Origin of the sequence: Virgisporangium ochraceum (assembly GCF_016863655.1) — a bacterium.
In the GTDB taxonomy this organism is placed as follows: Bacteria; Actinomycetota; Actinomycetes; order Mycobacteriales; family Micromonosporaceae; genus Virgisporangium; species Virgisporangium ochraceum.
In genome coordinates, this window is sequence record NZ_BOPH01000015.1 from 1 (window position 1) to 55,945 (window position 55,945).

The 55,945-nt window shown below is 70.2% G+C and carries 59 protein-coding genes and 4 tRNA genes (1 of these 63 cut by a window edge); 31 read left to right on the forward strand and 32 right to left on the reverse strand.

The features are described from left to right. Positions 1-256: hypothetical protein (locus Voc01_RS04730; RefSeq protein WP_203926019.1), on the forward strand; the 256-nt coding region annotated here is incomplete at its 5' end. On the opposite strand, the gene Voc01_RS04735 is transcribed toward Voc01_RS04730, so the two are convergent. Further along, complete coding sequence (locus tag Voc01_RS04735; protein ID WP_203926101.1) at positions 209-1,570, reverse strand: AMP-binding protein; 1,362 nt, start codon at positions 1,568-1,570, stop codon at positions 209-211. The genes Voc01_RS04730 and Voc01_RS04735 overlap by 48 nt on opposite strands. Positions 1,571-1,943: 373 nt before the next feature. Here Voc01_RS04735 and Voc01_RS04740 point away from each other — a divergent pair, with 373 nt between their 5' ends. The 4 genes from Voc01_RS04740 to Voc01_RS04755 all read left to right on the forward strand — a co-directional run bounded on the left by Voc01_RS04740 (position 1,944) and on the right by Voc01_RS04755 (position 6,792). Continuing rightward, positions 1,944-3,374, forward strand: coding sequence for a sigma 54-interacting transcriptional regulator (locus tag Voc01_RS04740; RefSeq protein WP_203926020.1), 1,431 nt, complete (start codon positions 1,944-1,946; stop codon positions 3,372-3,374). Further along, positions 3,371-5,317 (forward strand): vWA domain-containing protein, encoded by a 1,947-nt coding sequence (locus Voc01_RS04745; RefSeq protein ID WP_203926021.1) that lies wholly within the window; start codon positions 3,371-3,373, stop codon positions 5,315-5,317. The genes Voc01_RS04740 and Voc01_RS04745 overlap by 4 nt, the downstream gene beginning before the upstream one ends. Positions 5,318-5,397: 80 nt before the next feature. Next, the gene (locus Voc01_RS04750) at positions 5,398-6,399 is read left to right on the forward strand and encodes a hypothetical protein (protein ID WP_203926022.1); all 1,002 of its coding nucleotides are present in this window, start codon (positions 5,398-5,400) and stop codon (positions 6,397-6,399) included. 147 nt (positions 6,400-6,546) lie between these two features. Further along, on the forward strand, positions 6,547-6,792 hold the full coding sequence (locus Voc01_RS04755) for a hypothetical protein (protein ID WP_203926023.1): 246 nt from the start codon (positions 6,547-6,549) through the stop codon (positions 6,790-6,792). A gap of 27 nt (positions 6,793-6,819) precedes the next feature. Here Voc01_RS04755 and Voc01_RS04760 read toward each other — a convergent pair whose 3' ends face one another. Next, positions 6,820-7,848: an AI-2E family transporter gene (locus Voc01_RS04760; protein ID WP_203926024.1), complete on the reverse strand. Its 1,029-nt coding sequence runs from the start codon at positions 7,846-7,848 to the stop codon at positions 6,820-6,822. 89 nt (positions 7,849-7,937) lie between these two features. Here Voc01_RS04760 and Voc01_RS04765 point away from each other — a divergent pair, with 89 nt between their 5' ends. Both Voc01_RS04765 and Voc01_RS04770 read left to right on the forward strand, forming a co-directional pair. Then, complete coding sequence (locus Voc01_RS04765) at positions 7,938-10,541, forward strand: glycoside hydrolase family 9 protein (protein ID WP_203926025.1); 2,604 nt, start codon at positions 7,938-7,940, stop codon at positions 10,539-10,541. A 71-nt stretch (positions 10,542-10,612) separates the two neighbouring features. Continuing rightward, a complete protein-coding gene (locus Voc01_RS04770; RefSeq protein WP_203926026.1) occupies positions 10,613-11,632 on the forward strand; it encodes a mechanosensitive ion channel family protein in 1,020 nt (339 codons plus the stop codon). 444 nt (positions 11,633-12,076) lie between these two features. Here the strand turns inward: Voc01_RS04770 and Voc01_RS04775 are convergent, their stop codons facing one another. The 5 genes from Voc01_RS04775 to Voc01_RS04795 form a co-directional block, all read right to left on the reverse strand. Continuing rightward, the gene (locus tag Voc01_RS04775; RefSeq protein WP_203926027.1) at positions 12,077-13,396 is read right to left on the reverse strand and encodes a serine/threonine-protein kinase; all 1,320 of its coding nucleotides are present in this window, start codon (positions 13,394-13,396) and stop codon (positions 12,077-12,079) included. A 77-nt stretch (positions 13,397-13,473) separates the two neighbouring features. After that, positions 13,474-14,166, reverse strand: a complete 693-nt coding sequence (locus Voc01_RS04780; protein WP_203926028.1) for a dTMP kinase — start codon at positions 14,164-14,166, stop codon at positions 13,474-13,476. Between the two features lie 91 nt (positions 14,167-14,257). Further along, positions 14,258-15,013: a hypothetical protein gene (locus Voc01_RS04785; RefSeq protein ID WP_203926029.1), complete on the reverse strand. Its 756-nt coding sequence runs from the start codon at positions 15,011-15,013 to the stop codon at positions 14,258-14,260. A gap of 51 nt (positions 15,014-15,064) precedes the next feature. Continuing rightward, positions 15,065-15,754, reverse strand: a complete 690-nt coding sequence (locus Voc01_RS04790; RefSeq protein WP_203926030.1) for a hypothetical protein — start codon at positions 15,752-15,754, stop codon at positions 15,065-15,067. A gap of 111 nt (positions 15,755-15,865) precedes the next feature. Continuing rightward, positions 15,866-16,513, reverse strand: a complete 648-nt coding sequence (locus Voc01_RS04795) for a hypothetical protein (protein ID WP_373873784.1) — start codon at positions 16,511-16,513, stop codon at positions 15,866-15,868. A gap of 136 nt (positions 16,514-16,649) precedes the next feature. On the opposite strand from Voc01_RS04795, the gene Voc01_RS04800 reads away from it, so the two are divergent. Both Voc01_RS04800 and Voc01_RS04805 read left to right on the forward strand, forming a co-directional pair. Further along, positions 16,650-17,666, forward strand: a complete 1,017-nt coding sequence (locus Voc01_RS04800) for a YihY/virulence factor BrkB family protein (RefSeq protein ID WP_203926032.1) — start codon at positions 16,650-16,652, stop codon at positions 17,664-17,666. A 135-nt stretch (positions 17,667-17,801) separates the two neighbouring features. Next, positions 17,802-18,158, forward strand: coding sequence for an STAS domain-containing protein (locus Voc01_RS04805; RefSeq protein WP_239159954.1), 357 nt, complete (start codon positions 17,802-17,804; stop codon positions 18,156-18,158). Between the two features lie 97 nt (positions 18,159-18,255). Here Voc01_RS04805 and Voc01_RS04810 read toward each other — a convergent pair whose 3' ends face one another. Then, a complete protein-coding gene (locus Voc01_RS04810) occupies positions 18,256-18,645 on the reverse strand; it encodes an SSI family serine proteinase inhibitor (RefSeq protein ID WP_203926034.1) in 390 nt (129 codons plus the stop codon). 126 nt (positions 18,646-18,771) lie between these two features. Next, the gene (locus Voc01_RS04815; RefSeq protein WP_203926035.1) at positions 18,772-18,975 is read right to left on the reverse strand and encodes a hypothetical protein; all 204 of its coding nucleotides are present in this window, start codon (positions 18,973-18,975) and stop codon (positions 18,772-18,774) included. Between the two features lie 44 nt (positions 18,976-19,019). Between Voc01_RS04815 and Voc01_RS04820 the strand changes: the two genes are divergently transcribed. Continuing rightward, complete coding sequence (locus Voc01_RS04820) at positions 19,020-19,709, forward strand: HAD family hydrolase (protein ID WP_203926036.1); 690 nt, start codon at positions 19,020-19,022, stop codon at positions 19,707-19,709. On the opposite strand, the gene Voc01_RS04825 is transcribed toward Voc01_RS04820, so the two are convergent. Further along, positions 19,696-20,979, reverse strand: a complete 1,284-nt coding sequence (locus Voc01_RS04825; protein WP_203926037.1) for a cryptochrome/photolyase family protein — start codon at positions 20,977-20,979, stop codon at positions 19,696-19,698. The two genes, Voc01_RS04820 and Voc01_RS04825, sit on opposite strands and share 14 nt — an antisense overlap. A gap of 12 nt (positions 20,980-20,991) precedes the next feature. Beyond that, complete coding sequence (locus Voc01_RS04830; protein WP_203926038.1) at positions 20,992-21,942, reverse strand: phytoene/squalene synthase family protein; 951 nt, start codon at positions 21,940-21,942, stop codon at positions 20,992-20,994. Positions 21,943-22,069: 127 nt separating this feature from the next. Here Voc01_RS04830 and crtI point away from each other — a divergent pair, with 127 nt between their 5' ends. From crtI to Voc01_RS04870, 8 genes are all read left to right on the forward strand, one after another. Then, positions 22,070-23,551: a phytoene desaturase family protein gene (gene crtI / locus Voc01_RS04835; RefSeq protein ID WP_203926039.1), complete on the forward strand. Its 1,482-nt coding sequence runs from the start codon at positions 22,070-22,072 to the stop codon at positions 23,549-23,551. Continuing rightward, entirely contained in the window at positions 23,544-24,107 is a 564-nt protein-coding gene (idi, locus tag Voc01_RS04840) for an isopentenyl-diphosphate Delta-isomerase (protein WP_203926040.1), read from the forward strand. The genes crtI and idi overlap by 8 nt, the downstream gene beginning before the upstream one ends. Further along, the gene (locus Voc01_RS04845) at positions 24,097-25,065 is read left to right on the forward strand and encodes a MerR family transcriptional regulator (RefSeq protein WP_203926041.1); all 969 of its coding nucleotides are present in this window, start codon (positions 24,097-24,099) and stop codon (positions 25,063-25,065) included. The genes idi and Voc01_RS04845 overlap by 11 nt, the downstream gene beginning before the upstream one ends. A gap of 120 nt (positions 25,066-25,185) precedes the next feature. Continuing rightward, positions 25,186-25,995, forward strand: coding sequence for a polysaccharide deacetylase family protein (locus Voc01_RS04850; RefSeq protein WP_203926042.1), 810 nt, complete (start codon positions 25,186-25,188; stop codon positions 25,993-25,995). Between the two features lie 118 nt (positions 25,996-26,113). Then, a tRNA-Glu gene (locus Voc01_RS04855) sits at positions 26,114-26,186 on the forward strand. A gap of 23 nt (positions 26,187-26,209) precedes the next feature. Continuing rightward, positions 26,210-26,283: transfer RNA gene (locus tag Voc01_RS04860), tRNA-Asp, on the forward strand. A gap of 27 nt (positions 26,284-26,310) precedes the next feature. Next, a tRNA-Phe gene (locus tag Voc01_RS04865) sits at positions 26,311-26,384 on the forward strand. A 179-nt stretch (positions 26,385-26,563) separates the two neighbouring features. Then, positions 26,564-27,121: a Uma2 family endonuclease gene (locus Voc01_RS04870; protein WP_203926043.1), complete on the forward strand. Its 558-nt coding sequence runs from the start codon at positions 26,564-26,566 to the stop codon at positions 27,119-27,121. Between the two features lie 224 nt (positions 27,122-27,345). Here the strand turns inward: Voc01_RS04870 and Voc01_RS04875 are convergent, their stop codons facing one another. The 4 genes from Voc01_RS04875 to Voc01_RS04890 all read right to left on the reverse strand — a co-directional run bounded on the left by Voc01_RS04875 (position 27,346) and on the right by Voc01_RS04890 (position 30,381). Beyond that, the gene (locus tag Voc01_RS04875; protein ID WP_239159955.1) at positions 27,346-28,158 is read right to left on the reverse strand and encodes an ABC transporter permease; all 813 of its coding nucleotides are present in this window, start codon (positions 28,156-28,158) and stop codon (positions 27,346-27,348) included. Continuing rightward, complete coding sequence (locus tag Voc01_RS04880; RefSeq protein WP_203926044.1) at positions 28,155-28,970, reverse strand: class I SAM-dependent methyltransferase; 816 nt, start codon at positions 28,968-28,970, stop codon at positions 28,155-28,157. Before Voc01_RS04880 ends, Voc01_RS04875 begins: the two co-directional genes overlap by 4 nt. Further along, a complete protein-coding gene (locus tag Voc01_RS04885) occupies positions 28,967-29,971 on the reverse strand; it encodes an ABC transporter substrate-binding protein (RefSeq protein ID WP_203926045.1) in 1,005 nt (334 codons plus the stop codon). The genes Voc01_RS04880 and Voc01_RS04885 overlap by 4 nt, the downstream gene beginning before the upstream one ends. Positions 29,972-30,129: 158 nt before the next feature. Further along, positions 30,130-30,381: a hypothetical protein gene (locus tag Voc01_RS04890; protein ID WP_203926046.1), complete on the reverse strand. Its 252-nt coding sequence runs from the start codon at positions 30,379-30,381 to the stop codon at positions 30,130-30,132. A gap of 198 nt (positions 30,382-30,579) precedes the next feature. Here Voc01_RS04890 and Voc01_RS04895 point away from each other — a divergent pair, with 198 nt between their 5' ends. Then, the gene (locus Voc01_RS04895) at positions 30,580-30,954 is read left to right on the forward strand and encodes a response regulator (protein ID WP_203926047.1); all 375 of its coding nucleotides are present in this window, start codon (positions 30,580-30,582) and stop codon (positions 30,952-30,954) included. Between the two features lie 6 nt (positions 30,955-30,960). Here Voc01_RS04895 and Voc01_RS04900 read toward each other — a convergent pair whose 3' ends face one another. Together Voc01_RS04900 and Voc01_RS04905 are read right to left on the reverse strand one after the other, a co-directional pair. After that, positions 30,961-31,350: a hypothetical protein gene (locus tag Voc01_RS04900; protein ID WP_203926048.1), complete on the reverse strand. Its 390-nt coding sequence runs from the start codon at positions 31,348-31,350 to the stop codon at positions 30,961-30,963. Between the two features lie 23 nt (positions 31,351-31,373). Next, entirely contained in the window at positions 31,374-31,799 is a 426-nt protein-coding gene (locus Voc01_RS04905) for a hotdog fold thioesterase (protein ID WP_239159956.1), read from the reverse strand. A gap of 143 nt (positions 31,800-31,942) precedes the next feature. Between Voc01_RS04905 and Voc01_RS04910 the strand changes: the two genes are divergently transcribed. The 5 genes from Voc01_RS04910 to Voc01_RS04930 all read left to right on the forward strand — a co-directional run bounded on the left by Voc01_RS04910 (position 31,943) and on the right by Voc01_RS04930 (position 36,151). After that, positions 31,943-33,313, forward strand: a complete 1,371-nt coding sequence (locus Voc01_RS04910) for an ABC transporter substrate-binding protein (protein ID WP_203926049.1) — start codon at positions 31,943-31,945, stop codon at positions 33,311-33,313. 108 nt (positions 33,314-33,421) lie between these two features. Continuing rightward, complete coding sequence (locus Voc01_RS53975; RefSeq protein WP_275423691.1) at positions 33,422-33,973, forward strand: hypothetical protein; 552 nt, start codon at positions 33,422-33,424, stop codon at positions 33,971-33,973. A 70-nt stretch (positions 33,974-34,043) separates the two neighbouring features. After that, positions 34,044-34,292: a hypothetical protein gene (locus tag Voc01_RS04920; protein ID WP_203926050.1), complete on the forward strand. Its 249-nt coding sequence runs from the start codon at positions 34,044-34,046 to the stop codon at positions 34,290-34,292. 15 nt (positions 34,293-34,307) lie between these two features. Continuing rightward, positions 34,308-35,888 (forward strand): Na+/H+ antiporter, encoded by a 1,581-nt coding sequence (locus Voc01_RS04925; protein ID WP_203926051.1) that lies wholly within the window; start codon positions 34,308-34,310, stop codon positions 35,886-35,888. Continuing rightward, positions 35,885-36,151: a UBP-type zinc finger domain-containing protein gene (locus tag Voc01_RS04930; RefSeq protein ID WP_203926052.1), complete on the forward strand. Its 267-nt coding sequence runs from the start codon at positions 35,885-35,887 to the stop codon at positions 36,149-36,151. The genes Voc01_RS04925 and Voc01_RS04930 overlap by 4 nt, the downstream gene beginning before the upstream one ends. A 37-nt stretch (positions 36,152-36,188) precedes the next feature. Here Voc01_RS04930 and Voc01_RS04935 read toward each other — a convergent pair whose 3' ends face one another. The 3 genes from Voc01_RS04935 to Voc01_RS04945 form a co-directional block, all read right to left on the reverse strand. Further along, a complete protein-coding gene (locus Voc01_RS04935) occupies positions 36,189-37,712 on the reverse strand; it encodes a hypothetical protein (RefSeq protein WP_203926053.1) in 1,524 nt (507 codons plus the stop codon). Between the two features lie 182 nt (positions 37,713-37,894). Further along, the gene (locus Voc01_RS04940; protein ID WP_203926054.1) at positions 37,895-39,094 is read right to left on the reverse strand and encodes an ABC transporter substrate-binding protein; all 1,200 of its coding nucleotides are present in this window, start codon (positions 39,092-39,094) and stop codon (positions 37,895-37,897) included. Between the two features lie 84 nt (positions 39,095-39,178). Then, positions 39,179-39,925: an alpha/beta hydrolase family protein gene (locus Voc01_RS04945; protein WP_203926055.1), complete on the reverse strand. Its 747-nt coding sequence runs from the start codon at positions 39,923-39,925 to the stop codon at positions 39,179-39,181. A 35-nt stretch (positions 39,926-39,960) separates the two neighbouring features. Here Voc01_RS04945 and Voc01_RS04950 point away from each other — a divergent pair, with 35 nt between their 5' ends. Then, positions 39,961-40,530 (forward strand): bacterial proteasome activator family protein, encoded by a 570-nt coding sequence (locus Voc01_RS04950; protein ID WP_203926056.1) that lies wholly within the window; start codon positions 39,961-39,963, stop codon positions 40,528-40,530. A 15-nt stretch (positions 40,531-40,545) separates the two neighbouring features. On the opposite strand, the gene Voc01_RS04955 is transcribed toward Voc01_RS04950, so the two are convergent. The 3 genes from Voc01_RS04955 to serS form a co-directional block, all read right to left on the reverse strand. Then, on the reverse strand, positions 40,546-41,346 hold the full coding sequence (locus Voc01_RS04955) for an HAD family hydrolase (protein ID WP_203926057.1): 801 nt from the start codon (positions 41,344-41,346) through the stop codon (positions 40,546-40,548). Further along, a complete protein-coding gene (locus Voc01_RS04960) occupies positions 41,343-42,167 on the reverse strand; it encodes an HAD family hydrolase (protein WP_203926058.1) in 825 nt (274 codons plus the stop codon). Before Voc01_RS04960 ends, Voc01_RS04955 begins: the two co-directional genes overlap by 4 nt. Positions 42,168-42,278: 111 nt before the next feature. Next, positions 42,279-43,532 carry a serine--tRNA ligase gene (gene serS / locus Voc01_RS04965; protein ID WP_203926059.1) on the reverse strand — a complete coding sequence of 418 codons (1,254 nt, stop codon included), beginning with the start codon at positions 43,530-43,532 and terminating at the stop codon, positions 42,279-42,281. A gap of 96 nt (positions 43,533-43,628) precedes the next feature. Between serS and Voc01_RS04970 the strand changes: the two genes are divergently transcribed. Both Voc01_RS04970 and Voc01_RS04975 read left to right on the forward strand, forming a co-directional pair. Beyond that, a complete protein-coding gene (locus Voc01_RS04970; RefSeq protein WP_203926060.1) occupies positions 43,629-44,366 on the forward strand; it encodes a DUF7873 family protein in 738 nt (245 codons plus the stop codon). A 333-nt stretch (positions 44,367-44,699) separates the two neighbouring features. After that, a tRNA-Tyr gene (locus Voc01_RS04975) sits at positions 44,700-44,777 on the forward strand. Positions 44,778-44,880: 103 nt separating this feature from the next. Here Voc01_RS04975 and Voc01_RS04980 read toward each other — a convergent pair. Together Voc01_RS04980 and Voc01_RS52820 are read right to left on the reverse strand one after the other, a co-directional pair. Beyond that, complete coding sequence (locus Voc01_RS04980; RefSeq protein ID WP_203926061.1) at positions 44,881-45,516, reverse strand: hypothetical protein; 636 nt, start codon at positions 45,514-45,516, stop codon at positions 44,881-44,883. 9 nt (positions 45,517-45,525) lie between these two features. After that, positions 45,526-47,112 (reverse strand): phytoene desaturase family protein, encoded by a 1,587-nt coding sequence (locus Voc01_RS52820; protein ID WP_239159957.1) that lies wholly within the window; start codon positions 47,110-47,112, stop codon positions 45,526-45,528. Between the two features lie 34 nt (positions 47,113-47,146). Here Voc01_RS52820 and Voc01_RS04990 point away from each other — a divergent pair, with 34 nt between their 5' ends. The 3 genes from Voc01_RS04990 to Voc01_RS05000 all read left to right on the forward strand — a co-directional run bounded on the left by Voc01_RS04990 (position 47,147) and on the right by Voc01_RS05000 (position 48,864). Continuing rightward, entirely contained in the window at positions 47,147-47,575 is a 429-nt protein-coding gene (locus Voc01_RS04990; RefSeq protein WP_203926062.1) for an OsmC family protein, read from the forward strand. A 158-nt stretch (positions 47,576-47,733) separates the two neighbouring features. Then, a complete protein-coding gene (locus tag Voc01_RS04995; protein WP_239159958.1) occupies positions 47,734-48,096 on the forward strand; it encodes a metallopeptidase family protein in 363 nt (120 codons plus the stop codon). A gap of 138 nt (positions 48,097-48,234) precedes the next feature. Then, positions 48,235-48,864: an AIM24 family protein gene (locus tag Voc01_RS05000; RefSeq protein ID WP_307781556.1), complete on the forward strand. Its 630-nt coding sequence runs from the start codon at positions 48,235-48,237 to the stop codon at positions 48,862-48,864. A gap of 61 nt (positions 48,865-48,925) precedes the next feature. Here Voc01_RS05000 and pheA read toward each other — a convergent pair whose 3' ends face one another. From pheA to Voc01_RS05020, 4 genes are all read right to left on the reverse strand, one after another. Continuing rightward, on the reverse strand, positions 48,926-49,867 hold the full coding sequence (gene pheA / locus Voc01_RS05005) for a prephenate dehydratase (RefSeq protein WP_203926064.1): 942 nt from the start codon (positions 49,865-49,867) through the stop codon (positions 48,926-48,928). Positions 49,868-49,877: 10 nt separating this feature from the next. Beyond that, positions 49,878-50,426 (reverse strand): hypothetical protein, encoded by a 549-nt coding sequence (locus tag Voc01_RS05010; RefSeq protein WP_203926065.1) that lies wholly within the window; start codon positions 50,424-50,426, stop codon positions 49,878-49,880. A 61-nt stretch (positions 50,427-50,487) separates the two neighbouring features. Next, positions 50,488-50,880, reverse strand: a complete 393-nt coding sequence (locus Voc01_RS05015; protein WP_203926066.1) for a hypothetical protein — start codon at positions 50,878-50,880, stop codon at positions 50,488-50,490. Positions 50,881-51,092: 212 nt separating this feature from the next. Continuing rightward, positions 51,093-51,761 carry a hypothetical protein gene (locus tag Voc01_RS05020; protein ID WP_203926067.1) on the reverse strand — a complete coding sequence of 223 codons (669 nt, stop codon included), beginning with the start codon at positions 51,759-51,761 and terminating at the stop codon, positions 51,093-51,095. Positions 51,762-52,211: 450 nt separating this feature from the next. Between Voc01_RS05020 and Voc01_RS05025 the strand changes: the two genes are divergently transcribed. Beyond that, entirely contained in the window at positions 52,212-53,417 is a 1,206-nt protein-coding gene (locus Voc01_RS05025; RefSeq protein ID WP_203926106.1) for an arginine deiminase, read from the forward strand. Here Voc01_RS05025 and Voc01_RS05030 read toward each other — a convergent pair. The 3 genes in view from Voc01_RS05030 to Voc01_RS05040 are tightly spaced (at most 31 nt apart) and all read right to left on the reverse strand, a layout consistent with a single transcriptional unit that may run on beyond the window. Beyond that, on the reverse strand, positions 53,404-54,294 hold the full coding sequence (locus Voc01_RS05030; RefSeq protein ID WP_203926068.1) for a DUF5926 family protein: 891 nt from the start codon (positions 54,292-54,294) through the stop codon (positions 53,404-53,406). The two genes, Voc01_RS05025 and Voc01_RS05030, sit on opposite strands and share 14 nt — an antisense overlap. Before the next feature lie 31 nt (positions 54,295-54,325). Further along, positions 54,326-54,736 (reverse strand): ATP-binding protein, encoded by a 411-nt coding sequence (locus Voc01_RS05035; RefSeq protein WP_203926069.1) that lies wholly within the window; start codon positions 54,734-54,736, stop codon positions 54,326-54,328. A gap of 3 nt (positions 54,737-54,739) precedes the next feature. Continuing rightward, positions 54,740-55,945, reverse strand: the 3' portion of a protein-coding gene (locus Voc01_RS05040; protein WP_239159959.1) for a PAS domain-containing sensor histidine kinase. Its footprint extends 285 nt past the window's final position; the window shows 1,206 of its 1,491 coding nt (coding positions 286-1,491); its start codon lies beyond the right edge, outside the window — the gene reads right to left on this strand; it ends in the stop codon at positions 54,740-54,742.

Here is a 55,945-nt window from a genome sequence, read left to right on the forward strand (position 1 = left end):
GGGCGCGGCGGAGCAGGGCGCGGCGGAGCAGGGCGCGGCGGAGCAGGGCGCGGCGGAGCAGGGCGCGGCGGAGCAGGGCGCGGCGGAGCAGGGCAGGGCGGGGGCCTTCGATTTGACGACGCTCGATCCAGTGTGCGTTTCCGCCCCAGAAGCGCACTGGATCGAGCGTCGTTTATGTAGGGCCGTGCGTGGCGGGCGGGTGGTGCCGCTATCCGAGGCGGTGTTTCTGGACCTTGCCCATCTGGTTGCGGGGTAGGGCGTCCAGGAACACGACCTGCCTCGGGCGTTTGTGGTTCGACAGCGTGGTGGCCACGTGGGAGATCAGGGCGTCGGCCGTCACCCGGTCGGCCACGACGAAGGCCACGATCTCCTCCCCCAGGTCGGAGTGGGGGCGGCCCAGTACCGCCACCTCGTGCACGGCCGGGTGGGTCAGGAGGGCGTCCTCCACCTCGCCGGCGCCTATCCGGAAGCCGCCACTCTTGATCAGGTCGCTCTTCATCCGGCCCAGGATCCGGTGCACGCCATCGGCGTCGATGGTTGCCGCGTCGCCGGTTCGGAACCAACCATCACGCGAGAAGGACTCTTGAGTGGCTGCACCACGATGTGCGTATCCATTGAAGAGCGTGTTTCCGCGGACCTGGAGTTCGCCGACGGCATGGCCGGGTTCGGGCACGACGCGGGTTTCGACGCCGGCGAGTGCGGTGCCGACGCAGCCCGGGAGGCGCGGACCGTCGGCACGCGCGCTCACGGTGATCAGTGTCTCGGTCATCCCGTAGCGCTCGACGGGGCGGTGGCCGGTGAGCGCGCGCAGCCCGGCGAACACCGGGCCCGGCAGCGCCGCCGAGCCCGACACCAGAAGGCGCGCCGGGCGCAGGGCCCGCGCGCACGCCGGGCTCGCGACCATCCGGGACCAGACCGTCGGGACCCCGAAGTACAGCGTCGCCCCGGCCGCGGCGTAGCGGGCGGGCAGGGGACGGCCGGTGTGCACGAGGCGGCAGCCGGTGCGCAGCGCGCCCAGGACGCCCAGCACCAACCCGTGCACGTGGTACAGCGGGAGACCGTGGGCGAGCGTGTCTTCGGGGGTCCACTGCCAGGCCTCGGCCAGGGCGTCGAGGTCGGCGGCGATGGCCCTCGACGACAGTTCCGCGCCCTTGGGCGCGCCGGTGGTGCCGCTGGTGTACAGGATCAGCGCGGTGTCGCCGGGCGCCGCAGGGGTGGCCGGCGCGGGTGGGCCGTCGGTGCGGATCGGCATGGTCTCGAAGCCGGGCACCGGCGGGTCGCTCGTACTGCCGAGGAGGAGGGTCGCCCGGCTGTCGGTGAGGATGTGCGTCAGCTCGGCCGGACCGGAGTCGGGCGGGACCGGCACCACCGGCACACCGGCATGCTGGGCCGCGACGACCGCGACCACCGTGTCGAGCGTCGGGTGGGCGATCACCGCCACCGGGCCGCTGCCCGTCAACCGGGCGGCGAGGGCGGCGGCCGCCGAGTAGAGGCCGGCGTGGGTCAGCGTCTGACCGTCGACCGTGAGGGTGTTGTCGGCCGGAACCTCTGGCAGAAGGGAACGCACCAGCACATTTGAACAGGCGACCGGCGACCTGAATACCACTAAAGCTGCGGGGAGCGACGTTCCGGCTTGGCGTCGACGAGGTGTCCGGATCGCGAGGTGCAGGCCACGATGTCCGGCTGGCGGTGGGTGGCATCGGCCGCGGACGACCGGTCCTTCAGTAGCGGTTCACGGTCTTTCCCCACTGTGCCCCCTTGGTGGAACGACGTGTCGGGGGAACTGTATGCGTGCTCACTTGTATGCGCTCCGTGATTGTCTCGGAATTGTCACGGCGGTGGCGGAAGTCTGGACGGGGGGAGGGGGTACCCTCGTCCGTTTCGCTTCAAGCGAACGGACTTTGGTTCGCACGTTCGGCACATCAGCGGGCTAGGTTCGATTGGTGACACACGCCTCCGCTCAGCCTGTTCTGCCCCAGCCGCCCGCGGACCTTCCCCGGACCGTCGGCGAGCTGCGTGCGACCGGTCACCGGTACCGCACGGTCAAGGCGGAGCTGCGCGAGAACCTGCTGGCCCGCATCCGCGCCGGGCAGCCCAGGTTCGAGGGCATCGTCGGCTACGACGCCACGGTGCTGCCCGAACTCGAGCGTGCCCTCCTCGCCGGCCACGACCTGGTGCTGCTCGGCGAGCGCGGCCAGGGCAAGACCCGCGTCATCCGGTCCCTGATCTCCCTGCTCGACGAGTGGACCCCGGTGATCGCCGGCTCCGAGCTCAACGAGCACCCGTTCCACCCGGTGAGCCCGGCCTCGGTCCGGGCCGCCCGCGAAGACGGCGACAGCCTGAAGATCGCCTGGCTGCACCGCTCGATGCGGTACGGCGAGAAGCTCGCCACGCCCGACACCAGCGTCGGCGACCTCATCGGCGACATCGACCCGATCAAGGTGGCCGAGGGCCGCACGCTCGGCGACCCCGAGACGATCCACTTCGGGCTGGTGCCGCGCACCAACCGGGGCATCTTCGCGGTCAACGAGCTGCCCGACCTGGCCGAGCGCATCCAGGTGGCGCTGCTCAACGTCCTGGAGGAGCGCGACATCCAGGTCCGCGGCTACCAGTTGCGGCTGCCGCTCGACGTGCTGCTCGTCGCCAGCGCCAACCCGGAGGACTACACCAACCGCGGCCGCATCATCACGCCGCTGAAGGACCGGTTCGGCGCCGAGATCCGCACCCACTACCCGCTCGACCTCGACTTCGAGATCGACCTGATGCGTCAGGAGGCGGCGCTCGTCGCCGAGGTGCCCGACCACCTGCTCGAGGTCGTCGCCCGGTACACCCGCGCGGTCCGCGAGGCGCCGGCCGTCGACGCCCGCTCGGGCGTGTCGGCCCGGTTCGCGATCGCCGCGGCCGAGACCATCGCCGCGTCGGCCCTGCGCCGGCACGCGCTGCTCGACGAGACCGAGGCCGTGGCGCGCATCGGCGACGCCGTCACCGTCACCAGCACGCTGCGCGGCAAGGTCGAGTTCGAGAGCGGTGAAGAGGGACGGGAAACCGAGATCCTCGCGCACCTGCTGCGCACCGCCACCGCGGAGACGTTCCGGGCCCGGCTGGCCGGCATCGACCTCAGCGGGTTCACCGGGCTCGTGGCCGAAGACCAGGTGATCGAGACCGGTGAGCTGGTCGCCGCCCGCGACGTGCTCCAGCAGGTGGGCACCGTGCCGGGGCTGGCCAAGGTGCTCGACCGGCTCGGTTTCGGCGACGCGCCCACCGCCGGTCAGGCGGCGTCGGGCATCGAGTTCGTGCTGGAGGGCCTGCACCTGTCGAGGAGGCTGTCGAAGGACCTCACCGACGACGGCCGCACCGTGTACGGGTCACGATGACGATCAACCGCTACGGCGCGTGGAAGGGCGGGCCCGACCCGCTCGCCCCGCCGTACGACGTGCGGGCCGCCGTCGACCAGGTCGGTGCGGAAGTGCTCGCCGGCGGCAGCCTGCGTGACGCGCTCCGCAACCTGCTCCGGCGCGGTCCCGAGGGCGGGCGGGGCCTCGACGACCTCCTGGCCCGGGCGAGGAGGCTGCGCCGCGAGGCGATGCGACGCGGCAACCTCGACGGCGCGGTCACCCGGGCACAGGCCCAGCTCGACCAGGCGCTGGCCGCCGAGCGCGAGGAGCTGGCCCAGCGCGACGACGACAACGCCCGGTTCGCCGAGGCGCAGCTCGACAACCTGCCCCGCTCCACGGCGCGGGCGGTCGAGGAACTGCAGAACTACGACTGGGCCAGCGCCGAGGCCCGCCAGATCTACCAGCAGATCCTCGACGGGCTGCGCAACGACGTGCTGGAGCAGCGCTTCGCCGGCATGAAGGAGGCGCTACAGAACGCCGGTCCCGAGGCAGGCGCCGCGATCAAGCAGATGCTCGGCGACCTCAACGACCTGCTCGGCAAGCACGCCCGCGGCGAAGACACCGGCGACGCGTTCAACGAGTTCATGCGGAAGCACGGCGACTTCTTCCCGGAGCAGCCGCAGAACATCGACGAGCTGATCGACACCCTGGCGCGCCGGGCGGCGGCCGCGGAGCGGCTCATGCGGTCGCTGACCCCGGAGCAGCGGCAGGAGCTGGCCGGTCTGATGGCACAGGCCCTCGGCGACGCCGACCTCGACGGCGAGCTGGCGGCCCTGTCGGCCAACCTGCGCACGCTGCGCCCCGACCTGAACTGGGACCGGCGTGAACGCGTCCGCGGCGAGGGCGAGCTCGGCTACGGCGAGGCGACCGGCGCCCTCGGCGACATCGCCGACCTCGACGACCTGCTCGACCAGCTGGGCCAGCAGCACCCCGGCGCCACCCTCGACGACATCGACGTCGAGGGGGTGACCCGCCAGCTCGGCCGCGACGCCGCCGACGAGGTCCGCCGGCTGCAGGAGCTCGAACGCGAGCTGCGCCGCCAGGGCTGGCTCGAGCGCGGCGCGGAGGGCCTCGGGCTCAGCCCCAAGGCGCTGCGCCGGCTCGGTGGCACGGCGCTGCGGCACGTCTTCGCGCACCTGGAGTCGGGCCGTCGCGGACAGCACGACCTGCGCAGCGCCGGTGCGGCCGGCGAGCTGACGGGCGCGTCACGGCGCTGGGAGTTCGGCGACGAACAGCCGCTCGACGTGGTCCGCACGGTCACGAACGCGGTGCAGCGGCCGGGTCCGATCCGGCTCAAGGTCGACGACTTCGAGGTCGCCGAGACCGAGCGGCGCGCCTCGGCCGCGGTGGCGTTGTGCGTCGACCTGTCGTTCTCGATGGTGGCCGAGGGCCGCTGGGGTCCGATGAAGCAGACCGCGTTGGCGCTGTCGCACCTGGTGGCGACGAAGTTCCCGCAGGACGCGCTGCAGATCATCGGCTTCGGCCGGTACGCGATGCGGCTGTCGCAGGGCGAGCTCGCGGCGGTCGACCCCGACATGGTGCAGGGCACCAACCTGCATCACGCGCTCAAGCTGGCCGGCCACCACCTGCGCAAGCACTCCGACGCCGAGCCGGTGGTGCTCGTGGTCACCGACGGCGAGCCGACCGCCCATCTCGAAGAGGACGGCGAGCCGGTGTTCCACTGGCCGCCCCTGCACGAGACGGTCGCGCTGACCGTGCGCGAGGTCGACCATCTCACCCGGTACGGCGCAACGCTGAACGTGTTCATGCTCGGCGAGGACCCGGGGCTGCGCCGGTTCGTCGACGCGGTGGCCCGGCGCAGCGGCGGCCGCGTCTTCACCCCGGACGTCGACGACCTGGGGCAGTACGTGGTCAGCGACTACATGCGGGCCAGGAGGGGGCGTCGCAGCCGGGCTGCATAGCCGTGGGTGGGAGCCCCGGTCAGGGCTCCCACCCACGGCTAAGATGCACGGCTGTGAATACGGGGGGATCGGGCCGCCGCGTGGCGGTCATCTTGGGGACGATCGCGGTCTGTGTGACGCTGGTGTGCTCGGTGGCCGGGCTCGTCGTCTGGCGGCTGACCCGCGACGGCGACTCGGCCCGGTCGCAGCGCGACCCGTTCCCGACCGCGGCGCTGCAGCGGGCCTCGGCACCGTTCAAGGCCCAGCTCGGCGCCTGTGAGCTCGACCGCGTCGGGTCGGCGTGGACCGATACGACGTGTGAGCCGGCGGCGGGTGCCCCGGGCCCGATCGTCTTCACCCAGCACCGCACGCCCACCGACCGGGTTCCCGCGTCGAGCGCCGAGATCTACCAGGTGTGGGGGCCGCGCAACGGCGGTCTCCTGCGGGTCGACGACCGCGGCCTCAACTGGCGCGACGACCTGAAGATCGTCTCGATCCAGCTGGACATGCCCGACGGCTGGAACGCCGACAAGGTGACGCAGTGGTGGGACGAGACGACCGCCGGCGCGGTGCTCTCGACCCCCGAGAACAACGCGCTGGGTACGACGTCGGGGTCGCCGGCGCCGGTGGCCGCCGCTCCGGAGACGGTCGCCGGCCTGCCCTATCTCGTGCGCAGCTTCGCCCGGCCCTGGTGGAACGACCTGAAGTCGTGCACGGAGGACGTCCGGCACCAGTACTCGTTCTACCCGGTGCCGCCGGTCGGGATCGTGATCGACGAGATGTACTACTGCGAGCTGCGCGACGGCTGGCAGAAGGCCGGCGGCTTCGACAAGATCATGTTCGTGGCCTGGGACAACCGGCAGCACCAGCGCATGGACCACAAGTCCATCAAGGACGTCTTCGGTGCCGAGAAGGTGAAGGACCAGCCGGGACTGGCGGGCCCGCGCTCCGGCATGTTCATGGTCGCCGACTTCCCGCAGCACTGCATGGTGTATTGGGACGACGAGTCCGTGGCGGTCGCGGCCTGGGCCTTCGCCCCGTGCCGGAAGGACCCGAAGACGACGCCGGCGACGGTCACCACGTTCTGGCAGTCCCGCGGCTGACGGCCCGCGTCGGTTCCGGTCCGTTTCCGGCCCTACGCTGCACCGGCATGGAGTCGGTCGGCCGGCGCTGGATCGGGTCACGGAACGCGGCGTCACCTGGCGCGATGGGCCCGGCCGGACCTGGGCACGGCCGGCGTGGTCCACAAGATGCTCGTCGACGCCTTCGGCGCCGAGCGGCTGCGTGACCTGCCCGGAGACAGCGGCCCGCGGTCGGGCCGGTTCCTGCTCACACAGCTCCGCGGCCTGAACACGTGCTTCCTGTACTGGGACGACGCGGCGATGGCGGTCGCGGGCATCGTCGACGTGACGTGCCCGTCGGGCGGTCGCCCGTCAGCGGCGTCGGTGCGGGCGTCTGGGACGCGCGCGTCTAGCGACAGGCGCCGGCAACCGTGACCGACCGGCTCCGCCGATGCACCACGATCACGCGGGTTTCTCCAACGAGACCGTCCCCGGGGCCTCGGCCGGGCTGTTCACCGCGAGCACCATCCGGTACAGCACCGCCACCAACGGCGTCGCCAGCAGGGCGCCACCGATTCCGGCGATCAGCGAGCCCGCCGCGACGGCTATCAGGACGACGGCGGGGTGCAGGCGTAGCGCGCGGCCCATGATCAGGGGTTCCAGCAGGTTGCCCTCCGCCTGCTGCACCACGATCACCGCCGCCAGCACGAGGAGGGCGTCGGTGGGACCGTGGGCCGCCAGCGCGACCAGCACGCAGATCACCCCGGCGAACGTCGCGCCGAGGATCGGCACGAAGCAGGCCAGGAACGTCAGCACGGCCAGCGGTAGCGCCAGTGGCACGCCGATCAGCAGCAGCGCCACCCTGATGCCGATCGCGTCGATGGCGGCGATCAGGGCGATCCCCCGCACGTAACCGGTGAGCGTGTCCCAGCCGGCCCGGCCGGCGCGGTCGGCCTTCTCCCGAGTGTCGGCCCTGAACGCGCGCAGGAACCAGGCCCACCCGCTCGGGCCGTCCTTCAGGATGAAGAACAACAGGACGAGCGCCAGCAGCGCCGACCCCAGCACCTCCAGGACGGTCGCCGCGCCCTGCAGACCGGCCGTTCCGGAGCCCTGCAGCCGCTCGGTCAGCTGCGCCTGGAGCCGGCCGATCTGCTCCTCCTTCAGCCCCAGCCCCTCGACCAGCCAGCGCTGGATCTCCTCGATGCCCGACGCCGCCTGCGTGGCGAGCTTGGTGGCCTCGTCGGCGGCGGCGATTCCGACCAGCACCAGCGTGCCGGTCACCAGGACCAGCCCGCCGAGCACGGAGACGAGCGCGGCCAGCCACCGCGGCACCCGGGCCCGGGTGAGCCGGTGCACCAGCGGCTCGAAGAGCGCGGCGAGGAGCAGCGCCGCCGCGATCGCCAGCACCACGGGCGTCAGCAGCGCGAGCACGTGCGACGTCACGAACACGACACCGGCGAAGATCAGGACGCAGACGCCGTACAGAGCCAATCGGCGAAGCCATGACGGCAGCAAAGTGGACCCCCTGGCAGTAAGTAGATCGCATCAATACATTGACACTGGCCACCGTGCAGCGAAACATGTCTGGGAGCGCTCCCATACCTCTTCCGCCGCACGGGAGGCCATTCTTGAGAACTCGCGCTGCCCTCTGCGTCACCCTCACAACACTCGTCACCTCGGCCCTGCTCACGGGGCCCGCTCTGGCCGAACCCGGCCCGGAGCAGATCGTCAACGGGACCTTCGACAGCGGCTCCGCGCCGTGGTGGTCCACCGCCAACGCCCCGATCGCGGTGGTCAACGGTGAGCTGTGTGCCGAGATCCCCGCCGGCACCGCGAACCCGTGGGACGCCATCCTCGGCCAGAACGACATCGACCTCGTGCAGGGCGAGGGCTACCGCCTCGCGTTCACGGCGCACGCCAGCCGGGCGGTCAACCCGCGCACGCTGGTCCAGGAGAACGCCGACCCCTGGCCGACCGCCCTCGACACGAGGCCGGCGATCACCACGACGCCGAACACCTTCGAGTACTTCTTCACGGCCGGCTTCAGCACGAGCAACGGCCAGTTCGCGATCCAGGCGGGCGCCCTCGGCGAGGCCTACACGCTGTGCATCGACAACGTCAGCCTCACCGGCGGCGTGGCAGAGCCGCCGTACGAGCCCGAGACCGGCCCGCGGGTGCGGGTCAACCAGGTCGGCTACCTGCCGAACGGCCCGAAGAAGGCCACGCTGGTCACCGACAGCGCGTCCCCGGTCCCGTGGCAGCTGAACCAGAACGGAAAGCGCGTCGCCTCCGGGACCTCGACCCCGGCGGGCGCCGAGCGCACCAGCGGCCTGAACGTCCACACCATCGACTTCACCAGGTACACGAAGGCCGGCACCGGCTTCACCCTCGTCGCCGACGGCGAGACCAGCCACCCGTTCGACCTGGGTTCGAGCGCGTACGACCGGCTCAAGGTCGACTCGCTGAGCGTCTACTACCCGTGGCGCAGCGGCATCGCGATCGACGACGCGATCGCACCCGGCTACGGCCGGCCCGCCGGGCACATCGGTGTCGCGCCGAACCAGGGCGACATCAGCGTTCCCTGCGCGCCGGGGACGTGTGACTACTCGCTCGACGTGTCCGGTGGCTGGTACGACGCCGCCGACCACGGCAAGTACGTCGTGAACGGCGGCCTGGCCGTGCACCAGGTCATGAGCAACTTCGAGCGGACCAAGACGGCGCGCACCGCGCAGGCACCCGCGACGCTGCGTGTTCCCGAGGCGGGCAACGCCGTTCCCGACGTGCTCGACGAGGCCCGCTGGGAGCTCGAGTTCCTGCTGAAGATGCAGGTGCCGGCCGGCAAGCCGCTCGCCGGAATGGTCCACCACAAGATCCACGATGCCGCGTGGACCGGGCTGCCGCTGTGGCCGCACCTCGACCCGCAGCCGCGGTACCTGCAGCCGCCGTCGACGGCCGCGACGCTGAACCTGGCCGCGGCCGCCGCACAGGCCGCCCGCCTGTACGCGCCGTACGACCCGGCGTTCTCGGCGAAGGCGCTCGCCGCGGCGAAGACCGCCTGGAAGGCCGCCCTGGCCAACCCGGCGATCTACGCACCGGCCGGTGGGGTCGGCGGTGGACCGTACGACGACACCGACGTCACCGACGAGTTCTACTGGGCCGCCGCGGAGCTGTTCATCACCACCGGCGCCGCCGAGTACCGCGACTACGTTCTCGCGTCGCCGCACCACTCCGCCGACGTCTTCACCGACCGCAGCTTCGCGTGGCCGAGTGTGGCGGTGGTGGCACGGCTCGAACTGGCCACGGTTCCGAACAAGCTGCCGGGCCGCGACAAGGTCGCCGCGAGTGTGGTCGCCGGTGCGAACAGGTACGTCGCCAACGTGCGGAACAACCCGTGGGGCCTGTCGTTCGTGCCGGAGAACAACATCTTCGACTGGGGCTCGAACAGCACGGTGCTGAACAACCTGGTCGTGATCGCCACCGCGTTCGACCTCACCAACGACCGGAAGTACCGGGACGCGGTGATCGAGGGCATGGACTACATCCTCGGCCGCAACGCGCTGAACCAGTCGTACGTCACGGGGTACGGCGAGCAGCACTCGCAGGCGATGCACAGCCGGTGGTTCGCCAACTCGATCAACCCGGACATGCCGAAGCCGCCGGTGGGCAGCATCGCCGGCGGGCCGAACTCGGTCACCTCGACCTGGGACCCGGTGGCCGCCGACAAGCTGCCGGGCTGCGAGTCACGCCCGCAGTGGTGCTACATCGACGACATCGGTTCGTGGTCGACCAACGAGATCGCGATCAACTGGGGTTCGACGTTGTCGTGGGTCGCGGCGTTCGTCGCCGACCAGGACAACGGCGGTCCGGCCCCGTCGACCGACTCGTGCAAGGTCACGTACACGTCGATCGACGTGCCGGGCAGCCCGTTCGTGGCGGTCGTGACGGTCACCAACACCGGCGCGGCGCTGCGTGAGTGGTCGCTGTCGTACGCCTACTCGGGCGGTCAGCGGGTGGTCGGCGCTGTCGGCGCCGCCCAGAGCCAGGTCGCGGCGTCGGTCACCCTTTCGGGTGGACGCCTCGCGCGCGGCCAGACAGCGATAGTCGGCCTGGTTGCGACAAATGCGGCGGGACTGGCGAACGCGTCGCCGTCGTTGTTCAAGCTGAACGGTAGTGCCTGCAGGTAGGGCACCGTTTGGTCGATTCGGGGTGGGGGTAAGGCGTCTGACGCCTTACCCCCTCATTCCCGGAGGAACCAATGACCGATATCGTCGCGTCGTCCACTGTGGACGTCGAGGGCGGCCTCAGCGACATGCTGCGGAGCTTCCTCCTGTTCCTGCCCAAGGCGCTTCTGTTCCTGCTGATCCTCGTGGTCGGCTACTTCGTGGCCAAGCTGGCACGCAAGCTCACCGACAAGGTGCTCGAGCGGGTCGGTTTCGACCGCTGGGTGGAGCGGGGCGGTATCCGCGCCGCGCTCGCCCGCAGCAAGTACGACGCCAGCGACATCGTCGCCAAGCTGGTCTACTACGCGATCCTGCTGTTCACGCTGCAGCTGGCGTTCGGGGTCTGGGGGCCGAACCCGGTGTCCGACCTGATCTCGCGGGTGGTGGCGTGGCTGCCGCAGGCGTTCGTGGCGATCATCATCGTGGTGATCGCGGCGGCGATCGCGGCAGCGGTGAAGGACCTGGTCTCCAATGCGCTCGGCGGGCTGTCGTACGGCCGGCTGCTGGCGAACGTCGCCGCGTACTTCATCATCGGCCTCGGCGTGATCGCCGCGCTGAACCAGATCGGTGTCGCCACCACGGTCACCACCCCGGTGCTGATCGCGGTGCTGGCCACGATCGCCGGCGTGATCATCGTCGGGGTCGGCGGAGGCCTGGTGCGGCCGATGCAGAGCCGCTGGGAGGGCTGGCTCGACCGGGCGGCCACCGAGTCGCAGACGATCGCGCAGCACGCCAAGGCGTACCAGGCCAGCCAGTCGGCCGCCCGGCCGGTGGCCCCGGCGGGACCGGCCCCGGTTCCTGCACCGGAGCGGCAGGCCCCGGTCTTCGCGACCGGTACCGCGACCACCCAGCCGGCCACGCCGATCGACCACCTCCAGGCGGTCCGGCCGTCGGGCACCCCGGAGCCGACCCAGCCGGTCCCCCCGCCCGCGACCCCGGCGCCGACCCAGCGCCCAGCGCCCGGGGCAACAGCGCCGGGTACAACAGCGCCGGGTGCGACTCCGATCAGTGATCAACCCACGCAGGTCATCCCCCCGACCCGCGACCCGGAGTAACCGCTCTCTCGCGCCGATCTTGCAGTCGTGCCCGCCCTTTCATGGCGGTTCCGCCCGGTTCGACCCGGGCCACAACTGCAAGATCGGCGCCGGGGTTCGAGACGTGCGCGGCGAACCCGTCGCCGAAGGTGCACGGGTTACTGTGACTGACGGCCAGGCTTCTCCACCGATCGGCCGTGCTGCCGGACGAGGTCCCGCTCGTAACCTTGATGCGTGTCGAGTGCAAAATTCCGTCGCCAGTTCGCCCGGTTGATCGCGCGACTCAGCCGCCGCGGTCCGGCCGTCCACTCAGATGCCCGTCCCGCGCCCCGGCGCGAGCGTCCCATCACCCGTGAACTCGAATGGTCGCTCGCCGCGCTCCCCGCGCCGGCCCTCTGAGTTCCCGCGCTCTCCGCGCCTCCCCGGCCTCCCCGGCCTCCCCGGCCTCCTCAGCCTTCTGAGACCTCAGCCCTTCGGCGACTTCGACGGCTTGTTGCCGTTGCCCTGACCGTTGCCGTTGCCATTCCCGTTGCCGTTGCCCTGACCGTTCCCGTTGCCATTGCCGTTCCCGTTGCCGTTAGGCGCGGTTGCGGTCTGGCCGCCGGACGCGGGCGGAACGGCAGTCGCACCCGGCCCGCCCGTACCCGCCGTCGCACCCTCGCCACCGGGCGCGAGGTCGGGGGTGCGCCCGAATCCGGGCTGGTCGCCCGGCTGCGGGGTGCCGGTGCCGCCGGGTCCCGACCCGTCGGGCGTCGACGGGTTGGTCCACACCGGCCGGTCCACCATCACGCCGGTCCCGGACGTGGGTGCCAGGGCGACGGCCGCCGCGACGGCGAACGGCAGCACCCCGAGGAGCAGCGCCCACCGGCGACGGCGTCGCGGGCGGTCCGTCGACTCAGCCATCGACGCGACCGGGCCGGCCGCCGGCGGTGCCGCCGCGCGGACCTTCACCACCGGCGCCGTCGCACCGACCAGGCCGAGGAGCAGTTCCTGGGCAGACGGCCGGCTGTCGGTGTTCCGGTCGAGCGCGGCGGCCACCAGGTCCTTCACGCTGCCGGGTACCCCGTCGAGGTCCGGCTCGCCGTTGAGGATGTTCCACGACCGTGACACGGAGTCGTCGCCGCCGAACGGGTGGCGACCGGTGGCCGCGTACGCGAGCACGCACCCCCACGCGAACACGTCCATCGCGGGCGTCGGCGACCGGCCCTCGAGCTGCTCCGGTGAGGTCCAGCCGAGGCTGCCCATCACGAAGCCCGACTGGGTGAAGTTGGTCGTGGTGTCGAGCGTGCGGGCGATGCCGAAGTCGATGATCCGCACACCGCCCCTGGTCACGATGACATTGCTGGGCTTGATGTCGCGGTGGATGAGGCCGTGGTCGTGGATCGTGGTCAGCCCGGCGGCCATACCCACCGCGACGTTGTGCAGGCTTCCCGGGTCGAGTGGACCCTCGGCCTCGACGAGCCGGTGCAGTGGTGATCCGGCCAGGTACTCGCTCACCAGGTACGGGCGGTCGTCGTAGACGCCGGTACCGAAGAGGGCCGCGGAGCAGTACGCCGGTACCCGGGCGGCGAGCTGGGTCTCGCGCTCGAACCGGGCCCGGAACTCGGCGTCGGCCGCCAGGTGCTCGTGGACCAGCTTGAGGGCCACCTGCCGACCGGCCTGACCGTCGGGCTCGGCAAGGTAGACGGTCGCCATCCCACCCGCGCCGAGCCTACCGACAATGCGGTAGTTGTCGATCTTTCGCGGGTCGGCACGGAGCAGGGGCTCGCATCCGGGCGACAGCATTGGCCCAGTCTTAACCACGGGCAGGCCGCATTGCAAAGATCTGACTCGATGCGAAATGTGCCGATGCGCAGATGCTGTTACGGCGCGACCAACGGACCCACGTCAGCGCCGGGCAGGCCCAGCCGATCGGCCACGGCGAGCCGCAGGTCGCGCTGCACCGACGCCGGATCGCGATCCGCGTCGATCACCACGAACCGGTCCGCCTCCGGCAGCGACCGGTACGCCGCGTCGGCGGCGGCCAGGTATCCGAGGTCCTCGTGGTCGGTGCCGCGCTCCTCGACCCGGGTCCAGGCCCGGCCGGGCGGCACCGCCAGGAACACGGTGAGGTCGGGCTCCCGGAACAGCCCGTACAGCCGCCTGGCCCGGCGTTCCCGCCGGCTCGGGCCGTCGGGCGACGGCACCGTCGCGGCCATGCTGGCGTGCGCGCGGATGCTGGCGTACTGGCACCAGGAGTAGCGGTCCATCACCGCGATGTGACGGCGGAAGCGCGACCGCACCAGCGCCCGGGCGATCGCGAGCCAGCGGAGCACCGACTCCACGAACAGCATGCCGCCGACTCCGAGCAGCGCCTGGGCGTCGGGGCGACCGAAGAACTGCGCGAGCCGGCCGAACCAGCGTCGACCACCGGCGTTCTGCCAGTAGTCGGCCGAATACCCCGCCGCGGCGAGCCACGCGGCGAGCAGGTGGGCCTGGGTCGTCTTACCGGCGCCATCGACGCCGACAATTGCGACGACAGCGTGTAATCGGCCGGGGGACCCGTTCGTGGTCACCGATCAACGGTATCGCCGGGGCGCCACCCGCCGGATCCCGAAAAGGTGTCACCTGTTCGCCGACCAGCCAACCGCCGGCAACCCGGGCGGTTCAGACCGCCAGCCGCCAGTAGCCCCACGGGTTGTAGAACAGGTCGTCGTCGCGGTAGCGGCTGCAGGCCCGGTGCCGGAGCACCCGGCGCGGGCTGTCGGCCTGCAGGCCGAACGTGTCGCCGTCACGGATGCGCGCCGAGCCCCGGTCGATGAGGAGGTACCGGGCCAGGCCGTCCATCCACTCGAGGCCGCGGTCGTCGTCGGCGGCGGTGATCTCGACGTCGGCCTCGCCCATCAGGTGCATGCCGCAGCTGTAGTAGACGAGACCGCTCGACAGCGGCCGGCGGACGAACGCCGCGTACAACGGCGGCGCCTGGGTGGCCCGGTCGTTGGCGGACGCGGCCACCGAGGCGAGGTGCAGCCACCTGTCGCGGCCGTGCGCGATGCCGCTGCTCTCCGACTTGGCGGCGGTGCCGCCGTTCTGGAGCAGGGCCGCCACGACGCCGAGCATCCGGCGGGTCACCGCGAACGCCTCGTACGACGGCGTCGACGGTCCGAGGATGTAGGCCACCGTGCGGTGCTCCGCGACGGCGGACCGGTCGTCGTCGGTGAAGCTCGGCACCACCAGGTCGGCGGACACGTCGAACGCCTCGGACATTCGCGGATCGGGCTCCTGCTGCGAGTAGTCGGTGTCGAGGTCGAACCCCGGCCCACCGACCTCGGCGACGATCTCGGCGCACTTGTCGAGATCGAGGTCTGCCCCTACGACGCACATGACGTGCTGTGAGCTGAAGGTGTCGACCCCGCTGGTCATGGCGCGGACGGTAGCACGCCGGAACCCTCAGTGAGGTGGGGAAACAAACACCTAACCGAGGCGCGCGGCCGCCGCTCGCCCGATCTTCTCCGTCTCGGCCGCATCGACCCCCGGAATTCCGAAATGGATGAGAACGCTGACGACCGACCCTTTCCGGAGCAGAATCATGAACCCACTCAGAGTGACGTCCAAGTCGACGCTCCGTCCGTTGGCGTCGAGTTTCAGGGTCACGCTCTCGTCGCCCAGAGCGGGCATGTTCTCGGCCGGCGCGAGCCTGACGGTGAACGATCCCTGCTCGTCGGTCTCGGTGAACCCGTTGCACAGCGACGGCAGCTGCCGGAAGGCGCTCACCGCCGCCTCGACGGCGGCACGGTCTCCCGTGCTGAGCAGCACCTGCTGGAGGAACGGCCCGTAGTCGCCCTTGCCGAACTCGACGCGGGCCGACGCCGACGCCACCCTACTCAGGGCCGGCGCACTACCCCGGAGCTGCTCGAAGACGTCTGCACACGGCTCGACGGACCCGCCCTGCCCGCCGCCGGTCGGGCTGGGCGAGGCCTCCGGCGCGGCGGGCTGCACCGTGTAGCCGGTCGGCAGATCCTCTACGCGCAACAGCGCGGACGTGAGTTCGCCCTGCGTGAGGACGGCCGGACCGGCCCCTCGGGCCGCTCCATCGAATCGGGCGGCCGAACACCCGCCTCCGAGGGCCAAGGCGAGCGCCATCCCCCCGGCCACCAGTCCCACCCGCAGCGTAATCACATAAAAATACTACCTAAAGTGGGACAAAAACTACCGACGAACCGGTGGCGGCGCCGGGGTTCGGGGCCGCTGCGCCCCGAACCCCGCACGTACGACCTACGCGGGCACCAACCACATGGCCGAGAACGCGGCGGCCTCACCGGCCAGCCACCGCTCGACCTCGGCCGCCTGCCGGGAGTCGAGGGACGGCCGGTGCACGAGGCCGCGCCGCACGTCGACGATCACCGCCGACGCGTGGGGCAGCACCTGATCCATGTACCGCTCCATGAGGTGTGCGGTGGCGAGCAGGGCCTCCTCCGCCGGCGGCTCGGGGTCGAAGTAGAGCCGGACCGCCTCGGACCGGCCGTCGTCGTACCGCAGCGCCAACTGCGGGTTGATCTTCACTGGCAGTCCGCCGACGACGGCCAGCGCGTCACGCGATTGGGCGAGGTGCACCTGGGCCGGATCACCCAGTGAGTCCAAATAGGACAGTGCGCCGGGGAGCAGCGCTTCGTACAGCGGCCGCCAGCGCGGCTTGACGTCGTTGACGACCTGGGTGAGGTGGGTGCCCGGCGTGCGCCACTGGATGTCGGTCTTCAGCGCCTTGATCAGCGAACCGTGAGGATTGAAGCCGGATTGGCTGAGGCGTTGCCGCCGCAGACCACCCACGAACGAAGCCTTCGCCGGGCCGCTTCGACCCACGTAGCGGGCGAACGCGAGGAGGGTTGCGTAGGGGGCCGGAGACTCGGTGACGGGCATGTGCACTCCTTCTGCCGCAGCCCTTATTCGTACACACATTCTAATCGATGACCGCCACGATTGCGACGTCGATCGGTCACGGCTGGTTAGTCCCGCCACCTGACGGGTAGGCCGAAAGCCGCTGGTAGAACGAGGAGTCACGATGGCCTTGCGATCGAAGCGGAAGAACGAGCGACTCGCCGACGACCCGCTACAACCGGATCTTCCACCCGAACAGGAAATGCCCGACAAACCCACCGAACTGGGCGGCCGGGGCTGGTTCGGCACCCTCAAGCGCACCGTCCGGGAGTTCCAGGACGACAACCTCAGCGACTGGGCCGCCGCCCTCACCTACTACGGCGTCCTGTCGATCTTCCCCGGCATCATCGTGCTGCTGTCCGTGTTCAGCCTCGTGAGCGACGAGAACACCGCGGACCGCGCCGTCGACGAGGTCGCCCCCGACCGCTACGCGAACACGATCAAGTCCTTCATCGACGACCTGCAGGGCGCGCAGAGCTCCGCCGGCGCGATCGCGATCGTCGGTATCCTCGGCGCGCTCTGGTCGGCGTCCGGATACGTGGGCGCGTTCATGCGCGCGTCGAACGCGATCTACGACGTGCCCGAGGGCCGGCCGATATGGAAGACGATCCCCACCCGCCTCGCGGTCACCATCGCCACCGGCGTGCTGCTCGCGATCAGCGCCTTCATCGTGGTGTTCACCGGCGGCGTCGCCGAACGCGTCGGCGACCTGGTCGGGCTCGGCAAGGGCGCGGTGGTGACCTGGGACATCCTGAAGTGGCCGGTGCTGGTGGCCCTGGTGAGCCTGATGTTCGCGCTGTTGTACTGGGCGTCACCGAACGCCAAGCACGGCAGCTTCCGGTGGGTCTCGCCGGGCGGGGTGCTCGCGGTGTTCCTCTGGATCGTCGTGTCGGCCGGTTTCGCGTTCTACCTGGCCAACTTCGCCAACTACAACAAGACCTACGGGACGCTGGGCGGCGTCATCGCGTTCCTGGTCTGGCTCTACGTTTCCAACATCGCGGTACTCTTGGGCGCTGAGTTCGACGCGGAGCTGGAGCGCGGTCGTGCGATCGAGGCGGGTCACCCCGACGACGAAGAGCCGTTCGTGGAGCTCCGCGACACCCGGAAGGTGAAGAAAGGCCGAGACCAGGACCTGAGTTAGGCCGGCCCCGCAATGAGGCCAACAGTGAGGCCAAGAGTGGGGCCAACAGTCACGCTTTCCCGGCATGCCACACGCGGCGCCGGCTCTCCCCGGGGAGCCGGTGCCGGCGCGTGCCGCCAGACGGAAGGAACTGTGGTGGAGTTTTCGATCACAACCCGCCGGCTACCCGGAGGAGTGGTCGAGATCGTCCCGCACGGGGAGATCGACCTGGAGACCGCACCCGAGATCCGTGGAGCGGTCGACGCGGCTTTCGCCGCCGACGAACCCGCCCTGATCAGAGTCGACCTGAGCGACGTCACATTCGTCGACTCGGTGGGCATTAGCGCACTGGTCGGTGGCTATCACACCGCCGCCATCCGGGGCACCCGGCTCGTCGTCGCCGAGCCGAGCGAGTTCGTCTACAAGCAGCTGTTCATCTCGGGTGTGGTCGGCCTGTTCGGCTCGCCCCGTCCCCGGAAGCCGATCGGCGACAGCCCGGAGCCTGTCGGCTGACCCCCCAAGCCCTCGAAAGCGATGAGCCGCCCGCATTGTGTGCGGGCGGCTCATCGTTATCTTGAGCGACAGGGCTTCTTGAGCGGCAGGAGACTGGTCAGACCTGGAAGAGCGCGCCACCCTCGGCGCTGGTGCGGCAGCCGTTGCTGAAGGTCTCGGTGTAGCGGACGGTCTTGCCGTTCCACTTGCCGACGACCTTCACCTTCACCGGCGCGTACTCCATCGTGCACATGACGTCGGCCGGGGTTATGTCGGCCGGGTTGCCCTTGGCGGCGGAGAGAACGGCGCAGGCCTCGGCGGCCGCGGTGTGCGACCCGCCGACGGGGGCGCAGGTGAGCGTGGCGGAGCGAGCCGCGGCGTCGGCCGCCTTGACCGTGATGACCACCTTGCCAGCGGCGGGCGCAGCAGCGGCGGGCTGCGAGCTGAGCAGGATGCCGACGAAGGCGGCAGCGGCGGTGGTGGCGATGGCGATCAGGTTGCGACGCATTGGAAACTCCCCCGTGTGCTTGTGACGCTACATAGCGTGACTTGTCAGCACTCGGTTGGCAACCCGCTATCAACCGTTATGTCCGCTTCCCCTCATCAACCTGACCGAACGGATGACACCCGGTTGCTAGCTCGGGTCCATTCCGGCGTGGCCGCGCGGGCTCTCCGCCTCACGCGCCCCTTCCGGCCCGCCGCTCAGCTCGCTCGCGTAGGAGGTCGACTCGTGCTCGGTGGCGAAGTCGGCGTCGGGGTCGGGCTGCCCGTCGTCGGTGGTCTGGAACGGGGCCGGCCCGCCCGGGTGGTGCCCGTCCTCCGGGTTCAGTTTGCTCATGACGTACCGGATTGCCCGCGATTCGCCGGGGTAAACAGCGCGACATGAACCGGGGTGTGCTCTTCGACGTCGACGGAACCCTCGTCGACACCACTTACCTGCACGCCGTCTGCTGGTGGCGGGCATTGCGGCGGTACGACCACGACGTCCCGATGGCGCGCATCCACCGGGCGATCGGCATGGGCTCGGACAAGATCCTCGACGCGTTGCTGGGCGACGACCGCGACAAGAGCGACGACGACGACCTCCGAACCGGACACTCGGCGCTCTACGCCCAGTTCTGGGACTCGCTGCGTCCACAGCCCGGCGCCGTCGAGCTCGTGCGTGCGTGCGCGAAGCGGGGCCTCACCGTCGGGCTCGCGTCGTCAGCGGCGCCGCCCGAGTTCGCGGCGTTGCGTCGGGCGTTGAACGTGGACGACGTGGTGGCCGGCGCCACCAACGCGGGCGACGCCGAGGAGAGCAAGCCCGACCCCGACATCGTGCAGGCCGCGCTCGACCGCACCGGCCTGTCGGCCGAGAACGTCGTGTTCGTCGGCGACGCGGTCTGGGACGTGTACGCCGCCGCGAACCTGTCGATCCCATGCATCGGCGTGACGTGCGGCGGAATCAGCGCCACGGAACTGCGTGACGCCGGCGCGACGGCCGTTTTCGCCGACCCGGCCGAGCTGCTGGAGAACCTCGTCGCCTCACTCGGCGACAAATCAACCATTTTCGGCAGGCTCAGTCGAGAGTGAGCGGCTCCGGGTACTTCAGCGCTCGGCGCGTCGCTTCGTCGAGATCCCACGGCGTGTGGACGGCCTTGCCCGGCACGTCGGCCAGCTCCGGCACGTACCGGCGCACGTAGTCGCCGTCCGGGTCGAAGCGCAGCCCCTGGCGGATCGGGTTGAACCGGCGGTAGGGCCGGGTGTCGTTGCCGGTGCCCGCCACCCACTGCCAGTTGCCGTAGTTGTTAGCGACGTCGGCGTCGAGCAGGTGGTGCATGAACACGGCCGCACCGCTGCGCCAATCGACGCCGAGGTGCTTGGTGAGATAGGACGCGGTGACGAGGCGGGCCCGGTTGTGCATCCATCCCTCGTCGACGAGCTGCCGCATCCCGGCGTCGACAATGGGCACTCCGGTGTGGCCGGACTCCCAGGCCTCCAGCGCGTTCCGGTCCTTCTTCCACGTGTCGTCGGCGCCCGGGCGGTACGCCTTCGTGCGCAGGTCCGGGAACGCGGCGAGCACCTGCGCGTAGAAGTCGCGCCAGCACAGCTGACGCACGAACGGCTCCGCACCGTCCCTTGTGGACGCTGCCGTCGCCAGGTCGAGCGGCGACACGCATCCGAAGTGGAGGTACGGGCTCAGCCGCGACGTGCCGTCACCCGGCAGGTCGTTGTGGATGTCGTCGTAGTCACCGACCGAACCCAGCCAGGCCTTGACCCGCTTGCGGCCGGCGGTCTCCCCGCCGGCCGCGAAGCCGCTACCGGCAGCGGGTTCCGGCAACCTGCCCGGGTCGATTCCCGCCGGTAGAACGACTTTCCGCGGCGCGGCGACGACGTCGCGGTGCGGGGCCGCCTGCCACGCCCGCCAGTACGGGGTGAACACCTTGTAGTGGCCGCCGCCGCCCGTGCGCACGTCGCCCGCCGGCACCACGGTGGCGCCGGGGAACAGCTTCACCGACCGGCGTCCGGCACCTTCGACCAGGCGCCGCTCGCGTCGGTGTGCGTACGGGCTGGCGTCGGCGGCCAGCGCGATCCCGTCGGCGTCCACTTCGGACGCCACCTTCAGCGTCTCCTCGACCGGGTCGCCTTCGCGGACCACGAGGTCGCCGCCCTTGCCGCGCAACGACTCCCGGAGGTCGGCGAGCGACTCGAGGAGAAACCGTTGCCGGTTGGGCGAACTGGGTGCCGACGGGTCGAGCACGAACAACGGCACCACCTTCGCCGCCGTCCGGCACGCCTCGTGCAGGGCGGGGTTGTCGTGCACCCGGAGGTCGCGGGTGAACAGTACGACGGCAGTGTCCATTGTGGATTGTCCTTAGAGGAGAGCCGCCAACGCGGCGGCGATGGGTGTGCGGCCCGGGTCGGCCGGGCGGCCCGGCACCGAGACCGGGCGGCCGGACCGCGTGGCGAAGCACCGCGCGGCGGTGAGCAGCCGCTTGCGCTTCGGCACCACGGCCCGACGGGTGAACACGTCGTAGTCCTGCTGCTCGATCTCGGTGAGGATCGCGCCGTAGACGCAGTACGCCGCCCGGATGCACGACTGCGACGAGCGCTCCAGCATCGTGATTCCCGGTGCGGCGGCGGCGTAGTGCAGGCGGGCCCGCTGCACCTCGAACGCGACCAGTTCCTTGATCGACGGGGTGGCCCGCCCCGACGCGGCCGCCGCCTCGAGGTCGGCCGGCGTGAGCCCGAACCGCTCCAGGTCGGCGAGCGGCAGGTAGATCCGGCCACGGTCGAGGTCCTCGCCGACGTCCCGGATGAAGTTCGTCAGCTGGAAGGCGAGCCCGAGTTCGCGGGCCGGCTCGCGCGCCGCCGCCGGATCGGCCGAGCCGAGGATCGGCAGCATCATCGTGCCGATCACCGCCGCCGAACCCTCCATATAGGACAGGAGGTCGTCGTAGGTGCGGTACCGGGTGACCGTGAGGTCCATCGACATGCTGCGCAGGAATGCGTCGAAATCAGCGAGGTCGATGTCGAACTTCCGCACCGTGTCGAGCACCGCGGGCAGCAGCGGGTCGTCGATCGACGCACCGCCGAGGCCGGCGAGGAACTGCGCCGACCAGGCGTCCAGCCGGGCGGCGCGCTCGGCGGGGGTCAGGTCGGCGCCGGTGTCGACGATGTCGTCGGCGTACCTGGTGAAGCCGTACAAGGCGTGCACGTGGGGCCGTTTCCACGCGGGCAGCAGCTTCGTCGCCAGGTAGTACGTACGGCCATGCGCCCGGTGCAGTTCTCGGCAGCGGGCATAAGCGCTGGTCAAGGGGTCCACCGCAGCTCCAATCGACGCGTCAATCGACGCATCCGCCAATCTACGTTACGCTCGACCGAGGGACCAGCCGAGCCGTCGAAACTTCATTCGGTCGGGAGAGCGGGTCCAGATGCGGACGGACACACAAGTGCGAACGGTGAGCGGCCCGACCGGCCGCGTGGTGATCGTCGGAGCCGGTCTCGGCGGGCTCGCGTGTGCGTTGCGGCTGGCCGGAGCCGGTCGCGAGGTCACCGTGGTCGAGCGCGAGGCACACCCCGGTGGACGGGCCGGAAGGCTCGGACTCGCCGGGTTCGAGTTCGACACCGGCCCCACCGTCCTCACCATGCCCGACCTTCTCGCCGAGACCCTCGCAGCGGTCGGCGAGAGCCTCGACGACTGGCTCGAGCTCGAACGCGTCGATCCGGCGTACCTCGCGCACTACCCCGACGGATCAACTCTCAACGTGATCGCCGACCCGGATCGCATGGCGGCGGAGATCGCCCGGGTCTGCGACCAGCGCGAGGCCGACGGTTACCTGCGCTTCGTGGAGTGGGCCCGCCGGCTGTGGCAGCTCGAACGCGCCGACTTCATCGACCGCAACCTCGACTCCCCGCGCGACCTGGTCACCGCGAACCTGCTGCGGCTGCTCGCCGCGGGCGGGTTCGGCCGGCTGCAGCCGAAGATCAACAGCTTTTTCCGGGACCCGCGCACGCGCCGGATCTTCTCGTTCCAGGCCATGTACGCGGGGCTGGCACCACACGACGCCCTCGCCCTCTACGCCGTCATCGCCTACCTCGACTCGGTGGCGGGCGTCTTCTTCCCGAAGGGCGGCATCCACGCCGTCGCGCGGGGGCTGGCCGGCGCGGCCGAGAAGCACGGCGTCGTGTTCCGATACGGCACCACGGTGTCGCGCGTCGAGACGCGCAACGGCCGGGCCACCGGGGTCCTCACCTCCGGTGGCGAGCGCATCGCCGCCGACACCGTGGTGCTCAACCCCGACCTTCCGGTCGCCTACGAGAGCCTGCTCGACGCGAAGCCGCCGCGGCTGCGGTACTCGCCGTCGTGCGTGGTGCTGCACGTCGGTTCCCGGCAGGCGTACAGCCGCATCGCGCACCACAACATCCACTTTGGACGGTCGTGGCGCGGCACCTTCGACGAGGTCATCAACCGCGGCGAGCTGATGAGCGACCCGTCGATCCTGGTGACCAACCCGAGCCGCACCGACCCGTCGGTGGCGCCGCCGGGGAAGCAGACGTACTACGTGCTCGCACCGGTGCCGAACCTCGCCGTCGCCGACTTCGACTGGCGTGGCGGCCTGGCGGAGCGTTACCGGGACGAGCTCGTCGAGACGCTGGAGCGGCGCGGCTACGTCGGTTTCGGCGACGGCATCGAGGTGAGCCACATGGTCACGCCGGCCGACTGGGCCGACCAGGGAATGGCCGCCGGCACCCCGTTCGCGGCCGCGCACTCGTTGTTCCAGACCGGACCGTTCCGGCCCTCGAACCTCCACCCTGGACTGTCCAATGCGGTCTTCGTGGGCTCGGGAACGACGCCTGGGGTCGGTGTACCCATGGTCATCATCTCGGGCCGCCTGGCGGCACAGAGAATCACGGGAGCTGTCGATGACTGACCGCGAGGCACACCTCGTCGAGCTCGTCGACGAGGCGGGCACGGCCACCGGGTCGGCGACGGTCACGGCCGCCCACGCCGGTGCGGGTCAGCTGCACCGGGCGTTCTCGGTGCTGATCGTCGACGGCGGCGGACGGTTCCTGCTGCAGCGGCGGGCCGCGGTGAAGACGCGGTTCGCGGGTCGCTGGGGCAACGCCTGCTGCGGACACCCGGCCCCGGGCGAGGACCTGTGCTCCTCGGCCGAGCGCCGGCTGGCCGAGGAGCTGGGGCTGCGGTCGGTGCCGCTGACGCCCGTGGGCGTCCACCGGTACCGGGCCGACGACCCCGAAACCGGACGGGTCGAGCACGAGTACGACCACGTCCTCGTCGGCCGGGCACCCGCCGACGCGTCGATTCAGCCAGATCCGACCGAGGTCAGCGAGGTGCGCTGGATCGACGTCGACGAGCTGCGCGCCGGTCTCGACTCGGCGTCGCCGGAGTACGTGCCGTGGCTCGCCGGTGTGGTCGGTGTCTGGCTCTCTGCGGAAAGACCAGCGGAGAGATCCCGTGAACGATGAAGGACTGACCGCCGGCGCCGTGGCGCGGCGACTGGGCGTCGCCGTCACCACGTTGCGCACGTGGCACCAGCGGTACGACCTCGGACCCAGCTCGCACGAGCCGGGCAAGCACCGCAGGTACACCGCCGAAGACGTGGCACGGCTCGAGCTCATGCAGCGGCTGACCGCTGACGGGGTCCCCTCCGGCGAAGCCGCCCGGTGGGTCCGGACCCGCAACATCGCGACGGCGCTGACCACGCGTTCCCACGCCAACGGCCACGCGGTGACGAGCCGCAACGGAAACGGCCACCCCGCGCTCGACGGCGCCCGTGACGGCACCCGCGACGGTGGCGGCCACAACCTTCCCCTTGGACCCGCATCGCCGGCCGCCCGCGGCCTCGGACGGGCGGCGATGCGGCTCGACGCCGAGTCGGTACGGCAGATCGCGGCCGACGCGGTGCGGCACCTCGGCGTGGTCGGCGCCTGGGACTCGGTGCTGCGGCCGGTGCTCGCCGCGATCGGCGAACGGCACGCCCGCACCGGCGGCCTGATCGAGGTCGAGCACCTGGTGTCGGGGTTGATCTCCGACGTGCTCGGCGCGGTGGCCCGTCCCCATGGCAACGGCCGCGGCCGGGTGCTGCTGGCGTGCACCGACGAGGAGCAGCACAGCCTGCCGCTGGAGGCGCTGTCGGCGGCCCTGGCCCAGGCGAACGTCCTGTGCCGGCTGCTCGGCGCGCGGGTGCCGCTGCCGGCGCTGCGGGCCGCGGTGCGGCGTACCGGGCCGGCGGCCGTGCTGCTGTGGTCGCACCACCGACGCACCGCCGACCCGGAGCAGCTGACCGCTTTGTCCGGCGACCGGACGCGTCCCCTGCTGCTGGCCGCCGCCGGGCCGGGCTGGGACCTGGCGACCCTGCCACCCGGCGTCGCGACCCCGCGGACGCTGCGTGAGGCCGTCGAACTGCTGCGCGCGGCTGTCTGACTGTCGCGTTTGCGCACCTCCCGGCTTTGTGCCACTGCTGTCGCGGCTTGAACCGTGAACCTCTCGCGTCTCGTTTAGTTGAGCCACCTCGCACCACGGCTCACCTTTTCGGAGTACGCAATGAACCGCTACAGGATCGCCTCGATCGTCGTCGCCATCGCCGCCGCCGGTGCGTTCCTCGCGGGTTGCAACGGCTCCTCCGGTGAGCCCCGCACCACGTGGAACGCGGCGCCTGCCGCCTCGTCGTCCTCGGCCCCGGCCGGCGGAACCGGCGGCGGCGAGCCGGTGTCGGCACTGGCCGCGGCGCGCTCGGACGCCTCGGGCGTCGCCGGCGTGCAGGCCACCACGGAGTCCTCCGGTGTGGCGCTCACGTTCGACGACGGTCCCGACCCGAACTGGACGCCGAAGATGCTGGCGCTGCTCAAGAAGCACGACGTGAGGGCGACGTTCTGCCTCGTGGGCGTGCAGGTCCAGCAGTTCCCGCAGCTCGTGCGCGACATCGTGGCCGACGGGCACACGCTGTGCAACCACACCTGGAAGCACGACACCAAGCTGGGCACCCGCAGCGAGGACGCCATCCGCGCCGACATCAAGCGCACCCAGGACGCGATCCAGGCCGCCGCGCCGGGCTCGTCGGTGAAGTTCTTCCGCCACCCCGGCGGCATGTGGACCCCCCGCGCCGTGAAGGTCGCCTCCGACCTGGGCCTGACCTCGATCGGCTGGGACGTGGACCCGATGGACTGGAACATCGCCAAGTACCCGGCCGGCAACCCGATGCGCGACCACATCCTGGAGGTCGTGCGCGCCAAGACCCAGGCCGGCTCGATCGTCCTGTCGCACGACGCCGGCGGTGACCGGTCGGGAACGCTCGCCGCGTACGAGATCCTTCTGCCGGAGCTGAAGAAGAACTTCCAGCTCACCGCGCTGTAGGTAACCCGTTTGGCGCGGGGTGAGGGGGTGCCGTATGCTTTGCAGGCCTCCGGCGGGGCCGGGTGAGGGCACGGTCGTCACCTCACACGATGTGCAAGACTGTGTGAGACACGACGGGGCCCCCATCGTCTAGTGGCCCAGGACGCCGCCCTTTCAAGGCGGTAGCACGGGTTCGAATCCCGTTGGGGGTACGCAGTAAGGTATGCGGTAGCAAGGTCCTGTGGAGCAGTTGGAGTGCTCGCCGCCCTGTCAAGGCGGAGGTCGCGGGTTCAAGTCCCGTCAGGACCGCTCTTCTTTTGAAGAACGGCTTTACTTGGGCAGGTAGCTCAGTCGGTACGAGCGTCCGCCTGAAAAGCGGAAGGTCGGCGGTTCGACCCCGCCCCTGCCCACCGAAGCTCTCGCCGGGCTTTGCAGCGGCCACCAGCGGAAACGTGGGTGGCCGCTTTGCTGTCCAATGGCTCCAGCACCCCTTTTCCGTCTAGCAATGGCCGTCGCCGGGCAGCGGACGGTCGTTGCCGGTCGCTCTCACCGTGCGACACTGGACGGACGCTTCGAAAGGAGGCCGGACATGAGCGTTGCCACGATCGACCATGTCGGACCTTGGACTGAGGCGGACTATCTGGCGCTGGGAGAAACGCCAAACCGCGTCGAGCTGATCGATGGGAGCCTGCTGGTGAGCCCGGCACCGAACTCGCGGCACCAGCGCCTCTCCCGCCGGTTGGCCAACGATCTTGATGCGGCCGCAACTGCAGCCGGGCTGGTGGTCTACGAAGCCGTGAACGTCCGGCTCCGCACCGATCGGCTCGTCATACCCGACCTGGTTGTAGTTGACCATGACGACGACTTCGTCGTGGTAGACGCCGGCAGGGTGGCTCTGGTCGCAGAGATCGTCTCACCAGGTAACGCCGGCGCCGACCGGGTAGTGAAAATGCAGCTCTACGCCGCTGCCGGAATCGAGTGGTACCTGCTGGTCGAGCAGGACTCCTCAGACAGTCTCACCCTCCGCCTGAACCGCTTGGACGGTTCGCATTACATCGAGGATCGCGTTGCCAAGACCGGCGAAAGCCTGGCGTCCAGCGAGCCCTTCCAGATCGATCTCGACACCCGATCGCTGCTGCGTTTCTGATGGCCATGTAGCAACGGGCGCGGACAGCGGCAGCCCGCGGCGAGCGGGTAGGCATATCCCCCGGGGGGCCATCGGCTTGGTCGCTACGAGTACGCTCCACCTGAAAGCGGAAGGTCGGCGGTTCGACCCCGCCCCTGCCCACCGAAGCTCTCGCCGGGCTTTGCAGCGGCCACCAGCGGAAACGTGGGTGGCCGCTTTGCTGTCCCGTCAGTCGGCGATCCCCGTCAGTCGGTGATCGCCCTGGCCCACGGGAGGAGCAGCCGCTCCACCGCGGAGACCGTGTAGTAGAGCACCACGCTCATCATCCCCAGCAGCACGATGCAGCTGAACGCCAACGGGGTGTCGAGCGACGAGCCGGAGATCACGATCACCGAGCCCAGCCCCCTACCCGGGTTGGAGATCTCCGCGACGATCGCGCCGATGACGGACAGGGTGATCGCCACCTTCAGGCCCACGAACACCTGGGGCAGCGCCCACCGCACCCGGACCTTCACGAACATCTGCCACCAGTTCGCCGACAACGACCTGCCCAGCTCGGCGAACTCCACCGGGGTGGAGCCGAGACCGGCCATCGTCGCCACCACGATCGGGAAGAAGCAGATCAGCACCACCAGGATGATCTTCGGCTTGGCACCGAAGCCGAGCCACACCACCAGCAGCGGCGCCAACGCCACCTTCGGGATCGAGTTGAGTGCCACGAACAGCGGCATCACCGCGCGCTCGACCGGCTTCACCGCGGCGAGGAGGGTCGCCGCCGTCAGGCCCAGTACCACCGCGATCGAGTACCCGGCGAGCACCTCGGACAGCGTGACCCACGTCTGCTCCATCATGTACGCCGGTTCCCGCAGAAACGACTCGACGACATCGGGCGGCGCCGGCAGGAAGAAGGGCCTGATGGCGAAGACGATCGTGGCGCCCCACCAGACGGCGACCGCGACCGCGGCGCCGAGCAACGGCAGCAGGACGTTCGTCAGTCGCGACGGGCGCAGCCGGGCGACGCCCGAACCGACCAGGCCCACGAGACCGGTCGCGGTCACGACGCGGCCCGCCGGCCGACGGTCGAGAACATGAGGTGACCGCGGATCACGAGCCGCGGATCGGCGACCAGCGCCCACAACCGCTCGATCAGGTGAGCGCCGAAGCCGGTCCCGACGAACCCCGCCCGCAGCTGGGCCAGGTTCGCCCGGATGATCATCGCGCCCGCCGTGCCGCCCGGCCAGGACCGGGCATCGACCGCGGTGTCCACATCGCGGAGACCGGCGCGCAGCATCTCCGCGTGGATGCGGGTCGCCCAGAGCGGATCGTTGCCGTTCCGGCGCAGGAGCGTCATGAGGTGGTCGTGGTAGGTCTCGACCAGCTCACGGTCGGCCCCGGACGGCGCGCTCAGCACCAGCGCCTGGCCGATCCCGGTCGCCCAGTCCTCCAGAACCAGCGCGCCGCCGGGCGCGAGCGCGGCCGCCAGCCGGGGAAGGATCGCGTCCCGCTCCGGTAGGTGCAGCATCACCATCCGGGCGTGGATGACGTCCCACGGCCCGTCCGGAACCGGGTCGGTCACCAGGTCGTGGCGCAGCACGGAGTAGCCGTCGCCGTCACGCAGGTACCGGGGGTTCAGGTCGGTGGCCAGCACGTGTCCGGTGGGGCCGACCCGGTCGACCAGCCACCGGGCGACGCTTCCGCCGCCGGCGCCGAGCTCGAGGCACCGTCGGCCGGTCAGGTCGCCCAGGCCGGAGAGCCGGGCGACGGTGAACGGATCGGCCACCGTCGCCAGGTACCCGTGCCGGTCGGCGGCCTCGGGATCGTCGTTGTCGAACGAGTACGCCGGCGACGGGGACCGCGTCGAGCCGGTCACGGCCCGGGAGCCAGGTCGAACGCGACCACCTTGTCCGGGGTCAGCCCGGCCGGTACGAGACCCGCGCCCTGCAGGGTCGCGATCGCCCGGCCGACCTTGGCCTCGTCGAGGGTGCCGATGCCGCCCGACGGAGTCCTGACGTACGGCGTCATCGCGGTGATCTCGCCGACCGCCGCGACCTTGGCGACCTTCGGCTGGTCCTTGATCAGGATGTCGGCGGCCTCGTCGGGGTGCTCGAGCGTGTACGTGAGCCCTTTCAGCAACGCGTCCCGGAACCGCTTGGCCAGGTCGGGGTTCCCGGAGACGATCGCGTCGCTCGTGATCAGCGCGTTGCCGAACAGGTCGTGCAGGAAGTCGCTGTAGGGCATCACGCTGATCTTCTGCTTCGTGGCCGCCTCGATGCCCTGCTTGCCGATCAGGAACGTGCTCACGGCGTCGACCTGCTTGGCGCTCAGCGCCGCGGCGAGCGCCGTGGGCGCCAGGTTCTGCATGGTGACGGACTTGTCGCTGAAGCCTGCCAGCTTCGCGTAGGCGGGAAAGAGCAACTGGTTCACCGACGCGGTGGCCGCGCCCAGCCTCTTGCCCACGAGGTCCGAGGGCTTGGAGACTCCCCCGCCCTCGATCGACAGGATCGCGACGAGCGTCTGCTGGTGGATGGCCGCGATGCTCTTGACGTCGCCGAACTTCCCGTTGCCGATGTTGATCATCGCGCCGGTCAGGTCGGTCAGGGCGAACTGGGCCTGCCCCGAGGTGACCGCCTTGAGCGAGGCCTCCGTGCCGCTACCGAGGACGATGTCGACGTCGATCCCGACGTCGGCGAAGTAGCCCTTCTCCTTGGCCACCCAGACCATCGCGTCACGGCCGACCGCGCCGAACGCGGTCATGTAGGAGACCTCGTCGACCGTGCCGCCCCCGTCGTCGCCCCCACCGGAGCACCCGGCGGTGGTGACGGCCAGCAGCATGGCCAGCGCACCCGCCAGCCCTCCGAGTCGCCCGTTCATCCTGTGTCCCTCCCCCAGAGGCAGAGACACACGTTGCCAGCGCACCACGGGCCAATCAATTCATAAATCGACATTTATGACTGCGTGAGAAATGTCGGAAAAGCGGCTGCCGCGCCGGGCGGGAGGCGAGCGCCGGGCGATCAGGGAGCGGCGGGCGATCAGGGAGCGGCGTCGGCCCTGGGCGGGGCCTCGGTGCCGCCGAGTTGCTCGGCGACCGCGGTGAGACCGGCGCGGACCGAGTCGACCAGGTTGTGGGCGGGCTCCACCAGCACGCCGTCGCTGCCGGCGATCACCAGGCCCAGCATCAGGCCCACGACCCCCGTGACGACCGTGCGCAGCCGACTGCCACGATCGAGGCTCAACACGACCAGCACGCCGACCAGCACCACACCGAAGAGTCCCAGGCTCATGCGATCGCTCCGCTGCGCTCCGCGATGCATTCGCAAGGCACTGAGTTGATGATTCGCTCGCTCATGCCCCGCTGGATCGGCAGCGCGTCGTCACTCCGGACCACTTCGCCGGCCGAAATGGTGGCAAGTTGGCGCCCGCTTATCCGAACATGAGGTAGTATTCGGACAAATAGGTCATTGGGGGTAGTCGTGGCATTAGTGCTGTCCGCGGATGACGATCCGGACATCCGGCGGTTGATCGAGCGGGTGCTGGTGGGGGCGGGTCACCGGGTGATGCTGGCGCCGGACGGCCAGGCCGCCCTCGACGCCGCCTTCGACGAGGACCTGGACTTCGACCTGGTGATCCTCGACGTCGAGATGCCACGCATGCGCGGGCTCGACGCCTGCCGGATCCTGCGCGACGACCCCCGCACCGCCCACCTGCCGGTGATCATCGCCAGTGGCTCGCTGGCCTCGCCCTACGTCGACGTCACCGAGTACGGGGCCACCGCCAGCCTGCACAAGCCGTTCACCCCGGCACAGCTGCGCGATGCCGTCGAACGTGAGCTGAACGCGGCGAGCACCCGCCGCTAGGTAAAGCTATGCGCAGCCGTGCTTGCGGATCGTCGCGACCGCCGAGCCGGCCAGCATGAGCAGGCACTGTTCGAGCTTGCCGTCGACCTGTGCGGCGCGGAACAGGGCCGTCGCCGTCGACAGGTCGGCGTTGGCGTACGCGCTGAGGAACCTGGCCACCCAGCGCGCGTCGTAGGCGGCCTGCTCGATGTCGGGGAAGTCCAGGCGCCACGGGCCCTTCGCCAGGCCCTCGCCGATCATGGTCGCGGCCAGTCCCCAGGCCAGCTCGCAGGCGGCCTCGACCCCACCGCGGTGGACCATCTCGTCGAACGCGCCGACGACCCCGTCTCCATCGCCGGCGAACGCCGATCGAAGTACCTGTGCGGCGTCAGCCTGTACTTCGAGTGGATCGGTCACGCGCCGAACAGTAGGACCGAGCGTCAAGCCTGCGGCGGCATATCGATCTTGCGCAATGTGCAGGTCAGACGGGCCGTACAGATGCGTGCGCCGCTCTCGTCGGTGATCACGATCTCGTAGCTGGCGATCGAACGGCCGAGGTGGAGCGGGGTGGCGACCCCGGTGACGATCCCGGACCGGGCCGACCGGTGATGTGTGGCACTGATGTCCACGCCGAGTGCGACACCGCCGAACAGTTCCGCCGCGTGGGCACTCGCACCGAGTGAGCCGAGGGACTCGGCCAGTACGCACGAGGCACCGCCGTGGAGCAGCCCGAACGGCTGGGTGTTGCCCTTCACCGGCATGGTGCCGACCACGCGCTGGGGAGTCAGTTCGGTGATCGTGATCCCCATCAGGTCGGGCAGCGTGCCGCTGGACGCACCCGTAACAACGCTCTCGGTCACGATCACCCACCCTACCCAGGGTCGCTGACCTGCGGACCTTCGGTGCACAGAGAGATAGGCAACGCCGGAACCGGAAGCTCCTTCACGGTTGACCCACGTGAGCCGCTATCGTGGCCCACCGTCAGCACTGGCGCGCGAGGGAGCGATCAATGTCCGATCGACCGGTCGACCACAAGTCGAACCGCTGGTCACGGAGGTGCCTCGCCGCGGCCGCCGTCCTCACCCTGCTCCTCACCACGGGATGCAACGAGGAGGAGCCGAACACCACCACCAACGGTGACGATGCGGTCCGGCTCTACGGCACCGACGGCAACATGACCAGCACGTTCGGCGGGACCTTCAAGGACAACGCCGGCCTGCTGAACGGCATGCGGGGCACGTCTCCGCTCACGCCGCTGTCCGAGGAGTTCAAGAACCGGCTGCGCGCGGTCGACTCCAGCCTCACGAACGACTTCCTCTACGCGGCCGAGGCGTACGACGCGGTCGTGATCGCCGCGCTCGCCGCGGAGACGGCCCGCAGCGTCGACCCGCCGCAGATCGCGAAGTACATGACGGCCGTCACGGTCACCAAGGACGCGAGCGTCGCGCCGTGCCTCACGATCCAGACGTGCCTCGCGGGCATCCGGGCCGGCGACGACATCGCCTTCCGGGGCGTCAGCATGCGACGCAGCGGGCTCACCGATGGCGGCGAGCCGTCGTCGGCCAGCTACGGCTCGCTGATCTTCGGCCGGTCGAACCTCGTCGACGACGACAAGACCGAGTTCGTCGCGGCCGGCGACGAGAAGACCGAGGCCAAGGAGCAGCCCACACCGCCGTCGCGCAGCGGCAACGGCCGCACCACGACGCCGCTGCGCTTCGGCGCGCTGCTGCCGAAGTCCGGCGACCTGAAGGCCGCCGGTCCGCCGATCTTCGCCGGCATGCGGCTGGCGATCAACGAGGTCAACGCGGCCGGCGGCGTGCTCGGCCAGCAGGTCGTCTACGTCGACGGCGACGACGGCACCGACCCGAAGGTTGCCGCCGCCCAGGTCGACAAGCACATCGCGGACGGGGTCCAGGTGATCGTGGGCGCGGCGGCGTCAGGCATCACCAAGGCGATCCTTCCCAAGATCATTGCGGCGCAGCGGGTGCTGATCTCGCCGTCGGCCACCGCCGACGCGCTCACCACCGAGCCCGACGGCAACCTGTTCTTCCGCACCTCACCCCGCGACACGCTCCAGTCGACCGCGCTCACCGACGTGATCATGCGGTACGGGGCCCGCAAGGTCGTGATCGTCGCCCGCGACGACAGCTACGGCCTCGGCCTCAGCGACAAGGTCGCCGAGCAGTTGAAGGCGGCCGGCGTGAAGGAGCTGAAGGCGCTCAAGTACGAGGTCCGCAAGGAGTACTCGGTGGACCAGTTCACCGCGCTCGCCACCGAGACGGTCGACTTCAAACCCGATTCCGTGCTGGTCATCGGCTTCGAGGAGTCCGGAAACATGATCAAGGCGCTGTCGGCACGGGGGATGAAGTTCCACGACTGAACGGCGGGTCCACCTGGCACGTTTCTGGGATCTGCTGTCCGTCCGGCAGGCCGTACCTTCATCGCATCAGTTGAGGCTGCACAAGTCGAAGAAGTGCGAGAGGACGCCATGAGCGAGTACGAAGACCCCGGTACGGAGCCCACCACCGAGGAGCCGGGCTACACCGAGCCGGCCGACGACTACAGCAACACGGTCGTCGCCACCACCACCGACGGTCAGACGATCTACACCACCGACGCCGACGGCGACGGGTACGCCGAGTCCGTCGAGGTCGACGCCGACTCCGACGGCAACATCGACCGGTCCTTCCAGGACACCGACGGCGACGGCCGCCTCGACACCGTGATCGTCGACGCGAACGACGACGGCTACGCCGACGCCGCCTACCGCGACACCGACGGCGACGGCCGGGTCGACCAGGTCCAGCTCGACCGGAACAACGACGGCCTCGTCGACGTCGACGCCCGCGACACCGACGGCGACGGCCGCGTCGACCAGGTGAGCGTCGACCGTGACTTCGACGGCCGCGAGGACCTCCGCGCCATCGACGTCGACGGTGACGGCGACGTGGACGTCGTGGTGACCGACACCGACGGTGACGGCGTGCTCGACACGGAGCGCTACGTCGACCCGAGCGCCAACCCGTACGCCAACAACTGAGAACGGGAGGGCGGGCCTGTGCCCGCCCTCTCGATTGTCACGGCCGGTTCCGCGGCATACGTTGTTCGCCATGGCTGAGAAGGAGACCGTCGAAACGCGCGGTGACGAACGGGTGGACCTGATCGTCGCCGACACCAACCACGACGGGAAACCGGACATGTGGGCGGTCGACACCGACGGCGACGGCAAGCCCGACCTGTTCCAGTTCGACACCGACGGCGACGGCAAGGTCGACGTCACCATGGTCGACATCGACCAGGACGGCAAGCCCGAAACCATCGTCGACGGCGACGGCGGTCTCCCGCCGCCCGGCCTCTGATCCGCCGACCGGTCTGTGGAGCATCATCTTCTGGAGATAGTCGGCCTGGTCGCCATCGTGGTGGCCGTGTCGGCCGCGGCCAAACGGTTCGGCCTGCTGACTCCGATCGTCCTGGTGATCGCGGGGCTCGCGCTCTCGGTGGTCCCCGGGTTCCCCGAAATCCATCTCGAATCCGAGTTCGTCCTCATCGGGGTCCTCCCGCCGCTGCTCTACGTCGCGGCGCTGGAGACCTCGGTTCCGGCGTTCCGGTTCAACTTGCGCCCGATCCTGCTCCTGGCGATCGGGCTCGTGCTGTTCACCGCGTTCTCGGTCGGCTTCGTGGCGCACGCGCTGCTGCCGGGTGTCCCGTTCTCGATCTGCCTCGCGCTCGGCGCGGTGGTGGCGCCGCCCGACGCGGTCTCCGCGACCGCGGTGGCGCGGCGGATCGGCCTGCCCCGGCGGATGGTCACCATCCTCGAGGGCGAGAGCCTGATCAACGACGCCACCGCGCTGGTGCTGCTGCGGCTCGCGGCCCTGGCGGCGGCGGGCGGCTCGGTCGGACCCGCGAACATCGCGTGGAACAGTCTCCTGGCGGCCGGCGGCGGCATCCTGTTCGGCGTCCTCGGCGCGCTGGTCTTCGGGTTCCTGCACAAGCGGACCAGCGACCCGCTGATCGACAACGCGCTGTCCCTGATCACCCCGTTCGTGGTGGTGATCGCCGCCGAGACGGTCCACGCGTCGGGGGTCGTCGCGGTGGTCGTCACCGGGCTGGCCCTCGGCCACCGGTGGCCGACGCTCATGTCGGCGGCGTCGCGCCTGCAGATGGGCGCGTTCTGGCGGCTGGTCAACTTCATGCTCGAGGGCCTGGTGTTCCTCCTCGTCGGGCTGCAGCTGCGCCAGATCATGGACGGTCTGGAGACGTCGACCGGAACGGTGGCGGCGGTCACCGGCGCGGTGTTCGCCACGGTGATCATCGCCCGCTTCGTGTGGCTCTACCCGGTGACCTACCTGGTCCGGCTGGTGCCGCGCATCCGGGAACGCGACCCGAGGCCGCCCATCCAGGTGCCCACGGTGCTGGCCTGGGCCGGCATGCGGGGCGTGGTGACGCTCGGCGCCGCCCTGACCCTCCCGGACACGCTTGCCGACGGCCGCGAGTACCCGCGCGACCTGTTCCTGTTCATCGCGTTCGCCACGATCGTCGGCACCCTGCTGCTGCAGGGCATGACGCTGCAGCCGCTGGTCCGCCGGCTCAAGCTCCAGCCCGACGACCCGCAGGCCGACGTGCTGGCCGAGGCCGCCATCCAGAACCGTGCGAGCCGGGCGGCCCGCGACCGGCTCGACGAGCAGGCCGGCGACGCGCCGGAGACCGTCGTCAAACGGCTTGAGAAGCTCACACAGCAACGGAACAACGTCGCGTGGGAGAGACTGGGGGCCGCGGGCACGGAGACGCCCTCGCGGGCCTACGTCCGGCTGCGCCGGGAGATGATCGACGCCGAACGGGAAGTATTCCGGAAGGCGCGCGACGAGGGCCGCATCACCGAAGAGGTCCTGCGCCGTGCCCAACACGAGATGGACCTGGAAGAGTCGATGCTCGAACGCAAACTGGAGACCTCATGACCTGTGCACACCTCGCCGCGACCCCGCTCGACGCCAAGCCGGTGCCGGAGGTGCGCGAGTGCGTCGACTGCGTGGCGCTGGGCCACCGCGACTGGGTGCACCTGCGGCTGTGCCTGGAGTGCGGGCATGTCGGCTGCTGCGACTCGTCACCCGGACGGCACGCGAGCGCCCACTACAAGGAGATCAAGCACCCGGTGGTGCGGTCGATCGAGCCCAACGAGCGGTGGCGCTGGTGCTTCGTCGACGAGGAGGTCGTCGGCTGAAGGCCGTCGCGTCGGTCCGGCGGCGCCGGACCGACGCTCAGCGCTTCTGCTTCGCGACGTAGTCCTGCCAGTTCTTGATCAGCGTCGCCCGCGGGACTCCGAGCACCTGGCTGATCACGACCTCCTCGTTGGAGGTCTGCTGGAACCGCTCGTACAGCTGGATGAGCTTGGTCTCGCCGTAGGTCTCCGAGATCATGCGGTTGGCCAGCCAGGCGGTGATGTAGTTCATCGGCTCGTCGTAGAACTGCTCGCCGGCGAACAGGTTCTCGGTCTGCACCCCGTCGAGGGCGCGCTTCAGGCTGTTCGTGTCGATCTGGGCGCCCTTGTACGAGACGTACTCGGCGAACCCCTCGACCAGCCACGTGGGCGTCCAGCCGGTGGTGACCGGCGCCATCGCCGCGTGGGTGAACTCGTGCGACATGTCGGCGCTGAGGACGTCGTTGTCCTCGTCGATCTCGTCGGGGTTGAAGATCACCCGGGTGGCCGAGTAGTTCGCCGTGCCGTTCCAGTCGGGCACGTCGTCGTAGTGCGGCACCGCGATCGCGGCGACCTGGTCGACCCGTTCCGGACTGGCGCCGAAGTACGCGTCGAACACCGCCCGGTCGCGCACGGCCGTCATGAAGACCTTGCCGACCCACTGGTTCGGCCGCACGAGCGCGACCTGGTCCATCGCCTCGTCGGCGATCCGGATGAGCGTGCCGGCCCGGCTCCGGTTGTTGGCGGAGAAGATGCCGACGACCTTCTCGCCCTTCTCCACGATGATCGGACCGGCGTCCCAGGGCTGCCCGCCGACCCCGGACGGCAGCTCTTTGCCCTTGGCCTCACCGACCAGTCGCCACTGCGACGACACCAGCGCGAAGATCGGCACCCACGGGGCGGCCACCGGGTCGTTGTCGACCCCCTCGATGCGGTGGATGATCGCGACGCCGGGCGCCCGCACCTGGTCGCCGTACTTGGTCTTCAGCTCGGTGGGGATGCTGTCGTCGTACCCGCCCCCGCCGCCGATCTTGTAGCTGAACTCGGCGAACGGCAGCTTGATCAGGTTCTCGTAGACCGTCTCCTGGCGCTTGGTGAGCTCGGCGTCGGTCTTGTCGATGTCGGCCATGAACGCGGTCTTGTCGCGGCTGTTGACCGCCTTCGACCGGCGGTTGAGCACCTCGATGATCGCCGTGTCGCGGGCGTCGGGCGCGGTGCCGGCCTTGCCCGGTCCGCCCAGCGAGCGGGCCACCCCGTCGGGACCAGCGGCGACGAACGCCGCGGCACCGCCGCCCGCGCCGAGCACGAGCAGCAGGGCCACCACGACGGCGGCCGCCAGCCCTCGGCGGCGGCGCCGGGGCGGCGGAAGGTAGACCGGCCGCGGGTACTGGGAGGGGTACTGCGACGGGATGACCGGCTGGTAGTAGTTCGGGGGCGGCGTATAGCCAGGTGCCGCATACCCTGAGTAACCGCCCCGGTCGGGCGGGCGGTACTGGGTCGGAATGATCGCGACGGTCGGTTCCCGGACCACGAGCGGCTGTGCCGGCTCACCCGCATGGGCGGGGGGCGGGAGTGGGCTCGTCACGGACACCTACCTACGGATCGGGGCTCCACAATCTTCCTTGAGCATCGCGTACCGTGTCGACACTCAATGGACGAGTGCGGCCCGTATCGAGCCGAATACCCGACATGCCCAGGTGCGGGCGTACCGCATCCGACAACCGACCGGTCTCAGCGCCTGCCTGGAAAGGGACGGCCGCACGGACGCTAGCCGAGCGTATCCAGTTCGGAAACGACGTTGTTCGACAGCACGGCGCCGTCCCACCGCACCTGGCGCAGGTACCACCGCTGCTGCGGCGAGCGGTTGGTGTTGAACTGCCATTCGCCACGCGGGCTGCTGATCTGGCCCACCCGTCCGATCGCCGCGTTCAGCGACTCGCCGGAGAGTTCGCCCTCGACCAGTCCCAGCGCCTGGTTCAGCACCGCTCCCGCGTCGTACGAGGCCATCGCGTACGTGGTGGGACTCACCTGGTGCTTCTTCTGGTACTCCGCGGCGAACCGCCGGTTGGCGGCGTTGTCGAGGTCGGGTGAGTAGTTGAACGACGTCCACACGTCTCTGGCCGCGTCGCCCTGCTGCTTCAGCAGCGGACCCTCGGTGAGGAACCCGGGGCCGAACAGCGGGATCTTCGGGTTCTTGTCCCGGAAGGCGGCGCTGTACTGCTTCACGAACGCCTCGGCCTGGGATCCGGCGAAGAACGCGAAGATCGCCTTGACCGTCTGGCTGTTGCGCAGCGGCTGGAGGAACGAGTTGAAGTCGGCGGCGCCGGCCGGCACGTACGTCGCCTGGCTCTCGATGCGCCCACCGGCCGAGACCAGCGTCTGCTGGAAGCCCTGCACGGCGTCGCGGCCGATCGACTCCGAGGCGATCATCGCGGCGGTTCCGCCACCGAGCTGCGAGGCCACGTACTCGCCGAGCGCCACGCCCAGCTCGGTGTCGACGTAGGACGTGCGCCAGATGTACAGCGTGCTGAGCTGCGGCGGCGACGCGTTCGAGCCGATCAGCGGGATGTGTGCCTGCTCGACGATGTCGCGCACCTCGACCATCGCCTGCGCACTGGCGATGCCCGTGACGGCCAGCACCTTCTCCTGCTTGAGCTTCTCCATCGCGGCCTTGGCCGACTCTTTGGTCTCACCCTCGTCGGCCGCGACGAGCTGGACGTCGTAACCGCCGAGCCGCCGCCCGTTGAGGGTGAGGAACAGGTCGAAGCCCTGGCGCATGTCGTCGCCGATGAACTTGTTCGCACCCGTCTCCGGCAGCAGCAGGCCGATCTTGACGGTGCCCTTCGACGCGGTCGAGGTGTCGTCGTCGTTTGACGAGCCGCACGCGGAGAGGAACGGAGCGGCCGCACCGGCGGCGCCCAGTGATCCGAGCAGCCGCAGAGCGCCCCGCCTACTGAGTTGGGACAAGTTCCATCCTCCAGGTGAATGCGGACCGTTCTGCCGCCCGTTGGCGTTCCTACCGGGTAAGGCGCGGCCAGTCAATGCCGAGAGTCACCGTAGCTCGCCCACCGCGGTCACCACGTTCTCCCAGGTCGGCGACAGCGGGTCGATGAGCGCGAAATGGTCGACCCCGGAAAGCACCGTGATTCGGCATAGATCTCCGGCCACAGAAGCCGCATATCCGGCAGAGTTCTCTACCGGAACGCTGTCGTCGGCGTCCCCATGGATGATCACAGTGGGTACCGGAAGCGGCCCGCGTCGAGCCGGATCGGCCCGGTCGAAACGCGATGGGACCTCGTGCGGGCCGCCCCCGAGCAGGGCCGCGATCGCGTCCGACCCGATCCCCGCGCGGTACGCGGCGCCCAGGTCGGCCACCGGTGCCAGCGCCACCACCCCGGCCAGACCCGGGGTGTGAGCGTTCAGCAGCGCCAGGTGCCCGCCGGCGGAGTGCCCGACGAGGATCGCGCCGGCCGGGTCGGCGTGCGGACGCACCAGGTCCGGCAGCGCCGCGAGGGCGGCCGCCACGTCGTCGAGCGTTCCCGGCCAGCCGCCGCCGGACTGCCCGACCCGGCGGTACTCCGGGCAGGCGACCGGGTACCCCCGGGCCGCCAGGTCGGCCGCGAGCGGACCGGCGTGCGCCCGGTCGTAGGCTGCCCGCCAGAACCCGCCGTGCACGAAGATCACCAGCGGTCCGGTCTGCGTGGCCGGAAGCCGCAGGTCGATCACGTGGTCGGGATGGTCGCCGTACCGGAGCACGACGTCGGGTGGCGGCGCGGGTCGGGTTAGAACGTCACTCACGGGGCAAGTGTGGACCCGTTCGGAGATGAGCGAGGATGGACCCCATGGCAGAGGAAGCCCAGCAGGAGGATGGCCGCACCGTGCTCGTGGTCGGGCCCGACGGCCGCCCGATCGGCACTGTCGACGTCGACGTCGACGGAGACCGCGACGGCGACGACAAGGAGGACCCGGCCCGGCTGATCGAGCAGCCGGCGAAGGTCATGCGGATCGGCAACATGATCAAGCAACTGCTCGAAGAGGTCCGCGCCGCGCCCCTCGACGACGCCGGGCGCCAGCGGCTCAAGGAGATCCACCGCCGCTCGATCCTCGAACTGGAGGACGGCCTGGCGCCGGAGCTCCGCGACGAGCTGGAGCGGATCACGCTGCCGTTCGCCGACGGCACGCCCTCCGAGGCCGAGCTGCGCATCGCGCAGGCCCAGCTGGTCGGCTGGCTGGAGGGCCTGTTCCACGGCATCCAGGCCGCGATCGTCGCCCAGCAGATGGCGGCGCGGGCGCAGCTGGAGCACATGCGTGGCGCCCGTCCGGCCCTGCCGATGAGCGGCCGGGGCATCCCGGGCATGCCGGGCGCCCCGAGCGAGGGCGAGAGCCCCGGCCAGTACCTCTGAGCCGTCCGCGGCGGGTCAGCCCGCCCGGGAGGCGAACTCGCGCTCCAGCCAGGTGGCGACGCCGTCCTCGTCGTTGCTGCCGGTCACCTCGTCGGCGACGTCCCTGACGGTCGGGTGGGCGTTGGCCACGGCCACCGCCCGTCCGGCCCAGGCGAGCATCGGGATGTCGTTGGGCATGTCGCCGAACACCACGACGTCGGCGGGCTCCACGCCGAGCCGGGCGGCCACCCACGCCACCCCCGAGGCCTTGGTGACCCCCGCCGCCGAGATCTCGACCAGCCCGGACAGCGACGAGTGGGTCGCCTCGTACACCCCTTCGAGCGTGGCCGAGACCAGCGCGAGGAACTCGTCGGAGTCCCTGTTCGACGCCGACCGCACGAGCAGCTTCGCGGCCGGCTCGGCGACCACGTCGGCCAGTGGGCCGATGCGCCGGCCGTCCATGGTCCGCTCCCACATGCCGACGTCGTACCGGTCCTCGTGGACCATCGTGCGGCCGCCGTCGAGCTCGACCGCGAACACCGCGTCGGGCACGGCGCTCCGCAGGGCCTCGCAGGCGTGTGCCAGCTCGTCGGCGGCCAGTGGCGCGGAGTGCAGCAGCTCGTCGGCCTCGGGGTCGTACACCGCCGCGCCGTTGGCCACGACCGAGATCGGCTTGTGGCCCAACATCTCGTAGATCGGCAGGACCCACCGCAGCGGCCGCCCGGTGGCGATCACCAGGGGCACGGGCAACGAGTCGAGCACGGCGAGTGTGCGGTCGCTCAGGGTTCGGTCGGAACGGACGAGGGTCCCATCGAGGTCGGTGGCGACGAGCTTCACGAGCCCAACATACGGGCCAGGTACCGGGCCACCCCGTCGTCGTCGTTGCTCCCGATGATCTCGTCGGCGGCCGCCCGCACCTGCGGGTGCGCGTTGGCCACGGCCACCCGTCCGAACCCGGCCCAGGCGAACATCGGCAGGTCGTTGGGCATGTCGCCGAACACGAGCACGTCGTCGGGGTCGACACCGAGGGCGTTGACCACCACCGCCAGCCCGGTCGCCTTGTCGACACCGGGCGGGCAGATCTCGATGTAGCCGAGCCCCGCCTGCGTGATCGACGCCACATCCGGCGGCACCGCACGGCGCGCGATCTCCAGCAGGCCGTCGGCGTCGTGCGCGGGGTGCCGGGCGAACCCCTTGATCACGGGACCGGTGAGGCAGTCGGCGCGCACCCGCGCCTCCACGGCGTCGGGGTAGCGCCAGGCGGGATCGGGGTCGCCCCACAACGGCGACTCCGGGCCGTCTCCAGCTTCGATCAAGATCGATAGTGGACCGCGACAAGCGCGCTCGATCGACGCCAGTACCTCCGCGAGCACGTCACCCGGAAGACGCTCGTCGCGGAGCACGAGGGGTTCATCGGGATCGGTGACGTCGAGCACCCGGCTGCCGCCGCCGAGCACCAGATAGTCGGCGCTCGGAATGTCGGTGCGCACCAGCCCGGTGAGGCGCGGCCCGCGCCCGGTGGCCCCGACGATGCGGATGCCGGCGGCCTTCACCCGGGCGAGAACGTCGTGCGTGTAGGCACTGACCGTGTCGTCGCTGCGCACGAGAGTGCCATCGAGGTCGGTGGCGATCAGTTTTGGCAGACCTGGACGAACCATGTGGCGCTCCTTCCCGGATCGGGGGAGCAACCGTAGCGCGCTTTCGCAACCGCGCCACCTCGAGCAACCAAACGCGAACGAAACTGCTGCTCTTGATTCTTTGGCAGTCCGCTAACGAGGCTTCAGGACGTCGGTGCCGACGAACGCCTGCAACGCCTTGGGAACCCGCACCGACCCGTCGGGCTGCTGGTGGTTCTCCAGGATCGGCACGATCCACCGGGGCGTGGCCAGCGTGCCGTTCAGGGTGGCGACCGGCTGCGTGCCCTTCTCGTCGCGGTACCGGATGTTCAGCCGGCGCGCCTGGTACGACGTACAGTTCGACGTGCTGGTGACCTCGCGGTAGCGGTTCTGCGAGGGCACCCACGCCTCGCAGTCGAACTTGCGGGCCGCGCTGCTGCCGAGGTCGCCGGCGGCCACGTCGATCACCCGGTACGGGATCTCGACCTTGGCCAGCAGCTCCTCCTCCCACGCCAGCAGTCGGAGGTGCTCGTCGTGTGCCTGCTCGGGCCGGCAGTACGAGAACATCTCGATCTTGTCGAACTGGTGCACGCGGATGATGCCGCGGGTGTCCTTGCCGTGCGAGCCGGCCTCGCGGCGGAAACACGACGACCAGCCCGCGTACCGGCGCGGCTCGGCGAGGTCGTCGAGGATCTCGCCCGAGTGGTAGCCGGCTAGCGGCACCTCGCTGGTGCCGACCAGGTACAGGTCGTCGGCCTCGAGCCGGTAGACCTCACTGGCGTGCTCGCCGAGGAACCCGGTGCCCTGCATGACCTCGGGCTTCACCAGCACCGGCGGGATCATCGGGATGAACCCGTACTCGACGGCCTGCTGCATCGCCAGGTTGAACAGGCCGAGCTGCAGCATCGCGCCGACACCGGTGAGGAAGTAGAACCGCGAGCCCGACACCTTCGCGCCGCGCTCCATGTCGATCGCGCGCAGTGCCTCACCGAGCTCGAGGTGGTCGCGTACCCGGTCGAGGGTGGGATGCTCGCCGACCTCGCGCAGCACGACGTAGTCGTCCTCGCCGCCGGCCGGCGCGCCCTCCTCGATGACGTTCGGGATCGCGAGCTGGGCCGCCTTCAGCGCGTCCTCCGCCGCGGTGACCGCCGCCGAGGCCGCCTTCACGTCGTCGGCGAGGGTCCTGGTGCGGGCCAGCAGTGCGGCCTTCTCGTCGCCGCTCGCCTTCGGCATCTGCTTGCCGAGCTGCTTCTGCTCGGCGCGTAGCGCCTCGAACCGGGCCACCGCCTCGCGCCGGGCCACGTCGGCCGCCAGCAGCGTGTCGACCTTCGCCGCGGACTCGCCCCGGGCCTCCTGGCTCGCACGTACCAGGTCGGGGTTGTCTCTGAGCAGCTTCAGGTCAATCACGGTGAACAAGTCTAGGCGGTCCAAAACAGCGTTCGCGCGCTATATCCCCACCTGTACAGTGCCGTCGACATCAATCGACCTATCGGGGAACCCACCGTGGCACAGACTCAGCTGAACCAGATCGTCGCCCTGGAGAAGGGCGTCAAGTCGCGCGCTCAGGCCGACTTCACGGCCGCGTCCCAGCAGCTGCAGAAGACCGCGCAGCTGTCCGGAATTTCGCGCACCTACAAGCCGAAGGACGACGAGGGCGAGCAGCTGCCGCCGGAGTCGACACGCGTTCAGGTACGGGCCCGCGACGTCCTCTCCGACGTGCAGGGCGCGCTCACCCGACTGTTCGACGTCATCCTCACCAAGGACGTGGCCAACTGCTCCGCGAAGGCGTCGATCGTGGTCGACGGCACCACGATCGCCACCGACGTCCCGGTCACCTACCTGCTCTTCCTGGAGAAGCAGCTGGCCGACCTGCTGGCGTTCATCACCCGCATCCCGGTGCTCGACGCCGCCGAGGTCTGGACGTTCGACGAGGCGACCGACGCGTACGCGACCACGCCGTCGCAGACCACGCGGTCGAAGAAGGTGCCGCGCAACCACGTCAAGGCCGAGGCCACCGACAAGCACCCGGCCCAGGTGGAGATGTACTTCGAAGACGTGCTGGTCGGCTACTGGACCACGGTGAAGTTCTCGGGTGCGCTGCCGCAGGCGCGCATCTCCGAGCTGAAGTCGCGCGTGGTGAAGCTGTCGGAGGCCGTGAAGCTGGCGCGTGAGGCGGCCAACTCCACGATCGTCACCGACCAGAAGATCGGCGACCGGGTCTTCGGTTACCTGTTCGCGTGAGGCTGTGTCCGGGCCCTATCATGGGGGCTCGGACACAAACTCAAACTCAGAACATCAGTGTTCATACACCCGTTCAGTGCAGGTTCGAGACCTGCCCGGGGTACATGCCCCGGTAGCCCAACTGGCAGAGGCGTCGGGTTCAGTGCTCAGGTTCTTGTCCCAAGTTGAATATTGCCGTCCGTGCCGTCCCGAACCCGGGCGTCTTGCAGACACGAGGTTGCAGGTTCGAGCCCTGCGGGGTCCTCTTCATGGGCCCCTAGCTCAATAGGGAGAGCGCGTGTTTACACGTTGTGTAAGCGCCCATCAGTGGGAAACGGCGCCAGCAAATGGCGGCGACTCCGTCTTGGCCTAACTGGAAAAGGCATCGGACTGTAAATCCGACTTTGCGGGTTCGAGTCCCGCAGACGTTGACAGACCCCGGGTTGCCGGATACGCAGCCCGGGGTCGCTTCATGTCCAGACGTGATTCAGACCCGGACGTGATTCAGACCCACCGTGACCCAGGCACCACGCGCTCAGGCCGGTGTGACCGTGAGGTCGATCGGACCCGGTTCCTCGTCGTCGTCGTCCTCGTCGGGATCGGCCGGAGCGGGCCGACGGTGACCCGTCGCCATCACCGGACGCCATCCGCTGATCACCAGGGCCGCGACCACCAGCAGCACCCCGGCGATCGCCAGGTACGGCGCCGGTCCGACGGTCGCCTCGATCCCCTGGTCGAACGGCCCGTACTGGCCACCTTCGCCGGCCCGGCGGATCGCGCCGACCAGCAGCACCAGCATGGCGGCCGACAGGCCGAAACCGGCCGCGGTGAGCGCCCGCCGCGTGTGCGGCCGGGTGACCTGGACCAGACCCACCACGGCCAGCAGCATCATCAGCCCGAGGTAGTAGGCCGCGGTGATGCCCCACCCCACGGTGTCGAGCGACACGTCGCTGGTCTGGCTGGGCAGGTCGGGTCCGATGCCCTGCTGCTGCTGGGTCACGCTCATCCACGGCACCAGCTCGGCGGCGATGAAGAGGGCGAGGGCCACCACCGCCGCGCCCGCCGCCGGCGCGCTCAACCGCTGCCCGCCGCCACCGGCGTCACCGAACAGCCGGTCCATCAACCGGACCGGCCGGTCCTCGCCCCATTCCACGGTCCCGTCGCCAGCCATGCAGAGAGGTTACTTCGCTCTCCTGAACCGCTGGTCCCGCAAAATCTGCCGCACCACGTTGTGGCCCGGCACCCCGGTGACCCCACCACCGCCGTGGGTGGCCGAGCCGGCCTGGTACAGCCCCTTGATGGGCGTGCGGAGGTCGGCGTACCCGGCGGCCGGGCGGCAGTGGAACATCTGCGCGGGGCTCAGCTCGCCGTGGAAGATGTTGCCGCCGACCAGCCCGTACTCGTTCTGCATCGTGTCCGGCCCGATGATCTGCCGGTCGACGATGGAGTCGATGAAGCCGGGCGCGACCTGGTCCATGCGGAAGATGAGACGGTCGGCGTACGCGGTGAGCTCGTCCTTGTCGGGCGCGTCGGCGTAGGTGTGCGGCACCCACTGGCTGAACATGCTCACCACGTGCTTGCCCTCGGGCGCGAGCGAGTCGTCGAACACGCTCGGGATGCACACGTCGGCGAACGGCAGCGTCGCCGCCCTCCCCGACACCGCCTCCTGGAACGCGGTCTCCACATCGTCGAGCGACTCCGCGAGCACGATCGTGCCCCCGTGCACCGCCGGGTCGAAATCCTCATGGGACGCGAACTGGGGCAGCCGATCCACGGCGACGTTCACCTTCACCGTGCCGGAGCGGCTCTGCCACTGCTCGATGTCGGCCACGAAGTCGTCGGGAAGTTCCTTCGGCTCCACCAGTCCCAGAAAAGAGATCTTCGGGTGTGCGGTCGTCACCACGACGTCCGCCCGGATCTCATCGCCGTTCTCGAGCGCGACCCCCGTGACCCGCCCGCCCACGACGGTGATCCGGGCGACGCCCGCGTTCACGCGGACCTCGGCCCCGAACGACCGCGCCGACGCCGCGAGTGCCTGTGTGACCCCGCCCATGCCGCCGCGCGGGAAGCCCCACGTGGTGTCGCCGATGTGGTGGTGCAGCATCACGTACGCGGTGCCGGCACTGCGCGGGCCGGCCCACGTGCCGATGACGCCGGAGACGCTGAGCACCCCGCGCATCGCGTCGGACTCGAAGCGGTCCTCGACGAAGTCGGCGATGCTCGCGGTGAACAGCCGGGTGAGGTCGAACGCCGCCCGCACGTCGACCTTGCGCAGCTTCGCCGCGAGGCCGGCCTGGCCGAACAGGTCCCCCGGACGCTTCGAGCCGAGCTTCGGCGGAATCTCGTGCAGCAGCGGGCCGACCAGCCCGCCGAGCTTGCCCAGCCACGCCTCCCACTTCTCGTACGCCTCGGCGTCCTTGAGCGAGAACTTGCCGATCTGTTCCGCTCTCCCGGCGGGGTTGTCGGGCAGTGCGAGGTAGGAACCGTCGCGGCGCGGCGCGAAGTAGGGGCCCTGCGGGTAGACGTGGTAGCCGTGCTTCTTCAGCCGCAGGTCGCGGACCATCTCCTCGGGCAGCAAGCTGACCACGTACGAGAGGCTCGTCACCGTGAAGTCGGGCCCGAACGGCTGCTCGCTGACCGCCGCGCCGCCGACCACCGGGCGCTTCTCGCAGACGAGGACCTTTTTGCCGGCCTTCGCGAGATAGGCCGCGGCGACCAACCCGTTGTGGCCACCCCCTACAACCACCACGTCGTACCGGTTCCCCATGCGGGCAGTCTCGCCGATCCGCTACGTTCGGTCCATGCCTACGCGTACCTCTTCAGCCCGCTGGCACGGCGACCTCAAGGGCGGCTCCGGCACGCTCGCCCTCGGCTCGGGCGCCTACGAAGGCCAGTACTCCTTCAAGTCCCGCTTCGAGGAGGGGACCGGTACCAACCCCGAAGAACTGATCGCCGCGGCGCACGCCGCGTGCTACTCGATGGCGCTGTCGAACATGCTCGCCGGTGCCGGCTTCACTCCCGACTCGGTGGTCACGAACGCCACCGTCAACTTCGGCCAGACCGAGGGCGGGTTCGCGATCACCCGCATCGACCTGGTCACCACCGGCACGGTCCCGAACATCGACGAGTCGGAGTTCCTCAAGCACGCCGAGGCGGCGAAGGCCGGGTGCCCGATCAGCAAGGCACTCGCGTCGGTCGAGATCACGCTGGACGCCACGCTCGTCGGCTAGCACACCCACGACGTCGCCCTTTCGCCGATCCTGCACTTGTGGCCTCCGTCAAAACACGACATTTCCGTAAATAGAGGCGGCCACAAGTGCAAGATCGGCGAGCGCCTTGACAAGGGCGCGACGCCCTTTGTTGGGCGCCCGGCCTCCGGGCGCCCAGAATGGCTTCCGTGGCCGTCAAGATGTCGCGTCAGCGGTTCGAGGAGCTCGTGTCCGACGGGCTCGACCTGGTGCCCGAGGAACTGCTCCGGCTGATGGACAACGTCGTGGTGCTCGTCGAGGACCACGGGCCCGCGGACGACCCGGACCTGCTCGGGCTCTACGAGGGGTACGCGCTCACCGAGCGAGGGCAGGAGTACAGCGGCGTACTGCCCGACCGGATCACCATCTTCCGCCGGCCGATCCTGTCGATCTGCGACACCGAGGAGGACGTCGTCGACGAGGTGGCGATCACGGTGGTCCACGAGATCGCGCACCATTTCGGCATCGACGACAAGGTCCTGCACGAGCTGGGCTGGGGCTAGCGCCGGTTTGCCAAGGCGGGCCCCATTTCCGCAGGTCGACCCGATACGCTCGCGACCGTGCGCAGTGAACTCTTCAAAGCCGAATCCATGGCGCAGGCCCCGACCGCCCCGGGTATGAGCCTGCAACACAGCAAATGTGTGAAGTACGTCGTCAATGGCGAGGTGCTCGCCCGGCAGGGCGCGATGATCGCCTACCGCGGCCAGATCCAGTTCGAGGTCAAGAGCCAGGGCGCGGGCAACTTCATCCGCCGTGCCGTCACCGGCGAGGGCGTGCCGCTGATGGCGTGCCGCGGCCAGGGCGAGATCTGGTTCGCCAACGCCTCGATGGACTGCTTCCTCATCGACATCGAGCAGGGCGACGCGCTGTCGATCAACGGCCGCAACGTGCTGCTGTTCGACCCGAGCCTGCAGTACCAGATCCAGAAGGTGCCCGGTGCCGGCATGTTCGGCGGTGGCCTCTTCAACTCGGTCTTCACCGGTCAGGGCAAGCTCGCCATCACCTGCGACGGACCGCCGATCGTGATCCCGGTGGCGCCCAACCAGCCGGTGTTCGTCGACACCGACGCCGTGATCGGCTGGTCGGCCAACCTGCAGTCGAACATCCAGAAGTCGCAGAGCCTGGGTTCGATGCTGCGGGGCGGCTCGGGTGAGCTGTTCCAGCTCGCCCTGAACGGGCAGGGCTTCGTGATCATCCAGCCGAGCGAGGGCCAGGCCGGCCCCCAGCAGCAGTCCAAGGGCGGCGGCCTCCTCGGCGGCCTGGGCGGCTGACGGCGCGGGGTCACCGCGCCCAGCCAATGCCGCGCGGCTCGACGGTGCGGCATTGGCCGGCTCAGCCGCCGGTGCGGAGGCGGCTCAGCCAGGCCTGCGCGTCGGCGAAGTCGCGGTCGCTGGTGCCTGCCGGCGGGGGAACCGGGTGCTCGCCGGGCTGGGCCGCGCGCGGGTACGAGCCGAGGAACCGGACCTCGCTGGCGACCCGGCGCAGTCCCATCAGAGCCTCGCCCATCCGGGCCTCGTTGAGGTGACCGGTGCAGTCGAGGAAGAACGCGTAGCGCCCCAGCCGCTCGCCGGTCGGGCGCGACTCGATCCTGGTCAGGTTCACCCCGCGCACGGCCAGCTCGGTCAGCACGGCCAGCAGCGCACCCACCTCGTCATGGGCGATGTAGACCGCCAGCGACGTCAGGTCGTCACCGGTCGGTGGTGGCGGCGGACCGGGCCGGGTCACCAGGGCAAACCGGGTCATCGCGTCGGGATGGTCGGCGATGTCCTTGGCGAGCACCGTCAACCGGCTGCGGGTGGCGCCGATCTCGGCGCAGATCGCCGCCGGATACTCGCCGGCGGCCACGGCGGCCGCGGCCGCACCGTTGGAGAGGACGTCGACCACGGTGGCGCCGGGCACGTGGTCACGCAGCCACTGCCGGCACTGGGCCGACGCCTGCGGGTGCGCCGCCACCGACGCGATCCCGGCGAACGGCAGCGCGCTCGCCGCCGCCAGCACGAACTGCACCGGCAACACGACATCCCGCGTGATCATCAACGGGTCGCCGCTGGCCAGCTCGTCGAACGTGACCCCCACCGCCCCGCCGATCGAGTTCTCCAGCGGCACGAGGGCCGCATCGGCGTCACCGGCGCGCACCGCGTCGAGTGCTTCCGGCACGCTGCGGGCGGGGATGCGGGTGCCGCGCGCGGCCGCGGGGATCGTCAGCAGCGCCTGCTCGGCGAACGTGCCTTCGGGGCCGAGGAAGACGAAGCGTTGCGGGGGTACTCCGGGCATGGGGTAGACCCTACGTACCCGGCGTGGCCGTCGGTGTCGGAGTCGGCGTCGGGGTGGGTGTCGGGGTGGGCGTTCTCGTGGTCGTCGTCGCGGTCACGGAGTCGCAGCCGAGCACCGAACGCAGCCCGGTCGGCGCGCTGACCCGCACCGCCGGGATACACGGGTTGCTGCCCGCCGCCACGACCGTGAGCGCCGCCGGATCGCCCCGGGTGACCGCGTGCACCGTCTCGTGGTTGGGCACGCTCAACACGGTGTACTGCCACGTGCCCGCACAGGTCGGCTGCGTGGTCACGGTGATCTGGACGCTGGCCGCCAGGTTGAGCTTCGGCCGCACCACCGCGATCACCTGGTTGGCGGTCGGCCGCCCGTTGCAGCTGACGGCCACGTACTCGCTGAAGCCCGACGCGCTCGAAGGGACCGACGGGGGCGGCAGCGGCACGGGAACCCCCGAGTCCGGTGGCCCGTCGGCCGCCGACGGTGGACGCGCACTCGGGTCGCGGGTCGGCTTCACGGGATCCAACGCGCAGGCAGACGTCAGCGCACCGATGATTAAGATCATCGATGCAAAGGAACCAGTGACGCCCGGCCGCCGCATCGCCCCTCCCCGACGAGGCGAAACGTTACACGGGGCTGAAGAACGTCAATGAACCGGCGACCGAGCCGGTATGACCGATCGGCGTGGCGATCGCGTCGAGCGTGACCACCGCGTCGCCGCACCGCACGCGGATCAACCCGCGGGCCAGCCGACCCGACGATACGGCCAGGACCGGCGGAACCTTGTCGACCTCCGACTTGGAGAGCTTGCCGCCGTCGGCCGAGAAGTCGATCAGGCGGAACGGGCCCTTGCGGAGATTGGAACCCACCGCGGACGAGGTGAGGCTCATGAGCTCGACGCAGGACGGTGACATCGCGACGATCACGCCGTCGGCGTCGATGACCAGACAGGGCTCGATCGCGCTCGCGACCGCACGCACCCAGTGGTCGAGTGGATCGGCGAGCCGATCAGGATCCACAGCCGTTGCCTCGGCAGCGGCGGCAGCTTCCGGCACCGGGCGGGGTGCGGGAGGGGTGACGGGGCCGAAGTCGGTGATGGACAGTTCAACGTGGGGCACATAGCCTCCCGTGGAGCTGTCGCGCCCAGGGGACGGAGCGCCTGTCAGGTACTGGCAAAGCGGCCACGCAACGACGGTACCGGCGGAGACACCGGTTTGTCAGGGCTAGTTTCTCAGGGCTGGGAATCGTTCTTGGACCACTCGTAGCGGTCGAATGCCGAGTTGACCCACGTTCCGGGGTGGTCGGCGTAGGCGTAGAGCTTCTTGACCGTCTTCGCGGCCAGCCGCTCGCCGCGCGAGTTCAGCACCCGGCCGAGCTCCTGGTAGGCGCTCACGATGCAGCCCTTGGGCATGCCGTAGAACGTGATGACGCCGCTGCCGGCGAACGCGAGCACCGGCATGACCGGCACGGAGATGCCGGCGACCCGGGACAGGGCGGTGGCGGCGAGGCGGGCGTTCTCCCGCGCCTCGAGCACGTACTTCGGCCGGCGACCGTCGATCTGCACCACGTCGCCGGCGAAGCCGACCTTGGCGCGGCCGTGGTCCTTGACCGTGATCGCGAACACGCCACCGGGGCCGATCGCGAGGTACGTCATCGGAGCGGTACCCGCGACCTCACGCAGATCGACCACTTCCCAGCCCGGACCGAGCGAGGCGAGCTTCTGCGCCGTGCGGGCGTGCTTGGCCGCCACGCGACGCTGTGCCGCGGCCTCCCGGCGCGACCGCACCCACTCCGAGGGAGAGGTACGTGTCGAACTGTCCAGGAAGTCACCCGGAACGTGACCGGCAGGTGGCGCGGAGAAGATTCCAGGGCCGTCGCTCGAATGCAAGAGACCAGTCATCGCGCACCTCCACCTTCGCCTTCAGTTGTGGGTCCATACACCGTACGTGTCCGACTGTGTGCTAGGGGAGTGCTGGTAGACCTTTGAGGCGAGCGATGCGGATGAATACCGCATTCACCTGGTCCCTCATGTGTGTCCGCTTTCGCAGATACTGCAAAATCGTACCAAAGAACCGTCCGAAGGTCGGCTGTTGCTGACCGTAGGGACAATCTGTCACTCCGCCATATGTCAGATAGCTACAAAGATCCATGTTGAGCAGCACCGATGCCGCCGTGGCCCATACTGTAGCGGCTACCAAGCGACCGCGCTGGGTGAAGATAATCACCCGACAGTGGGACCTTCGGCGGGACAGGCAGGCATGAATCAGCGATTCATCCGAAGCCCGGTTGTGCAAATAGCGCTCATCAAGACACTCCACGTTATCGCTAGTCTGGCTGGATGGCTGGCTCAATGGAGCATCGCGTCGACAGCGAAGTCGGCGTCCTCGGCACCGTCGTTCTCCACCGTCCGGGCCCTGAGCTGGCCCGGCTGACCCCGCGGAACAACGACTCCCTGCTCTTCGACGGCATCCCCTGGGTCCAGCGGGCGCAGGAGGAGCACGACATCTTCGCCGGGGCGCTGCGGTCACGCGGCGTGGAGGTGCTCTACCTCGCGGACCTGGTGGCCGAGGTGCTCACCGTGCCGGCCGCCCGGGCCGACCTCACCGAGGCCGTGCTGTCGGACGTCCGACTCGGCGACACCCTGCGGGCCGCGGTCTCCGAGCACCTCGCCGGCCTCGGCCCGGCACAGCTCGCGATGACGCTCATGGCCGGACTCGCCCACGACGAGCTGAGGACCGGCTCGGGCCTGGTCTACGCGCTGATGGACCGCCACGACTTCGTCATCGACCCGCTGCCCAACCTGCTGTTCACCCGCGACTCGGCGGTGTGGATCGGCGACCGGGTCGCGGTCACCAGCCTCGCGATGCCGGCCCGCCGCCGCGAGACCACGCTCACCGCGGCGATCTACCGCCACCACCCCCGGTTCACCGGCACCGAGCTCGTCTACGACCCGGCGCTGGAGTACCTCGAGGGCGGCGACGTGCTGGCTCTGGCGCCCGGCGTGCTCGCGGTCGGGGTCGGCGAACGCACCCGGCCGGCGGGGGCCGAGCGGCTCGCCCGTCGGTGCTTCGCGCTCGGGCTCGCGCACACGGTCCTCGCCGTGCCGATCGCGCAGGAGCGCGCCACCATGCACCTCGACACGGTCTGCACGATGGTCGACGTCGACGCGGTCGTCATGTACCCGAACATCGCCGACACGCTCACGGCCTGGACCGTCTCGGCGGCCCCTGACCCCACCGGCGAGCCGCGGATCAGCGGGCCGGAGCCGTTCCTCACCGCGGCCGCCAAGGCGATGAACATCGACACCCTGCGGATCATCGACACCGGCCTCGACCCGGTGACCGCCGAACGCGAGCAGTGGGACGACGGCAACAACACGCTCGCGATCGCGCCCCGCGTGGCGGTGGCCTACGAGCGCAACGTCGAGACCAACGCCCAACTGGAGCGGGCCGGCATCGAGGTGATCCGGATCCCCGGCTCGGAACTGGGTTCCGGCCGGGGCGGTCCGCGATGCATGAGCTGCCCGGTCCTGCGGGCGCCGCTCAGCGAAGCGTGAGCTGGCGGCCCAGCAGACCCTGGCGGGAGCGGCGCTCGGCCGGGGTCAGCGAGTCGGTCACCGTGAGGGCCTCGGCGTAGCGCTTGGCGAACTCGGCCAGCGGCGCGTCCCAGTCGAGGGCCGGCACGTCGTGCGGCAGGTCCCAGACCGGCACCAGCAGCCCGTGCGCCCGGAACATCCCGGCGAACCGGGTGCCGTCGCCGAGCCGGATCGCGTCGCCGGCCGCGAGCCGGGCCAGCGCGTCGAGCGCCGGGTCCTCGTCGTCGGGCAGTACCCAGCGGACGTGCGCCTTGTCGGGCACCTGGCACCAGTAGGCGGCCGGCGCGGCGGCGAGCCGCACGGTCGGGTAGATCGACTCGTTGGCCCGCTCCATCGACTCCTTGACGCGCGGGTCGTCGCCGGCGTCGGCGGCGAGCCAGAACTCGAAGCCCTCGTGCAGGGTCACGTCGAGCGGGGCGTCGGTGACCAGCACATCCTGCAGCCGGGGACCCGGGCCGGCGAGCGCCGGAACGGCGACCGGCTGCCCCGGCGCGGTCTGCACCGCCGACAGCAACGCAGCGGCCAGGTCGCGCGAGACGTCGCCGGAGTTCACCTGACGCTGCAGGCCGATGAAGATGGTGCCGTCGGCGCGGTGCATTGCCGGCCACGCCATCGGCAGCACGGTGGCCAGCACGACCGACCGCTCCCCCGCCTCGGCGACCAGCTGCGGAGCCAGCCGCAGCGGCGCGGACGCGGCGGGAACCAGTTCGCGCAGGGCTACCCACTCCGCTTCGTCGGCGAGGCCGGCGAAGGGACGGGGAACGTAGACATCGCGGACCTTCTGCCGCTTTTCAGTGCGTTTCTCGCGTTTATCGCCACGGGGGGATCTTTTGGCCATGGCGGCCAGCCTAAGACGTCTGGAAGATCAATCAGCGCAACTCGGCCCAGACGCACTGGCCGAGTCCGTCACGCTCGACCCCCCAGCGGCGCGACAACGCCGCGACGATCGCCAGGCCGCGGCCGTCGACCGCGTCGGCACTCGGGGGACGGATCATCGGCGCGTTCGAGTTGGCCGAACCGCCGTCGGTCACCTTGATCAGCAGCCCGCCGCCGACGAGCAGGTGCCACGCGACCCGCACCACGCCACCCGGCAACGGCAACGCGTGCCGCACGGCGTTGCCGACCAGCTCCGCGGCGATCGACATGGCGTCTGACATCCGCTCCTGGGTGACCAGGCCGGCGAGCGCCGCCGACAGGCGCTGCCGCGCCACCCGGGCCCCGCGCGGCTGATGCGGAACAACGACACACCACGCCCGCTCGGCGGTGACAGCAGTGGACACGGGTCAACCCTCCCCGACGCTCACGTCAGCGCGCGGCAGCCGAACCTCAGCCACCGTGCCGCCCCCATCACGTGGGCGCAACGACACCCACCCATTCTGACGCTCGAGGATGCGGCGTACCAGATACAGGCCGAGCCCCACTCCGCCGTACCTCCTCTGGTCGCCCCGCTCCAGTTGCCAGAACCGCTCGAACGCCCGCTCGACATGCTCCGGACGAATGCCGACCCCCCGATCGGCCACCCGGAACCACACCGTCTGCTGGTCGGCCCCGGCGGTCACGTCGACGTGTACCCGAGCCGGCGAATACTTAACCGCGTTCGTCACCAGTTCGGTGACGACCGTCGCCAACCCGGCCCGGTCACCCGCCGCCTTCGGCACCGCCACCGGAAGCTCCAACCGGACCACGGCCCGGATGTCGGGCGCGAGATCGGCTGTCACCTCCCGCAACGCGTCGATCACATCGAAGGGTACGCCCGGCGCGCCATCGGTGAGCCCGGCGGCGTCGCTCGTGGTGGTGAGCAGGCGGTCGACCAGCCGGCTCAGCTCCCTTGCCCGCTGCCCCATCACCAGCACCGCCTCGCGCCGGGCCGCCTCGTCGAGCGCCTCCCAGTGCTCGACGAGCGTGTCGGCGTACCCGCGGATCACCGTGACCGGCGTGCGCAGTTCGTGGCTCGCCACCGCGAGGAACAGGTCGCGCGACTGGTAGTTGTCGCGCTCGTCGGCCCGCGGCCGCATCGTGAGGGCCACGGCGTCGGAACCGGAGACCCGGGTGGCCCGGATGCGGATCCACGTGCCCGCCGGCATCTTGTGCTCGACCAGCTTGCCCGGCGCGGGCAGCGGGAACGGGAACGGCTTGCCGGCCACGTCGTGCATCGACAGGGAGGTGAGGCGCTCGGCCGCCGGGTTCCACGACCGCACGTGGCCGCTCGGACCCACCACCGCGATCGCCAACGACAGCGGGCTCAGGCGCGGGCCGGACTCGTACACCGGCAGCCCCACCCGGTCGGCGTACAGGTGACCGGCGCACGACGCGAGCAGCGTCACCCAGGCCCGCGCGACCTCGGTGAGCGGGCTCAGCGCGTCACGGAAATACAGCTGGATGGCACCGACCACCTCGCCGCCCACGCGGACGCCGACCAGTACGGTACGCCGGAACCCGGCCGTGAGCAGCGGCTCCAGGCCACTGCCCGGCTCGGTCATCGGCACGTC

Bases quoted from the DNA above. Each gene is read 5' to 3' on its own strand.
- Voc01_RS04815 (WP_203926035.1), bottom strand. From the start codon at position 18,975: ATGAGCAAACTGAACCCGGAGGACGGGCACCACCCGGGCGGGCCGGCC.
- Voc01_RS04910 (WP_203926049.1), top strand. From the start codon at position 31,943: ATGTCCGATCGACCGGTCGACCACAAGTCGAACCGCTGGTCACGGAGG.
- Voc01_RS04775 (WP_203926027.1), bottom strand. From the start codon at position 13,396: ATGCTGTCGCCCGGATGCGAGCCCCTGCTCCGTGCCGACCCGCGAAAG.
- Voc01_RS04785 (WP_203926029.1), bottom strand. From the start codon at position 15,013: ATGACCAGCGGGGTCGACACCTTCAGCTCACAGCACGTCATGTGCGTC.
- Voc01_RS04960 (WP_203926058.1), bottom strand. From the start codon at position 42,167: ATGGTTCGTCCAGGTCTGCCAAAACTGATCGCCACCGACCTCGATGGC.
- Voc01_RS04930 (WP_203926052.1), top strand. From the start codon at position 35,885: ATGACCTGTGCACACCTCGCCGCGACCCCGCTCGACGCCAAGCCGGTG.
- Voc01_RS04990 (WP_203926062.1), top strand. From the start codon at position 47,147: ATGCCTACGCGTACCTCTTCAGCCCGCTGGCACGGCGACCTCAAGGGC.
- Voc01_RS53975 (WP_275423691.1), top strand. From the start codon at position 33,422: ATGAGCGAGTACGAAGACCCCGGTACGGAGCCCACCACCGAGGAGCCG.
- Voc01_RS05010 (WP_203926065.1), bottom strand. From the start codon at position 50,426: ATGATCTTAATCATCGGTGCGCTGACGTCTGCCTGCGCGTTGGATCCC.
- Voc01_RS04870 (WP_203926043.1), top strand. From the start codon at position 26,564: ATGAGCGTTGCCACGATCGACCATGTCGGACCTTGGACTGAGGCGGAC.
- Voc01_RS04770 (WP_203926026.1), top strand. From the start codon at position 10,613: ATGACCGATATCGTCGCGTCGTCCACTGTGGACGTCGAGGGCGGCCTC.
- Voc01_RS05020 (WP_203926067.1), bottom strand. From the start codon at position 51,761: ATGACTGGTCTCTTGCATTCGAGCGACGGCCCTGGAATCTTCTCCGCG.
- Voc01_RS04920 (WP_203926050.1), top strand. From the start codon at position 34,044: ATGGCTGAGAAGGAGACCGTCGAAACGCGCGGTGACGAACGGGTGGAC.
- Voc01_RS04800 (WP_203926032.1), top strand. From the start codon at position 16,650: ATGGCCTTGCGATCGAAGCGGAAGAACGAGCGACTCGCCGACGACCCG.
- idi (WP_203926040.1), top strand. From the start codon at position 23,544: ATGACTGACCGCGAGGCACACCTCGTCGAGCTCGTCGACGAGGCGGGC.
- Voc01_RS04765 (WP_203926025.1), top strand. From the start codon at position 7,938: ATGTCTGGGAGCGCTCCCATACCTCTTCCGCCGCACGGGAGGCCATTC.
- Voc01_RS04820 (WP_203926036.1), top strand. From the start codon at position 19,020: ATGAACCGGGGTGTGCTCTTCGACGTCGACGGAACCCTCGTCGACACC.
- Voc01_RS04980 (WP_203926061.1), bottom strand. From the start codon at position 45,516: ATGGCTGGCGACGGGACCGTGGAATGGGGCGAGGACCGGCCGGTCCGG.
- Voc01_RS04995 (WP_239159958.1), top strand. From the start codon at position 47,734: ATGGCTTCCGTGGCCGTCAAGATGTCGCGTCAGCGGTTCGAGGAGCTC.
- Voc01_RS05030 (WP_203926068.1), bottom strand. From the start codon at position 54,294: ATGGCCAAAAGATCCCCCCGTGGCGATAAACGCGAGAAACGCACTGAA.
- Voc01_RS04810 (WP_203926034.1), bottom strand. From the start codon at position 18,645: ATGCGTCGCAACCTGATCGCCATCGCCACCACCGCCGCTGCCGCCTTC.
- Voc01_RS05025 (WP_203926106.1), top strand. From the start codon at position 52,212: ATGGAGCATCGCGTCGACAGCGAAGTCGGCGTCCTCGGCACCGTCGTT.
- Voc01_RS04825 (WP_203926037.1), bottom strand. From the start codon at position 20,979: ATGGACACTGCCGTCGTACTGTTCACCCGCGACCTCCGGGTGCACGAC.
- Voc01_RS52820 (WP_239159957.1), bottom strand. From the start codon at position 47,112: ATGGGGAACCGGTACGACGTGGTGGTTGTAGGGGGTGGCCACAACGGG.
- Voc01_RS04890 (WP_203926046.1), bottom strand. From the start codon at position 30,381: ATGAGCCTGGGACTCTTCGGTGTGGTGCTGGTCGGCGTGCTGGTCGTG.
- Voc01_RS04950 (WP_203926056.1), top strand. From the start codon at position 39,961: ATGGACCCCATGGCAGAGGAAGCCCAGCAGGAGGATGGCCGCACCGTG.
- Voc01_RS04755 (WP_203926023.1), top strand. From the start codon at position 6,547: ATGCTCGTCGACGCCTTCGGCGCCGAGCGGCTGCGTGACCTGCCCGGA.
- Voc01_RS04745 (WP_203926021.1), top strand. From the start codon at position 3,371: ATGACGATCAACCGCTACGGCGCGTGGAAGGGCGGGCCCGACCCGCTC.
- Voc01_RS04850 (WP_203926042.1), top strand. From the start codon at position 25,186: ATGAACCGCTACAGGATCGCCTCGATCGTCGTCGCCATCGCCGCCGCC.
- Voc01_RS04885 (WP_203926045.1), bottom strand. From the start codon at position 29,971: ATGAACGGGCGACTCGGAGGGCTGGCGGGTGCGCTGGCCATGCTGCTG.
- pheA (WP_203926064.1), bottom strand. From the start codon at position 49,867: ATGCCCGGAGTACCCCCGCAACGCTTCGTCTTCCTCGGCCCCGAAGGC.